This window comes from Sulfitobacter sp. EhC04 (assembly GCF_001650875.1).
In the GTDB taxonomy this organism is placed as follows: domain Bacteria; phylum Pseudomonadota; class Alphaproteobacteria; order Rhodobacterales; family Rhodobacteraceae; genus Sulfitobacter.
The window spans coordinates 281,166-335,848 of the sequence record NZ_LXYI01000009.1 but is presented as its reverse complement, the minus strand read 5'-3'; the positions used below and the strand labels follow the sequence as shown (position 1 = coordinate 335,848).

Genomic DNA, 54,683 nt, shown 5'->3' with positions numbered 1-54,683 from the left:
TCCAAGACCGAACCGGCGAAATAATCCCGCTTTTTCACGCCGAGATGTAAAGGCAAGAACATGCTTCAGATTGATCTGTGGAAGCGGATTGCCATTGTCCTGACCTGCGTGGTGGGACTTTGGCTGGCGCTGCCCAATGCGTTTTACACCCCCGTCGAACAACACAACGACGCGGTCAGGGCGATCGAGCAGGGCGGTGCCACGCCCGAGCTTGAAGCGCAGCGCGATCTGTGGCCGGGCTGGATGCCTTCGGGGCTGGTCAATCTGGGCCTCGACCTGCGCGGCGGCGCGCATCTGCTGGCGGAAGTCCGTGTGCAGGACGTCTACAAGAGCCGGATGGAGGCCACCTGGCCCGAAGTCCGCGATGCCCTGCGCAGCCTGACGCCCGTGCGTCGGCAGGAGGCACCGGATGGCCAGTTGCAGGTGCGCCTGCAGGACGCCGACAAGATGGCGGACGCGATGGAAATCGTGCGCGGGTTGGCGCGGCCGGTGCAAACGCTGGCCGGGACCGGCTCCAACGACATCAACGTGGCGGGCGACGCGGGGCTGATCACCATCACCCTCTCCGACGCTGAAAAGCAGGCCACGGATGAGCGCACCATGCAGCAGTCGCTGGAAATCATCCGCCGCCGCATCGACGAGGTCGGCACCCGCGAACCCACGATCCAGCGCCAGGGGACGGACCGTATCCTGATCCAGGTGCCGGGCATCGGGTCGGCAGCCGAGCTGAAAGCGATCATCGGCACCACCGCGCAATTGACCTTCAACCCGGTTGTCAGCCGTGGCACCGACGCCAATGCCAACCCCGGCATCGGCAATTCGCTGCTGCCCTCGCTGGACAACGAGGGCGAATACTACACCGTCGAGACCGCCCCGGTGGTCACCGGCGAGGAACTGGTGGATGCGCAGCCCTCCTTTGACCAGAACGGATCACCCGCTGTCAGCTTCCGCTTTGACACCACCGGCGCGCGCAAGTTCGGCAAATACACCGCCGAGAACATCGGCTCCCCCTTTGCCATCGTGCTGGATGACGAGGTGATCAGCGCACCCGTGATCCAAAGCCATATTCCCGGCGGCTCCGGCATCATCACCGGTAATTTCACGGTCGAGGAATCGACCAATCTGGCGGTGCTCCTGCGTGCCGGTGCGTTGCCTGCTGGCCTTGATTTCCTTGAGGAACGGACCATCGGCCCCGAGTTGGGCCAGGACAGCATCGACGCGGGCAAGGTGGCCACCGTCGTGGCCTTTGTCGCGGTGCTGGCCTTCATGTTCATGAGCTACGGGCTGTTCGGCATCTTTGCCAATATCGCACTGATCATCAACGTCGGCCTGCTGTTCGGCTTGCTCAGCCTGATCGGTGCCACGCTGACCCTGCCGGGGATCGCCGGGATCGTGCTGACGGTGGGCATGGCGGTGGACGCCAACGTGCTGATCTTCGAGCGTATCCGCGAGGAACTGAAAACCGCCAAAGGCCCGTCGCGCGCCATCGCGCTGGGCTATGAGAAAGCGCTCAGCGCCATCGTGGATGCCAACATCACCACGCTGATCACCGCCGTGATCCTGTTCGCCATGGGCTCCGGCCCGGTGCGCGGCTTTGCCATCACGCTGGGCTTTGGCATCATCACATCCGTCTTTACCGCGATCTTTGTCACCCGTTTGCTGGTGGTGATCTGGTTTGAACGGGCGCGCCCCAAAACGATAGAGGTCTGACATGCGTTTGCGAATGATCAAGGACGACACGAGCTTCGACTTCTTCGCACGCTGGAAACTGTGGCTGGGCATTTCGGCGCTGATGATGGTCATCGCCTTTGCGTCCTTCCTGATCCAGGGCCTGAACTACGGCATCGACTTTCGCGGCGGCACCACGATCCGCACCGAAAGCCCGCGGCCCGTGGTGGTGGCCGAATACCGCGATGCGATTGACACGCTGGGGCTGGGCGACATCACCATCACCGAGGTCTTTGACCCCGGTTTTCGCGATGACCAGAACGTTGCGATGATTCGCATTCAGGCGCAGGACGAACAGGAAGCCGTCACCGTCGAGACCATCGAGGCGGTGGAGCAGGCGCTGAAGACCGCGCGCCCCGACATCAAGTTCACGTCGGTGGAATCCGTGGGCCCCAAGGTATCGGGCGAGTTGATCCAGACGGCGGTCATCGCCGTGGTGCTGGCGATCGGGGCGGTGCTGATCTACATCTGGCTGCGCTTTGAATGGCAGTTTGCCGCCGGCGCGGTGCTGGCCCTTGTCCATGACGTGGTGCTGACCATCGGCATATTCTCCGAACTTGAAATCCGGTTTGACCTGGCGATCATCGCGGCGCTTCTGACCATCGTGGGCTATTCGCTGAACGATACAGTGGTGGTCTTTGACCGGGTGCGGGAGAACCTGCGCAAATACAAGAAGCGCCCCCTGAAAGAAGTCCTGAACCTGTCCATCAACGAAACCATGAGCCGGACTTTGATGACCTCCTTCACCACCCTGTTGGCGCTGATCGCGCTCTATACGCTTGGCGGTGACGTGATCCGGGGCTTTGTCTTTGCGATGATCTGGGGCGTGATCGTGGGCACCTATTCCTCGATCTTCGTGGCCTCTGCGATCCTGCTCTATTTCGGCGTCAAGCGGGACTGGACCAAACCGGACGCCACCACCGGAAACCAATACGCCAATATTGACGCCTGACGTCCCCGCCGCCGTCGGACCGGCCGGAGGTCTGGTTCGGCGGGGGCGTTCCACAGCGGTCGTTTATGGAAAATGCAGGGAAGGGCCGGAAAGAGCTCTTTCCGCTTTCCGCTTGCGCGGAGTCAAGGCCGCAGGCCGCCGCGCATCATGCCAGAGGCATGTCTGCGACATGCCGGGCCGTCCCCCGGCACGGCGATTTGGCTGCTGTTGTGCCTGACATACAGGTAGGAAGTGTTTGGCTGCCATAAAGCGGCATGAACGACGGTCGGATCGCCGTACCACGGCCCGTCGATGCGCGGCTTGGCGTTTCGTTGTGAAAGACCGCAAGGTCCGCTCACCGAACCTTTTCCCACCCTGCGCCCAAGGTCCGGCTTGGGTCTGCAATGCTTGACGGTTGGGAGGGGATTGCCTGCCATTGCCCGACAGAGCCGACACACCCGGCAAGGTGTGCAGGGTATCCCGCACAATTGACGGCAACTTTTGACCCGGTAAGGGCCACAAGATCGCTATTGCTTAGGTATTGACCTAACTAACCCACATACCTAACTTAGGCTCATGCCTAACAATGATTCCTTCATCGAAACAACCTTCAGCGCGCTTGCCGATCCCACGCGGCGGGCTGTGGTGCAGGCCCTCAGCACCGGCCCGGCGGCAGTTTCACAGCTCGCGCAGCCCTTCGATATGGCCCTGCCATCTTTCACGCAGCACCTGGGTGTTCTGGAAGCGGCCGGGCTCATCACATCCGAACGGCAGGGACGGACGCGGGTCTGCTCTCTCAATCTGGATGCGCTGCGCAACGCCGAAGATTGGCTTGCCGCGCACCGCCGCAATGCCGAAGCACGCCTCGACCGGCTTGAGGCACACCTCATGACACAACAGCAAGGAGAAGCCCAATGAATGATCAAACCACAAGCACCCTTGCCGATTGGTCGACATCGCCGCTGGACCGGGAAATTGTCCTGGCCCGTGTCGTCAAGGCAGACCGCGCAACCGTCTGTCGGGCCTGGACGGACCCTGACCAGATCACAAAGTGGTTCGGGCCAGACGGTTTTACCTGCAAGACCCATGAAATCGACATCCGGACAGGCGGCGTCTGGCGGTTCGACATGATCGCGCCCGATGGCACATGCTATCCGAGCAGAATGGATTTTCTGCGCGTTGATCCCCCCAACGTGATCGAGGCGCTGCACGGCAAGGATACCGATGACCCGGATCGTTTCCGCCTGCGCGTGACTTTCGACGAACAGGGAGATGACAAGACGGTCGTCACCCTTCGGCAGATACATCCCACGCCGGAGCGGCGCCAAACCGTCATCGGCTTTGGTGCCGTGGAACTGGGCGGACAGACACTTTCCAAACTTGCCGCGCAGGTCGAAGGCGCCTGACCCCGACTGGGTGCGCGGCTGACCGACTGGCAAGCGACGCGGGTTTTTCGTCGGCCACCCTATAACGTCACCGCCGCATCGGCTATGATCGCGCTGCCGCTTTGCAAAGGGATGTGACATGCGCCTGAACGAGATCGTCTTTACCGATGCGAAACCCGTCGAAGGGTACGGCCCCGGCTTTTTCCGCATCGGGGGGCAGGTGATCCATGGTCCGGTGATTGCCGGACCCGGCGGCATCCAGACCTGGGCAGGGCTGGAGGACTTCGAGGCACTGCTGGCGCTCAAGGGGCAGGTTGACGTGCTCTTTGTCGGGACCGGCGCAGATATTGATCATCTGCCCGAGACCCTGACCAACCCGCTGGAAGAGGCCGGGATGGGCGTTGAGGCGATGGCATCCCCCGCCGCCTGCCGCACCTATAACGTCCTGCTGAGTGAGGGCCGCCGCGTTGCCCTTGCGCTGATCCCTGTCTGACATGCGCGGGGCTGCGCGGTGCTCGAAATGATCGCTTTTGCGCGTGCAGCCCATGGGTTACCCAAGTGCCATGATGTTACGCACCGATAACCTGACCCTTGCCCGTGGTGGTGTGCCGGTCCTGACCGGTCTCAGCCTTGCGCTGGCACCGGGCCAGGCGCTGATCCTGCGCGGGCCGAACGGCGCGGGCAAAACAACCCTGCTGCGCAGCATCGCGGGCCTGCAACCGCCGCTGGCGGGCCGCATCGAAGGCGCGCAAGACCGCATCGCCTATGCCGCCCATGCCGACGGGTTGAAGGCGATGCTGAGCGTGACAGAGAACCTAACCTTCTGGGCGCGGGTCTTTGGCCACACCGACATCACCCCGGCGCTGGATGCCTTTGACCTGCACGGGCTGGCCGACCGGCTGGCGGGCACCCTGTCGGCAGGTCAGAAGCGCCGTCTGGGGCTGGCACGGCTGCTGGTCACCGGACGGCCGGTCTGGGTGCTGGACGAACCCACCGTCTCTCTCGACACAGGCGCAGTCGCCCTGTTTGCAGAGGCGCTGCGCGCCCATCTGAGGCAGGGCGGGTCCGCACTGATTGCCACCCATATCGACCTGCGGATCGAGGCGCAGGTGCTCGACATCACCCCCTTCCGCGCAACCTCCGCCACCCGCGCCGGGGCCAGCGACGAGGCCTTTCTGTGAGGGCGCTGCTGATCCGGGATCTGACGCTGGCCCTCAGGGCAGGCGGCGGCTTCGGCCTGGGGCTCGCGTTCTTTCTGATTGTCACCGTGCTGGTTCCATTCAGCGTCGGCCCGCAGGCGGAACTCTTGCAGGTCATCGCGCCCGGCGTGCTCTGGCTGGGCGCGCTGCTGGCCTGCCTTCTGTCGCTCGACCGCCTGCTGGCGCTGGATTTCGAGGATGGCACGCTCGACCTGCTGGTCACCGCCCCGCTGCCGCTGGAGGCGGCGCTGAGCGTCAAGGCGCTGGCCCATTGGCTGACCACGGGCCTGCCGCTGGTGCTGGCCGCGCCGGTGCTGGGCGTGTTGCTGAACCTCGCGCCGCCGGGCTACCTCTGGCTGGTGGCCTCCCTCGCACTGGGCACACCGGCGCTGTCGGTCATCGGCTGCTTTGGCGCGGCGCTCACGGTGGCGATCAAACGCGGTGGCTTGCTGTTGTCGCTGCTGGTGCTGCCGCTTTACGTGCCGACGCTGATCTTTGGGGCCGAGGTTGCCCGGCGCGGCGCAGGCGGGCAGGAGGTCACAACCCCGCTGCTGATGCTGGCCGGGATCACCTGCGCGGTGATCGCGCTGATGCCATTCGCCTCTGCCGCCGTGCTGCGCATGGGGCTGCGATGAGCCTCCCCGCCCGCCACACACCCGGTCAATCCGTCGCGCCGTCGTGTATTGAGCACCGCCGCGCGGCAGAGTAGGAATAGCCCATGTCGATCTGGAGTTACGCAAACCCGGTGAAGTTTCTCACCCTCAGCGCGCGGGTGCAGCCCGTGCTCTGGGTGCTGTCGTTGGCGTTTGTCGCAACTGGGCTGATCTGGGGCTTTTTCGGCACCCCCGAAGATTACCGCCAAGGCGCGACGGTGAAAATCATCTATCTGCATGTCCCCGCCGCCCTGATGGCCATCAACGCATGGTTCATGATGCTGGTCGCCTCGCTGATCTGGCTGATCCGCCGCCACCATGTCAGCGCGCTGGCGGCCAAGGCTGCGGCACCCGTCGGCGTGGTGATGACCGTGATCGCCCTGCTGACCGGCGCGATCTGGGGCCAGCCGATGTGGGGCACCTGGTGGGCCTGGGACCCGCGCCTTACGTCCTTTCTGATCCTGTTCCTGTTCTACCTGGGCTACATTGCCCTGTGGGAAGCGGTCGAAGACCCTGACACCGCCGCCGACCTTACCTCGGTGCTCTGCCTTGTCGGGTCGGTCTTTGCCGTGCTCAGCCGCTATGCCGTGCAGTTCTGGAACCAGGGGCTGCATCAGGGCACCTCGGTGCCGGTGGCGACTGGCGGGCGCAGCGTGGACGATGTGTTCTTTTATCCGCTGGTGCTCTGCATGATCGGGTTCGGTCTGCTGTTCATCGCGCTGGTGTTCTACCGCACCGGTACGGAGATCCGGCTGCGCCGCGCCGCCGCGCTGCGAGCGCGGGCGGGCAGGGCTGCATGATGCCCGAATTGGGAAAATACGCGACAGAGGTGCTGTCGGCCTATGCGGTATCGCTGCTGCTGCTGGCGGTGCTGGTGCTGTGGACCCTGCGCCGGGGCCGCGCCGCGCGCGCCACGCTGGAAGCCGCTGAAAGAGAGACCGGACGCCATGATTAAACCCCTGATGATCGCCCCCCCGCTGATCTTTGCCGGATTTGTGGCCCTGGCCGCCGTCGGCATGTTCCGCGACGATCCCGAGGGGCTGCCCTCCACCCTTGTCGGCCAGATGGCCCCCGGCATCCCCGAAGCGGCGCTGGACGGCTTTCCGCCCGCCACCGCGGAGATGCTGGCATCGGGTGAGGTCACATTGGTGAACTTCTGGGCCAGCTGGTGCCCGCCCTGCCGCGTCGAGCACCCCAAGCTGCTTGAGATGGCCGCAGCGGGATTGCCGATCGTCGGCATCAATTTCAAGGACCAGGCAGGCACGGCGCGCAAGTATCTTGAGGACGATGACAACCCCTTTGTCGGGGTCGGCTTCGATCCGCAGGGGCGCACCGCCATCGACTGGGGCGTCACCGCCCCGCCAGAGACGTTTATCCTCGATGGTGACGGCACCGTGCTGTTCCGCTTTGCCGGGCCGCTGGTCGGGTCGGATTACGAGCAGCGCTTCCTGCCCGCGCTGAACGCTGCGCTGGGGAGATAGGGTGGGAAAAGAACTTTTTGCCTCCGGCGGGGAATATTTATTGCCAAAAAGAAAACGGGGGCCTGGCTGTCAGAGCCGGTAGCCGCCCGATACCGTGATGGTCTCTCCGGTGATGAACCCGGCAGCATCCGAGGCGAGAAAGCGGACGACCTTTGCAATATCCTCCGGCACGCCATGGCGGCCCAATGCGGTCATGTCGGTGAAGGCCTTGATCAGCTCCGGCGGGCGCGGGCTTTCCACCCGTCCGATGGCACCGGGGGCCACACCGTTGACGCGAATGCCGCGCGGGCCCAACTCCTTGGCCATGGCGCGGGTCCAGGTGTTCAGCGCGGCCTTGCTGGCGGAATATGCGGCGGCCCCGCTGGCGGGGAATTGCGCGTTCACCGAGGAGATGTTGATCACCGCTGCCCCCCGCGACAGATGCGGCAGGGCTGCGGCTAGCAGCGCCATCGGGGCCGCGACATTGACGGCATGGATGCGCGCCATGTCGCCATCGTCCATCCCGATCACGCCTGCATTGTTCACGATCACGTCGATGCGCCCGAAGGCTTTCAGCACCTGCGCGATGACCTTTTGTGCCGCCGCCGGGTCGGACAGATCGGCCTTGATCGCATGCACTGCCGGATGCGCGTCAAGCAATGCCTCGGGCGGTGTCGAATGATAGGTAGCGGCCACAAGGTGGTCGCGCGCCAGATCCGATGCGATAGCCCGCCCGATCCCGCGTGCAGCGCCTGTAACAAGTACAACATCTGTCATTTTCCAAGCGCCTTGTGCTCTGCCCTGCGATTGTGTCTGGGTTTGAGGAATTAACTATTTATTTACATAAGGTTACCAGCAGGGAACCGGTTCTCTTTTCGCGCCAGCATGGCCCGCGCTGCCGCAGGGTGCAACCGGGTCACGAAAAAACCCGCCGCGACGGGCGCGGCGGGTTGGTTTCAGTCGCTCTCGCGGGTCGGATTACTCCGCCGCGATGGCATCACCCTTGGCCAGGTCGCGCAGCACATAATGCAGCACGCCGCCATGTTCGATGTATTCGATCTCGATCGCCGTATCGATCCGGCATTTGATCATGATCTCTTTCTTGCTGCCATCACCCATGGTGATCTCGCAGGGCACTTCCTGCAGCGGCTTGATGGTGTCGAGCCCCGAGATGGAGACGGTTTCATCCCCTGTCAGGCCCAGCGATTTGCGGGTGTCGCCGCCCGTGAACTCGAAGGGGATCACACCCATGCCCACCAGGTTGGAGCGGTGGATACGCTCAAAGCTTTCCGCGATCACCGCCTTGACGCCCAGCAGGGCCGTGCCCTTGGCCGCCCAGTCGCGCGAAGAGCCTGCACCGTATTGTTCACCGCCGAAAATCACCAGCGGCGTGCCGCTTTCCTGATGTGCCATGGCCGCGTCAAAGATCGAGGTCTGCTTGCCATCGGGACCCTTGGTATAGCCGCCCTCGACGCCATCCAGCATCTCGTTCTTGATCCGGATGTTGGCGAAGGTGCCGCGCATCATGACTTCGTGGTTGCCCCGGCGCGAGCCGTAGGAGTTGAACTCGCGCACCGGCACCTGACGCTCGACCAGATATTGACCGGCAGGAGTGCTTTCCTTGAAGGACCCTGCCGGGCTGATGTGGTCGGTGGTGATCATGTCGCCCAGCATCGCCAGCACCTTGGCGTTCTCGATGTTGGTGATCACGCCCGGCTCCGGGGACATGCCCTGGAAATAGGGCGGGTTCTGCACATAGGTGGATTGCGGCGGCCAGTTGTAGGTCTTGGCATCCGTTGTCTCGACGCTCTGCCACTTTTCGTCGCCCTTGAAGACGTCGGCGTATTTCTCCTGGAAGCTGGCGCGGGTGACGGTCTGTTCGACCAGTTCCGCGATTTCCTGGGTCGAGGGCCAGATGTCTTTCAGATAGACGTCGTTGCCGTCCTTGTCCTGACCCAGCACACCGTTGGCCAGATCGACGTTCATGTCGCCCACCAGCGCATAGGCCACAACAAGCGGCGGAGAGGCGAGGTAGTTGGCGCGCACATCCGGGCTGATCCGCCCTTCGAAGTTGCGGTTGCCTGACAGGACCGAGGTGCCGATCAGGTCATAATCGTTGATCGCCTTGCTGATCGCAGGCTCCAGCGGGCCGGAGTTGCCGATGCAGGTGGTGCAGCCGTAACCGACGAGGTTGAAGCCGATCGCATCCAGGTCTTCTTGCAGATTTGCGGCCTCAAGATAGGCGGAAACAACCTGGGAGCCGGGGGCGAGCGATGTCTTGACCCAGGGCTTGCGGGTCAGGCCAAGCGCCCGCGCCTTGCGCGCCACCAGACCGGCACCGATCATCACATAGGGGTTCGATGTGTTGGTGCAGGAGGTGATCGAGGCAATCACGATGGACCCGTCGTGCAGCTGGTAATGACCATCCTCGGTCTGCACATAGCCGCGCTTATGGTTGCCTTCGTCGCCGGGGATGTCGCGGGGCTCGGGCTGACCGCCTTCACCTTCCCAGCGCACTTCCGAGCTGGTCGAGGCATCCTTGCCCGCGCGCACGCCCTTGACGTATTCGCCAAATGCCGTGTGCGCAGAGGTCAGCGCGATATAGTCCTGCGGACGCTTGGGGCCAGAGATTGCGGGCACGATGGTGCCCATGTCGAGCTTGAGCGTGTCGGTATAGACCGGCGCATAGTTTTCGTCGCGCCACATGCCGTTCTCGCGGGCATAAGCTTCGACCAGCGCGATGCGGTCTTCGTCGCGGCCGGTGGTGCGCATGTAGCGCAGGGTCTCGCCGTCGATCGGGAAAAAGCCGCAGGTGGCACCGTATTCGGGTGCCATGTTGGCGATGGTCGCGCGGTCGGCCAGCGGCAGGGTGTCGAGCCCGTCGCCGTAGAATTCGACAAATTTGCTGACCACGCCCTTTTCGCGCAGCATTTCCACAACTTTCAGCACCAGGTCGGTGCCGGTGGTGCCTTCCATCATCTTGCCGGTCAGCTCGAAACCCACGACCTCGGGGATCAGCATGGAGATCGGTTGGCCCAGCATCGCGGCCTCGGCCTCGATCCCGCCGACGCCCCAGCCCAGAACGGCCATGCCGTTGACCATGGTGGTGTGGCTGTCGGTGCCGACCAGCGTATCAGGATATGCGACTTCCTCGCCGTTCTGGTCGGTGTCGGACCAGATGGTCTGGGCGAGATATTCCAGGTTCACCTGGTGGCAGATGCCGGTGCCGGGGGGCACGACGCGGAAGTTGTTGAACGCCTTCTGGCCCCACTTGAGGAAGGTATAGCGTTCGATGTTGCGCTCGTATTCGCGGTCCACGTTCATCTGGAAGGCGCGGGGGTTGCCGAATTCGTCGATCATCACCGAGTGGTCGATGACCAGATCGACCGGGTTCAGCGGGTTGATCTTGTCGGCATCACCGCCCAGGGCCACCAGACCGTCACGCATCGCGGCCAGATCGACAACAGCCGGAACGCCGGTGAAATCCTGCATCAGCACGCGGGCCGGGCGATAGGCGATCTCACGCGGGTTCTGCCCACCTTTCTGTGCCCATTCGGCAAAGGCCTTGATGTCGTCCACGGTGACCGTCTTGCCATCTTCGAAACGCAGCATGTTCTCCAGCACGACCTTGAGTGCAGCGGGCAGTTTGGAGAAATCGCCCAGGCCTGCGGCCTCGGCTGCGGGGATGGAGTAATAGGCGATCTTCTGATCGCCGGCGGTGAGGGTCTTGCGGGTTTTGGCGGTGTCCTGACCGACTTGAATCGTCATGGATAGGCTCCCTTTGCTATGAACAGGTGGCGGTGGTTACGGCCTAGATGACCTATTGCCGCCCATGTTTCAATGGCAATTCCCGGCATAGGCGCAAAATTGTATACTATTGTATACCGAAGCCTGCCGAAACGGCGCTTTGCCTTCTCAAGAAACATTGATTGGTTATTTCAGAGGCGCATGGATACTACTTGCCGGGGTCCTGCCTTGCCAAATGGAATCAAATGAAACATCTGCTGCCCCTGGTCACCGCGCTGAGCCTTGCCGCCGCATGTCCCGCCGCGTCCCAGCAAAACCCCGTGGTGGTGGAGCTTTTCACATCCCAGGGATGTTCAAGCTGCCCGCCTGCGGACGCCATGCTGGAAGAATTGGCCGAACGCGACGACGTGATCGCGTTGGCGCTGCACGTGGACTATTGGGATTACATCGGATGGAAAGATCCCTTTGGCGCGCCGGCCCATGCGGACCGGCAGCGCGCCTATGCCCACAAGGCCGGGCGACGGTCGATTTTCACGCCCGAGATGATCGTGCAGGGCGAGACCGATATCGTCGGGGCAAAACCGATGAAACTGGGCAAGGCGATTGCAGACCATGCACAGCGCGCGGCCCCGGTTGATCTGACCATCGCGCGGGAGGGCGACAGGTTGCAGATAGAGGCGACGGCGCTGGCAAACCTTTCCGGCCCGGTGACCGTTCACATGCTGCGCTACACGCCGCATCGCACCACCGAGATCAAGCGTGGCGAAAACCACGGCAAGACATTGGGATATGCGAACATCGTTGAAGGGTGGCAGGTTCTGGGAAGCTGGGACCCGGTGGCACCGCTGTCGATGACATCTGATCTGGAAGGCGACAAGCCGGTTGTGGTGATCCTGCAGAGCCAGGAGGCAGGGCCGATCCTGGCGGCGCAACGGCTGCGGTAGCCTGGCGGGGTTTCGGGGCCGCGGCCTTGCCGTAAAACCTCGGATGGCATTGGCCATCACGTTAACATCTGACAATTTGCTGACATGTGGCCTTTGGGGCAGGATGCCACGTGGAGGGCGGACCGTCTGCCGCGTTCTATCTTGCACCTCTCCGCGACAGGCTCCGGCTGTGAATTCGCGACCCGCAGGGTGTTGATGTGAAAGGAATATGTGATGCCTGATGACAAGGTTGAGGTCGAAAATCCCAATACACCGGGGCGCACCCAGCGCCTGAACCGTGCAAAATACGATGCGATGCGCGCGGCGCTGCTTGAGGTTTTGCCAGATGATCCGCCGGGCCTGAAGGTGGCCGAGGCCAAAGCCGCGTTACTGCCTCATCTTGATGCAACAGCCTTCCCCGGTGGCGCGACGGCGGGATGGTGGCTGAAGGCGGTGCAGCTTGATCTTGAGGCCAAAAGCGTGATCGCGCGTGCGAAAGGCAGCCCGGTGCGGCTTTACCGCGTGAAATCCTGATTGCCGGGTCTTGAAGATGCGGGGCCACAGAGGGTTGTGACGGCATGGCGGTCTGTGGTGTCGCCTGCGGCGCAGCTGTGTAAGGGGCCAGGAGCGCCATGGCACCGCGGGGCAAAGCCTGCCTGATCCGGACCTTTGACCCTGACCAATGACCCTGACCAATGACCCTGACCAATGACCCTCCCGTGTAGACATGTCAAAAATGACAGGTCTACACGGGAGGGTCTCAACTGTCCGAGCGGGTGAGGGGCGGGTTGAAGGTCATGCGAAAACCAAGCGATCGCCAGCTGTGTATTGCCGTTTCAACTGATCGCTGCAACACAGGCGTCAAGGTCCGGTTTGGGTCAGAAACGCTTGTGGTCCGGGCCGACAGCCCGGCGTTGGCGCGCTATTCTTCGGGGCGCCAGCGGCGGTGGACCCAGAACCATTGTTCGGGATGCGCGCGCACCCGTGCGGACAGGCTGTCATTCAGCGCCTGGGTCATCGTTTCGGGGTCGCTTGGCGGCACCGGGGCCTCAAGCACGCTGCGGAAGCTCACGCCGTCGGCCTGGCGGATGCTGTAGAACGGGATCAGCAGCGCGTCATAGCGCAGCGCCAGTTCGGCGGCTGAAACCGCGGTGCGGGCAGGCGCGCCCATGAAATCAAGCACCGGGGCAAATTGCACATGCTGGTCGAACAGCAGCACCAGATGCCCGCCGTCACGCAGGTGGCGCACGAAACCGGCAGTGCCGCGCCGCCCCTGGGGGAACACCGGTCCGCCGAAAGCCTCCATCGTCTTGACGTAATGCGCGTTGAAATAGGGGTTTTTCATATCGCGGTAGAGACCGCCAATGTCATAGCCGCGCGCCACCAGCGCGGCGCGGGTCGCTTCGTAATTGCCAAAATGCCCGGTCACCAGGATCACTGCCTGGCCCCTGGCAGCGGCCTCTTCCAGGGCGGCCATGCCCGGACCTTCGGGGGTGATGCCGGCCATGCGTGCCGGGAAATCCTCGGCAGAGTAGTTTTCGATAAAGGTGCGCCCGGCGTTATTCAGGCAGCCATCCGCGATTGCGCGTCGCCGGGCGGGGGGCAGGTCGGGACAGATGCGCGCCAGGTTGTCCAACGCGCGTTTGCGGTATCCGGCGGCGGGCCCCAGCACCCGCTGCATCAGCCCGCCGACAAAGCGCAGCCGGGTCTCATAGGGCAGGGCCAGGGCGCAACGGATGATCCCGACGGCCAGGGCATTGGTCAGGTAGTGACCCATTTTGCGCGCAAGGGCAGGCGGGGCGGCGGGGCGATCGGGCATGTAACCACGTCATTGATGAAGGTCGGCCAGACATAGCCCGCGCGGCGCGGCGCAACAAGGGTCGCGGGGCCGCGCCGGGGGACTCAGGCAGTGTCGTCGCTGTCTTCTTCCACCAGCAGCAGATTGCCGGTGCTTTCCATCTGACGGATGACGCGGACAACCTCGCTCATTGCCTCTTCGGCATCGGCGGGTTTGACCTTGCCCGCATCCGTGATGTCCTCGCGCAGCTGGTCGGCCATGCGGCCCGACATGTTGTCGAGGATGAAGGCCATGGTGGCGGCATGGCCTGCGGCCTCAGCCCCGGCCAGTGCGGTCAGCAGGCTTTCCGACGGCACCTCGCGCAGAATGCGCGGCACGTCGCGGCGGGCAATCCGGACAGGGATATTGGCAAAGGTAAAGATTGCCTTGCGCACGGCATTGGCAAAGCCCTGATCGGTTTCGTCCAGACCGGTCAGCACATCGTCGCGCGTCAGCGTGTTGGAAGAATTCAGGATCGCGCCGACACGCGACACCGGGTCACTGTCAAAGGCGCGGGCGGGCTGCGCATCAAGCTGCATGGCCAGCGACAGGCCGATCCGGTCCACCGCGTCCGGGGTCACGGCACCGGTCAGCGACACGGCATATGTGATCCGCCGCGCCTGCGGTCCGGGCAATTGGCCCAGCAGGTCCGCAGCCAGCGGGACGGGCAGTTTCGACAGCATCACCGCCGCCACTTCGATGCTTTCGTTCTGCAGGACCGGCAGCAGTTTGTCCGCGCTCAATTCCTTGAGTCGTGCCCAGGGGTCACCCCACTGACGTACACCCGCCTCCCGGCGCAGGCGGATTGCGGTCTGGCGGCTGATCTTGCCGTCCAGCGCATCCAGCGCACCCGCGATGCCGGAGGGAAAGGACAGGCCGATGCTTTCGATTTCATCGGCAAATTCGGCAACCACGGCAGAGAGCGTGTCACGGTCCACCAGCCGCATTGACCCCATCTGATGGGTCAGCGCCTCTTGCAGCTCATCGGGCAGATCCTCAAGCGGGATGTCGGCCCCTTCGTTGAGCAGCAGGCGGACCACGATCGCCGCCTTGGCGCGTCGGCTGAGAGAAGAGGGCGCGCTGTCCGCCTCAAACGCGGGCAGCGGGGCGAGGGAGCCCATTGGCACCATGTCGTTCATCTTTGCTGTTTCCTGTCTTCACCGGGGTGGTTGTGACAGGCAAAGATGAACGAAAGCTGAAATCAGTAGCTGAAAGTCTGCCCCGTGGCGATGGCCTGCCGCAGCGAAGCCTCGGCCCAGGTGCCGGAACCGCCATGGGCGCGGATCGCCCTGAGCTGTTCCATGGCATCGGCCACCTTGCCTTCCGCGACAAAGCCCTGACCCATGTAGGACCGGGCCAGCACGTTAGACGGATTGACCGCCAGCGCCCGCTGATAATAGCCCATCGCGACCTCGGTCTGGCCCATCTTGCGGTGGGTGAAACCCAGATAGGTCAGGGTGCGGTCATCGTCCTGGGGCATTTCGGCCAGCACGATCTGCGCATCGGCATAGCGCCCGGCATAGGCAAGTTCGCGCACCGTTTCATAAAGGCTGTCGGTGTCCAGCCGGCTGTCCTGTGCATCGACGCAGGTCTTGGTCTTCTTGTCATAGACCTGGCCGTTTTCGCATTTCGGTTTTTCCGGTGCGGTTTCGGCACCGCTTCCGGCGGCAAGCACCGGATTGGCTGCCAGGGGCAGGACAAGGACAGTCGCGAGGGTAAGGGCCTTCATTGGGAATCTCCGGGCTATCGTTACAAGAGGGTGACTTATTAACTCACAGATAATCTATGGAAGAGTAGCATCAAATGCACGGAAGCAAGACACGGTCGCGTGATTGTGACCGCCGGGCCGGTTTTCCGCAACATCGGGGCAATAACGGGAAAGAGCGCTGACAGGACAGGCAGCGCTCTGTCATCATCATATGGCCGGATCAGGTGCTGACCGGCAAACATGTATTGGTGGCGCTGTCGTAGGTTGTGCCGGTGGCACAGGACATCGCCTGTTTCTCCTTGCCATAGGAACATCCCGCCGCAAGGCCGAGGGTCGGCGCGGCGGTGAGGGCAAGGGCAATCGCAAGGGTCTTGAACGTCATGATCGGTCTCCTTTTGCTTGATTGCGTGAATCTACACCAATTGCGCAATATTTCAAAGGCTCTCGCAGGGTGTGCGGCGGGCCGGACCTGATCTGGCCAGATTGCGGGCAAGGGACTGTGATTTGGCAATGGGCCTGTCAGATGTCGGGCAAAACCGATTTCCGTGTCACATCGCTGACCCAATTCATTGAAAACGGCATAGCAGACCTTGGTACAGATCGCAGCGGATGGCGGCTCCGAGCCCTTGCCGCATTCCACCCGCGCGGAGTCAAGGCCGAAGGCCGCCGCGCATCATGCCAGAGGCATGTCTGCGACATGACGGGCCGTCCCCCGGCACGGCGATTTGGCTTCTGTAGTGTCTGACAGATAGTTAGGAGGTGCGTGGCTGCCATAAACTGCCAATCACTGAGGTCGGATCGCCGCGCCACGGCCCAACGATGCGCGGCTTTGCGAACGGCAGCAAAGTCCGCTCACCAGACCTTCGCGCGCCTTGCAGAGAAGAACTGGTAACGGGCCAATATCAGGTGACGAGCTCCGCTGACAGGATCCAAAATATCCGTTGCATCGGGTCAAAGATGCGCGGCATTCGACAGCGCCACCGCGCCCCACCACTGCGGTGGGGGCGGAAGATGAACGTCAACAGACCCTAGTCACCAAAGACGCGGGCAAAGATCGTGTCGACATGTTTGGTGTGATACCCCATGTCGAACTTTTCCTCGATCTCGGCGGGGGAGAGGGCTGCGAGCACCTCCGCATCGGCCAGAAGTTCGGTCTTGAAATCCGCGCCGTTCTCCCAGACCTTCATCGCGTTGCGCTGGACCAGCTTGTAGCTGTCTTCGCGGCTGACACCCGCCTGGGTCAATGCCAGAAGGACGCGCTGGGACATCACCAGACCGCTGAACTTGTTCATGTTGGCCAGCATGTTGTCGGGATAGATCAGCATCTTGTCGATCACGCCGGTCAGCCGGTGCAGCGCGAAATCGAGGGTGATCGTGGTATCTGGGCCAATGGCGCGTTCGACGGATGAGTGCGAAATGTCGCGCTCATGCCAGAGGGTCACGTTTTCCATCGCCGGGATCACCGCCATGCGCACGGTGCGGGCAAGGCCGGTCAGGTTCTCGGTCAGCACCGGGTTCTTCTTGTGCGGCATCGCGGAAGAACCCTTTTGCCCGGCGGAGAAGAATTCGGCCCCCTCCAGCACCTCGGTGCGCTGCATGTGGCGCACTTCGGTTGCGATGTTCTCGATCGAGCTGGCAACCAGCCCGAGCGCTGCAAAGAACGCGGCATGGCGGTCGCGGGGGATGACCTGGGTGCTGATCGGCTCGGGCGTCAGACCCAGCTGGGCGCAGACATGTTCCTCCACGCGCGGGTCGATATTGGCGAAGGTGCCGACAGCGCCGGAAATTGCCCCGGTCGCGATTTCCTCGCGGGCGGTTTTCAGGCGGCGCAGGTTGCGGTCCATTTCGGCGTAGAAGCGGGCAAAGGTCAGGCCCATGGTGGTGGGTTCGGCGTGGATGCCGTGGCTGCGGCCCACGCGCAGGGTGTCCTTGTGCTCAAGCGCGCGGCGCTTCAGCGCGGCAAGCAGCGCCTGTGTATCTGCAATCAGGATATCGGCGGCACGGGTCAGTTGTACGTTGAAACAGGTGTCCAGCACATCGGAGGATGTCATGCCCTGATGCACAAAGCGGGCCTCGTCACTGCCCACATGTTCGGCCAGATGGGTCAGAAAGGCGATGACATCGTGTTTGGTGACGGCTTCGATCTCGTCAATCCGGGCCACGTCGAATTCCACGTCTTTCGCCTTCCAGACCGCCTGCGCGTTCTCGCGCGGGATCACGCCAAGGTCGGCCATGGCGTCGCAGGCATGGGCCTCGATCTCGAACCAGATGCGGAACTTGGTCTCGGGCGACCAGATGGAGACCATCTCGGGGCGGGAATAGCGTGGGATCATGGGGCACCTACCTGGAAAGCTGACGTTTGCGCGGTGCATAGACCGGGAGGGGGCCAAGGACAAGCGGGCGGCGGCGGTGCGGGCGCTGCAATCGCGGCGAAAGACCTCGATGAGGTCCAATCCCCAAGGGCATCCCGTGTTGTGCAACCCGGGCGTTCGCCATATGTTCCTATTCGGGCAGCAAAGACAGGAAGGTCGGCCCCGGATGAGACCCACACTCAGAGCCAAGGCAATCGCGGTCTGCAACGAGAAGATCGCCAGGAAGGGAGAGACGGTGGGCCTGTCGTTCTATGCGTTTTTTGCCAACCGGAATGACGATCCGGAATTGCTGATGGAAGCGGCGGAATGGTGGATCAGGACGCATGCGCTGGACCATTTCGAGAAGGCCGTGAAAATCCGGGATATGATTTCCTCGGGCGTCTGAGCCGCCGGTGATCGCGCTAGTCCACCAGTTCCGTGACCACCTCTGACGATCTTTCAAGCGTGCGGTGCACCGGGCATTTGTCCGCGATTTCCAGCAGGCGCTGGCGTTGCTCCGCCGATAAATCGCCTGTCAGCCTGATCCGCCGCCGCCAGGTGTCGATCTTGTCGCCTGACCGGGTTTCGGCGTCCTGGGCGTGGACCTTGTCATGGCACACATCCACGCTGACATGGGCCAGCGGCCAGCCCTTGCGCCGGGCGTACATGCGGATCGTCATCGAGGTACAGGCCCCCAGACCGGCAGAGAGGAAGCCATAGGGCGACATCCCCTTGTTGGTGCCGCCATAGGCGTGCGGCTCATCCGCCAGCACATGATGGTGTGGACCGCTGTTGATGTCCTGCAAAAAGCCCTCCGCGTCCGCTTCGGAGACCCTCAGCACCCCTTCGGGTGCGCCGGGGGGCGGGGCAGGGGGCGCAAGCGGCAGGTAGCGACCGGCCCAGGTGGCAATGACGCCAGCGGCATATTCCGCGTCCCGCGCGCGGGTGACCAGATGATCGGCACCGTCGAGGGTGACAAAGCTCTTGGGGTGTTTCGCGGCCAGAAAGATCTGGCTGGCGTTGTCGATGCCGACGATGGCATCGGTAGGGGCATGCAGGACCAGCAGCGCGGCCTTCATCCCGGCGATGGCCGGGGCCAGCGCGACCTCGGAGACATCCTCAACAAAGGCCTTGCCGATGCGGAAGGGACGGCCGCCCAGTGATACCTCCGCCGCGCCCTCGGCCCTGATGCGGGGCAGTGCGTCGGCAAAGTTGTGGGTCACATGGCCGGGGTCGAATGGGGCGCCGATGGTCGCCACCGCCTTGACCTGCGGCAACTGCGGCGCGGTCTTGAGCACGGCGGCACCGCCCAGCGAATGGCCGATCAGCAGGGCGGGGGCCATGCCGCGCCCCTCCAGAAAGCGTGAGGCCGCGATCAGGTCATCGACGTTGGAGGTAAAGGAGGTATTGGCAAATTCGCCCTGGGAATGGCCCAGCCCGGTAAAGTCGAACCGCAGCACGGCGATCCCCATGCCTGCCAGCCGGGCCGCGATGCGACGGGCGGCGGGGATGTCCTTGCCGCAGGTGAAACAATGGGCAAAGAGTGCCGTGGCCAGATGCGGCCCCTCGGGCATGTCCAGTCGCGCGGCCAGCAGGCCGCCGTCATGGCCGGGAAAGGTGATGCGTTGGGGGGCCATGGGATACTCCGATGCTGTTCTGGTCCCAGAGTGATGCGGGCAGCGAGGCCGCGCAAGCCCCGGTCACACCAGTGTGACGCCCCGCGCATCACTGTGAACGGGGCTGGAAGGGGGCGGGAACCGGGTGTAGCAATGGGGAAAGACCTGATCCCAGAGGGCACCTTATGGCCGATACACCAGACAGAACATTGCAACAGGCCACGCTGGCGGCGCAGGCGGCGGGGGCCACGGACGCAACGACCGGCGGCGTTGTGCCGGCGGTGCATATGGCGACCACCTTTGCGCGCGACGAATCCTATGCGCAGCTGGTGCCCGGCAACATGTATCTGCGGTCGCATAATGAGAACGTGCGCGTGGCCGAGCGGCTGCTGACCCGGCTGGAAGGGGCGGCGGACACGTTGCTGTTTCCCTCGGGGATGGCGGCGGTGGCGGCGGTGTTCCGCACCGTGCCGAACGGGGCCAGCGTGTTGGTGCAGCGCCAGATCTACTGGGGCACAACCGCCTGGATCAGGGCATTTTGCACACGCCGGGACATCACGCTGCACGAGGTCGAGGCGTCGGATACCGATGCCTTTGCTGCGGCTTGCAGCACCCATCGCCCGGCCATCGCCTGGGTGGAAACGCCATCGAACCCCTGGCTGCGTATCGTGGATATTGCTGCCGTTGCCGATGCGGCCCATGTGGTGGGTGCAAAACTGGTGGTGGACAGCACCGCCGCCAGCCCGGTGCTGAGCCAGCCGCTGTCCATGGGTGCGGACATCGTGATGCATTCGGCGACCAAGGGGATCAACGGGCATTCCGATGTGTTGTCGGGGGCCTTGTGCACGGCAGATGCCGACAGCGCGATCTGGCAGATGATCCGCGAGGATCGTGATACGGCCGGTGCCGTGATGGCCCCGATGGAGGCCTGGCTGCTGACGCGCGGCATGCGCACGCTGCCGCTGAGGATGCGGGAGATGTCACGCAATGCGATGGCGCTGGCGGAATACCTGTCGGACCATCCGCAGGTGTCAGAGGTCATGTACCCCGGTCTGCCGGGCCATCAGGGCCACGCGCTGGCCACCCGCCAGATGCGGGGCGGTTTTGGCGGGTTGCTGTCCTTTGTGGTCAAGGGCGGGGCGGAAGCGGCCTTGCGTGCGGCGGGGCGGATGCAATTGTTTCACCGTGCGACGTCGCTGGGCGGTGTCGAAAGCCTGGTGGAACATCGCCACACCATCGAGCCGCACACCGGCATTCCCGAAGGGTTGCTGAGGGTATCGGTGGGGATCGAGGATGCAGGCGACCTGCGCGATGATCTGGCGCAGGCGCTGGGGCAGTAGGGGGCGGCGCTTCTCGCCCACCCCTCGGTCCGGGCGCGATATTCCCCGAACGGGATGGCGCGCAGATAAAGACCGAAGAGCATTCGCTCTTTACGCCCCCATCAGCGCCGCATCCCATTCATACTCCGTCAGCCGCTCGAACCCTTCCTCGGTGATCAGCACCTGATCCTCTAGCTTGATCGAAAAATCGCCCCCCTCGGGAGAGACCAGCGCCTCCACACAAAGTGTCATTCCGGCTTCCAGCGGATAATCATAGGCCCCGGTGACGGCTTTGTCGGGATAGCAGACAAGCGGCCATTCATCGCAGAGACCCACGCCATGCATCAGGCAGCCGTATTTCTGTTTCTGGTACTGCGCATCCAGCACATGGGTGCCTGCGGTCAGTTCCGGGATCATCACGCCGGGTTTGAGCATTTCCATGTTCTGCATGATATGTTCGACCCCGTGCTGCATGGCATAGACCATGTCGGGCCGCGGTTTGGCGTCGCCCACCCACCAGGTGCGGCTGATGTCCACGCAGATGCCGTAGCTGCCCACCAGATCGGTGTCGAAAGCGATGATTTCGTTGTTCTGAACCACGCGCGGGCCGCATTCCTGAAACCACGGGTTCGTGCGCGGGCCGGAGGTGAGCAGGCGGGTTTCGATCCATTCGCCGCCGCGCCGGATGTTCTCGGCGTGCAGCACCGCCCAGATGTCATTCTCTGTGACTTCCGCCACCGGCACCTTCGCGCGGGCGAAATCCTCCATCGCGCGGACGGCGGTTTCGCAGGCGTGACTGGCGCAGCGCATGGCGCGGATTTCCTCGGGGCCCTTGATGGCGCGGGTCTTCTCGGTGATCTCCTCGCCGTCCACCACGCTAAATCCCTGCGCCTCCAGCGCGCGCAGGCCGTGCAGCATGATCTTGTCGACCGCGATCCGCGTGTTGCCGGGGCCTGCGTGTTCGGCGCACAGGTTGCGGACCTCGTTGGCAAAGGTATCGGCGGCCACATCGACCTTGTCGCCCCGGTCGAAATAGAACAGGTCCGCGCCGGATCGCCGCTCGCGCACCAGCGGGTTGAATGCGCTGAGGAACATGCCGTTCTTGTAGTCCCAGATCACCATATAGCCATCCGCGCAGACCAGCACGGCGCGGAACGGGTTATGGGTGTTCCAAAGCTGCATGTTGGTGCTGTCGGTGGCATAGCGGATGTTCAGCGGGTCGAACATCAGCAGCCCGGCCAGCCCGCGCGCGGCGATCTGCGCGGTCAGCCGTTCCCAGCGGAACTGGCGCATGGCGGGCAGATCGGGAAGCGGCAATCCCGCCGCTGCCCATTCGTCGAAGGCCAGACGCGTCGGTCCGATTTCGACCCGGTTGGCATCGTTCGGGGTGCCATCCGGCAGCGTGACGCCCTGCGCCGGGTCGATCTTGCGGGTGTCGCGGAAATGCCGGTTCATGGTGAGCCCCTTTTGCTGCATCCATGATGGCGCATGGCGACACCCCCGGTTTGCCGAAAACCGACCGCATGAGATGTCGTTTTCACAGGACAGGGCGCAGGCGCGGCGCTAGGCTTGGGCGCTATGAAACAGATTTTGCACAAGTGTCTGCCCCCCGAAATGGAGGGTGACCGAAAGCTGCCCGGCGTGGCACCCTGCGCTGCGGATGACTGGTTGCGGGTGGACGAAACCTATGCCGAACAGATGGCCTACCGGCTGGAACTGCTGGCCGAACGCCCCGGTGCGGTCCTGTGGGAGCCCGAAACGTCGCGGGAAGCGGCGCGCGAAGTGCTGGACGAGGCGCTTGGGCTGTTGCCAGCAAAGGGCTTTGTCCGGGAGGGGGCAAGGGTCACCTGCCCTGACGGGCGGCGGGTGACGGTAAACTGGCAGGCACCGCTATGGACGCTGGGCCATCTGGTGCAACAGGACATCTGCGTTCTGGAGAAACGCGGCGACCAGCATGTTCTGGTGGCCGCCGTCTTGTGCTTTCCGGCGAACTGGCGGCTGGCCGAAAAGGCGGACCGGCCGCTGAGCGACATCCACACGCCGGTGGCGGAATATGACGATGCGCTGGCCCGTCGGGTGCAGCGGCTGTTTGACGGGGTGCAGGCGGGCCGCCCCCTGTGGCGGTTCAACCGCTTGTCCTATGGCGACAGTGATCTGCATCAGCCCGCCCGCAGGGACCTGGGGTTGCCGCGCCGGTTCGAACGGGCAGAGCGGCAGTGCGTGGTGCGGATGCCGCGCAGCCGCGCGGTGGTTTTCAGCATTCACACCCATGTGGTGCTGCGCGCCGGATAGCACCTGCGCGCAGCATTGGGTTACACAGGGTCACATCGGGTCAAGCACCATATGCGGCTGACCGTCAGAGGTTTTCTGCGGTGACTGGCCATGGGCGTTGACCGTTGTGTTCACCTGCCGCCGGAAAGCGCTGAAGAGATCCGATGTGACCACGTCGATGGGCCGGTCGAACCGCAGGGTCAGCGTCCAGTAGCCCGAGGAGGACTGACGCGCGGCCTTGACCTCGCCCACAAAGGGGTGGCCCAGGTAGCGGCCTGTCACCCGCTGGCCGGGGGCCCAGCCGGGATGGCTGTTGGCGGCGTGGGCGGCAATGGTGTTCCAGTCGCGCGCGCCCCATTGATGGGCCACGGTTTCCAGCGCCTGCGCATGGCTGAGGGTCTGGCCGCGCGCAGCCAGATCGGCGCGCAGGCGTTTGGCCTGCGTCTTGAGAACGTCACGGGAAGGGGTATTCATGTCTGCACTCCGTCTCGCATGAAGTGACGTGGGGGTCCGCGTTGCCCATCAATCTTGCGAGATTGAAGGTAGATCACTGTTCAGGACTTCACCGGAATGCGGACGGCAGGGGCCTGACCCTGATGCCCAGATAGGGCGCAGGGGCGCTTTGCGCAAGAGCCGGGGCGTCGTGCCTCTCGGCACTGTGGCTTTTGAGTATTTCTGGCATGAAGAAGCCAGGGGCCGCGCCACGGGCAAGCGAGGGTGCCCGTGGTCAGCGGGAATGGTCAGCCGTCGATGCGTGCGCCCATGATCGCGATGGCTTGCTGATAGACGGTGGCGGCGTTCCACTGCTTGATCACGCGGAAGTTCGGCTGGCCTTCCTGATAGCCCTGTCCGGGCTGCCAGCCCTTGCGGCGCAGGAAGTTCGCGGTGGAGGCCATTGCATCGGCCTGGTTGTAGAAATCGACCCGCCCGTCGCCATTGCCATCGACGCCGTATTGCAGGGCATTGCCCGGCAGGAACTGGGTATGGCCCAATTCGCCATGTTTGGCGCCCTTGGTGTTCACGGTGATCGCGCCACGGTCCACCAGTTTCAGCGCGCCAATCGCATGTGGCACGAAAAAGCTGGAGCGGCGGCAGTCATAGGCCAGCGTCGTGATCGCGGAGACAACGGAGGAATTGCCCATGAACCCGCCAAAGCCGGTTTCCATTCCGTGGATGGCAAGCAGCACGCCCGCAGGCACGCCGTAAGCCTGCTCAAGCGACTGGTAGAAGCCTGCACTCTGCCCCTTGCGCTTGCGGCCCTGCGCCACAATCGTATCGGCCCCGCGCACCTGCATGAATTTGGACAGAGAATATCTGAACGACTTCTGATTGCGGTCCGCTGCGATGGTGCCGGATGCATATTGTGCCGAAGCCAGCGCATCGAGCCCGCGCTGACCGACACCGGCTGCCTTGGCCTCACCGGCAAAGGCAGCTTTCCATGCGTTGAAACCGCCCGAATTGTTGCCGCAGGTCGCGGCAAAGCCGGGGGCGGCGAGGGCGGTGATAACACTCAATGAAATAACAATAGATTTGAAAGGGCGCATGATAATCCTCAGCCAATTGTAAAACGACAGACACAAGTGCCGTGACGTGTAGCTTAGACTGGCAGGAACTTCATGAAAAGGAAAAGTCTGGCGCGCCGGATATGGGTCGGCCCTAGTAGGCCAGTATTTTCGAGGTCAGGATGCCTGCCATCTCCAGCGGGGAATCGGTGGGGCGGTCCATTGCGTCCCAGGCAAAAACCGTGCCGCCTGCCATGAAGAAACACAGCATCAGCGGGGTCACCAGGTAGCTGCCCAGGCTGCGTGACCGGCGCTTCTTGCGCTGGCGATCCAGCTTGCGGGCGTGTTTCTCGATCCGGGTGATCCGACTGGCGAAACCTGCTTCGTTTGCTGCATTGTTCATATCGGATCTTTCCGCTGGTTCCTGCCTTTGGTGGGATTCAGTATCGTTTCCAATTTGGTTCGAATTGTGACGGCTGCGGGGTCGATTTCAGACGGTTTGGGCAACAAAAAAGGCACCCCCGCAGGGATGCCCATTTGTTTGCAAGATCTGAGATCGGGATCAGCAGCTGTAATACATGCCGAATTCGACCGGATGGGGTGTGTGCTCGTACTTGTGCACTTCTTCCATCTTCAGCTCGATATAGCCTTCGATCTGGTCGCGGGTGAACACGTCACCGGCCAGCAGGTAATCCATGTCGCCCTGCAGTTCTTCCAGCGCTTCGCGCAGGCTGCCGCAGACTGTCGGGATGTCCGCCAGTTCCTCTGCGGGCAGGTCATAGAGGTTCTTGTCCATCGCCTCGCCCGGATCAATCTTGTTCTTGATCCCGTCAAGGCCGGCCATCAGCAGCGCCGCAAAGCACAGGTAGGGGTTGGACGCCGGATCGGGGAAGCGCGCCTCGACACGTTTTGCCTTGGGCGATTCTGTCCACGGGATACGCACACAGCCCGACCGGTTGCGCGCGGAATAGGCGCGCAGCACGGGGGCTTCGAAACCGGGGATCAGACGCTTGTAGGAGTTGGTCGAGGGGTTGGTGAAGGCGTTCAGCGACTTGGCGTGCTTGAGGATACCGCCGATGTACCACAGCGCCTCCTGGCTCAGGTCGGCATATTTGTCGCCTGCAAACAGCGGCTTGCCGTCTTTCCAGATCGACATGTTGACGTGCATGCCGGAGCCGTTGTCGCCATAGATCGGCTTGGGCATGAAGGTCGCGGATTTGCCATAGGCGTGGGCCACATTGTGGATCACGTATTTGTATTTCTGCAACTCGTCCGCCTGTTTGGTCAGCGAACCAAAGATCAGGCCCAGTTCGTGCTGGCAGGAGGCAACCTCGTGGTGGTGCTTGTCCACCTTCATGCCGAGGCGTTTCATGGTCGACAGCATCTCGGCGCGCAGGTCCTGTGCTTCGTCGGTGGGGTTGACCGGGAAATAGCCGCCCTTCAGGCCGGGACGGTGGCCCATGTTGCCCATCTCGTAATCCGTGTCCGTGTTCCAGGACGCGTCGGACGCATCAACTTCGTAGGATACCTTGTTGATCGAATTGGAGAACTTCACGTCATCGAAAAGGAAGAATTCCGCCTCGGGGCCAAAGAACGACTGATCGCCGATGCCCGACGAGATCAGATAGGCCTCGGCCTTTTCGGCGGTGCCGCGCGGGTCGCGCTCATAGCTTTCGCCGGTGTCGGGTTCGACGATCGAGCAATGCACGCAGATCGTTTTTTCGGCATAGAAGGGGTCGATATAGGCGCTTTCGACATCCAGCATCAGCTTCATGTCGGAGGCTTCGATGCTTTTCCAGCCCGCGATGGAAGAGCCGTCGAACATGAAGCCCTCTTCGATGAAGTCCTCGTCCACCAGATCGCTGACGACGGTCACGTGCTGCAACTTGCCGCGCGTGTCGGTGAAACGAACATCGACATAGTCGATGTCTTCGTCCTTGATCTTTTTGAGGAAGTCTTTGGTGCTCATGGGCTGTGATCCTTTTGGCAGGTAGTGCAGTTTACAAAGCGTCCGAACCGGTTTCGCCGGTGCGGATGCGGATGGTTTGTTCAACAGGTGTCACGAAGATCTTGCCGTCGCCGATCTTTTCGGTTTTGGCAGCTTCGACTATGGCCGCGATGGCCGCGTCCACCTGGTCGTCGTCCAGCACGACTTCGACCTTCACCTTGGGCAGGAAATCCACGACGTATTCAGCACCGCGGTAGAGTTCGGTGTGGCCCTTCTGGCGGCCGAATCCCTTTACCTCGATGACAGAGAGGCCCTGAACGCCGACATCCTGCAAGGCCTCCTTGACCTCGTCGAGTTTGAAAGGCTTGATGATCGCTTCGATCTTTTTCATGTCGGTCCCTTTTCGCGGAAAGCGTTGGCTTGCAAAGGCATTTCATTTTGGCAGGGGGGAATCCATATATGGTCCTGACCCTGCGGCATGGTTCTACGTTAATCCGCACCATGCGGTGTTAAAACAGGCAAAGCGCCCAAATTTTAGGCGTAATTGAAATCCGGGACGGTGGCGAGATGACCGAATTACTCAGCAGCAGCCAGATGCGCGCCCTTGAAAAAGCCCAGATCGACAGCGGCGCTGTCACGGGCCGCACATTGATGGAACGTGCCGGACAGGGCGTGGTGGATGCGATTCTGGCGCGATGGCCCGAGATGGCAGAAGGCAACCGCAGCGCCGTCGTGCTGTGCGGGCCGGGTAACAACGGCGGCGACGGCTTTGTCATCGCGCGGCTGTTGCGAGCGATGGGCTGGACGGTGCGTGTGCATCTTTTCGGTGATCCCGCGCGGATGCCTCAAGACGCGAAGGCCAATCACGACCTTTGGGCGGCGGAGGAGCCGGTTCTTGCGCTGGACACCGCCACCGTTTTCACCGGGCCGCGCCCGGATGTCTGGATCGATGCGGTCTTTGGCATCGGTCTGTCGCGCCCGGTGCCCGATGCGGTCGCGCAGGTGCTGGACGTGGGCGCGATGAATGCGTGGAAACAGCCGCGCTTGATCAGACGCATGGCGGTCGATTGCCCATCGGGGCTGAATCTGGATACCGGCATGACTGCCGTCGATATGGATGCGGTCGAGGCGTCAGGCAGTGCATGGCCCAGAACCATGAACACGGTCGACCTGACCGTGACCTTCCACAGCCCGAAACCGGGCCATTACCTTGCCATGGGTCCGATCCTGTGTGGTGAGGTGCGCGCGGTGGACATCGGCCTGAGCGGTGCAGCACCCGGGCGGCGGTCCGTCATGGAAGAACCGGATCCGGAGTGCATCCGGCTGGTTGAACCCGTCTTCGGCGGGCGTGCCGTCAAGCCGCGCATGTGGTTGAAGTCCGTGATGGCCAAGCCCGGTATCGCGGGTCACAAGTTCGATTTCGGTCATGTGGCGGTGTTTGCGGGGGGTGTCGGACAGGGTGGTGCGGCCCGTCTTGCCGCCCGCGCTGCCTTGCGGACCGGGGCGGGTCTGGTGACCGTGCTCTGCCCGCCCGCCGCGCTGATCGAGAACGCCTGCCAATTGAACGCGATCATGCTGCGCCCCCTGAAAAAGGATGTGCCGCTGGCCAATGTCGCAGACGCGCGGGTGACCGGTTTCTGCATGGGGCCGGGTATGGGCGTGACACCCCGCACGCGGTCCCTGGTCGAGCAGGTATTGAGCCGCCGCGCAGGCCCCCGTGACTGGCGCGATCCGGTGGTGGTGCTGGATGCCGATGCGCTGAGCAGTTTTGCCCAAGACCCCGCAGCGCTTTTTGCCCATACCCACGCCCGCACCATCCTGACGCCCCATGAAGGGGAGTTCGAGAGGCTGTTTCCAGATCTCGGCCCGTCGCAGCGACAGGGCAAATCCAAGGTCGACGTGGTGCGAGAGGCGGCAAAACGCGCGGGCTGCATCATCCTGCTGAAAGGTGTGGATACGGTCATCGCCAATCCCGAAGGCGGCGCATCAGTGCATGTGGCGGCCTATGGCCGTGAAGCGCATTGGCTTGCAACAGCCGGGGCAGGCGATGTGCTGGCGGGCATGATCGCCGGTCTTGCGGCAGGACAGACAAGCGCGGGCCTGTTTGCTGTCGCTGAACTGGCCGTATATCTGCATGTGGAATGTGCGCGGCACTTTGGCCCCGGGTTGATCGCGGAAGATCTGCCGGAGCAATTGCCGCAGGTTTTTCGCGAGCTGGGGCTTTAGGGTCAGGCCCCATTCATGTCGTACCGCTGGCGTCAAAGCCGCTTCACTTCAGCGGCGTGAGCCATTTGCAATTAACCCGTTAGTTGCTGCACGGCTCAAACCACTGAAATTTCGCGGCTTTGGCGCCAGAGGTGCGACATTGATGGGGCCTGACCCTAGGCCGCGTGCAAAACAGCGCCGCGTGCTTTTGCGGCGTCGGCAGTGCCCAGTTCCAGACCGTCGGCATAAAGGATATGCGGCCCGTCGCAGAAAACCTGGTACAGCGTTGTCTCATGGGTGCCCAGATCGGTGATGAACTCATTGTCCACCAGCGTCCGTGCCGCCACCAGCGCGCGTTCGGAATTGAACAGCGCGCGCGCCCGCCAGTCACGGATCAGGATCATCTGGTCCCCGGCTAGAATAGCGTCCCGCTCGGGCCGGGTATGGCCCAGCGACCCTGCCGACAGGCCGATCTGATGCACGGCGCGGGTGCTGCGCTGGATGTGTTTGACCTTGGAAATACCGGTGTCGCGGGTGATGATCTTGTCACCGACAGAGAGAAATTCCACCGGAATTTCGCCGTCAAGCGTCAGCAACATGGCACCTTGGACCAGTCCTGTATCCAGGACGGCGTAGGGGGTGTATTGGCCCGCATGGCGATCTTCGTCGCCTACGCGCCCGACCGTATTCGGTTTCATGGGCGTCTCTTTCTTATCTGTACCTGCCTCAGGTTATCCCCAACATATGACAACAACTTGTTAATGTCTTGCCTTTTTTTAGACTGGCAGGGCGGCTTTTTTGCTCTCGCCTATCGTCATCGGGTTTGGTAATCAGCGCATCAGGCCGCGAATGGGGCCGCGTGCGGGTGTGGCGGAATTGGTAGACGCACCAGATTTAGGTTCTGGCGCCTATGGCGTGGGGGTTCGAGTCCCTTCACCCGCACCATTTTACAATCTGATTTCAGCGCTCTAAGTGATAAGGGGTGCTTCAGGTCAAACGCCATACTGTAGATCTTCGAAAGGTCATGCCATGAAGGGGCGGGCTGATGGTGTCATCGCAAACGTGTTGGTGCCCTGTTCTGTGCTGTCGCGGCCTGGGCAGATGCCAGGGACCCGGATGGGGGATTGCCTGCAAGGCGACCTGATCGTGCGGGGAGGCAGGGTTGCCGGGCTGCGCCCCACGGCTGACGTGGCAGCCCCGCGCCACATGATCCTGCCCGCGCTGACCGAAGTACATGTGCATCTGGACAAATGTCACACCGCAGACCGTCTGCCTGCCGTGGGCGGTGATCTGCGTGCCGCCATAGACGCTCAGGCGCGTGACCATGTGAACTGGACAACCGATGATCTGCGCAGCCGGATGATGCGGGGCCTGAGAGAACTGGCGGCAGCGGGATGTGGTCTTGTCCGCAGCCACATCGACTGGCCCGACGACGGGTCCGCCCCGCTGGCATGGTCGATCCTGAAAGAGGCGCTCGCGGAAATGCCCCTGAGGGTTCAGCAATCGCCGCTTCTGGGGGTGGACAAGCTGGCCCGGTCCGGCCTGGCGCAAACCATCGCAGAACAGGTCTCGGGCAGCGGCGGCGTGCTGGGCGGCTTCGTCCATCTGCACCGGGACCGTGAAGCGGGGATCAGGGCGATGTTTGCCGCCGCTGAACGCTTTGGCCTCGCGCTGGATTTCCACGTGGATGAGGGGCTGGAGAACGGGTTGGACGGGCTGGTCCTGATCGCTCGGATCGCGCTGGAGACAGGGTTTCAGGGGCCGATCCTGTGTGGCCATGCTTGCAGTCTGATGAACCGTGACGGTGCCGAACTGGCCCGTGCCCTTGAATTGATCGCAAAGGCAGGTCTGTTCGTGGCGGCCCTGCCAACCACCAACCTTTACCTGCAGGGGCGGGGGGGCGGCACCCCGGACCGGCGGGGGATCACCCGGTTGCATGAACTGCGCAACGCCGGGGTGCGCTGCCTGATCGGCACGGACAACGTGCGTGATGCTTTCTGCCCCATCGGGCGGCATGATCCGCGCGCCAGTCTGGCGCTTGCGGTCATGGCCGCGCATCTGGACCCGCCGCTGGGCGATCGCCTGCCGATGATCACCACCGATGCCGCCCTGGCGCTGGGCTGTGATCCGGTTCATGTCGATGGTGCGGCGCTGGCCGATCTGAGGCTGTTTGAGGCCACCTCCACAGATGATCTGCTGGCAGGGGTTCAGGCACCGCAAGTGCCGGACGCCTATGTGCAGAATGTGGGTCCCTGACAGCCAATGACAGCGTGCCGCTTTTGCTCGAAACGCGGGCGCGTGCAGTCGTCTTCCCAGTTTCAGACCGAGGACAGGCGTGCCCCGGCGCTGCGCCAGCCGGGCAGGGTGGCGTCAAGGTGGTCGGAGATTTCCGTCAGGCCGGCGTCCCGCAGGGCGGTCTGCATCTGGCCCAGCACCCGTGGCATGAACCGCAGGTATCCCGGTTTGCCGTCGCGCTTGTTCAGGCGGGGGAACAGCCCCGCAATCCGGGTGTGTCGCTGCGCGCCCAGCAGGTGATAGCGGTGCCGGATGTCGGCATCGGCGCCCATCTCGGCGGGGACGGCGGCCAGGTATCGAGCCAGCAGACGCGCCTCCAGCCCCGGCGCCAGATCGCGCCGCGCATCCTGAAGCAAGGACACCAGATCATATTCCGCCGGTCCCAGCACCGCATCCTGGAAATCCAGCATTCCGCAGCCTGCGACGCCGTTCCGGTCTGCCAGCAACATCAGGTTGTCGATGTGAAAATCCCTCAGAACAAGGGTGTTGCGGCCATTCTCCAGCGGGGTCAAAGCCTTCTGCCACAGCGCGCGCCAAGGACCGTCAAAGTCAACCGGGGACAGGTCGGGGCGCAGGGCGGGCAGGAACCAGTGTGAAAAGATGCTGAGTTCGTCCAGCAGCATGTCCATGCTGTAATGCGGCACCTCGATCCGGGTTGCGGCGGGGGCCGCATGCAGGTGCACCAGCGCGTCGATGGCCAACTCGTACAGCGCCATCTCGTCCGCGCCCTGGTCCAGCAGCGCGCCATAGGTCGCGGTGCCGAAATCCTCGATCAGCGCCAGACCCTTGCCTGCATCCGTGGCCCATACCTTTGGCGCGCTCAATCCAAGGTCGCGCAGGTGCCGGGCAAGGCGGACAAAGGCGTCAAAGCCGGTTGGATCATGGCGATCATCCATCAGCAGCAGGTCGGCACCGCTGACCCTGAGATACCGCCGGGCAGAGGCATCTCCGGGCAGGGGGGTCAGCACCGCCTGGCCGTGGCCATGCCGGGTGAGGAAGGTCAGGTGATCGGGTTCAACTTTGGTCATGGGCGCATATCGAACATTTAGCGTGCCCCATGCAAGCGCCACAAACGCAAACGGCGCCCCGGAGGGGGGCGCCGCCTTTTCACATTCAAACCCGGATCAGGCGATGTCGAAGCGGTCCGCTTCCATCACCTTGGTCCATGCCTTGATGAAATCGGCCACAAAGGTGTCGGTCGCATCCGCCGCGCCGTAAACCTCGGCCAGCGCCCGCAGTTGCGAGTTGGAGCCAAAGATCAGATCGGCGCGGGTCGCGGTATGGGTGACCTTGCCGGTCTTGCGGTCCGTGGCCTCGAACACCTGCTGGCTGTCGTCCACGGCTTTCCAGGTGTGGGTCATGTCCAGAATGTTGACGAAGAAGTCGTTCGTCAGCGTGCCCGGCTTGTCCGTAAAGACCCCATGCTGGGTTCCGCCATAGTTGGCCCCCAGCACCCGCAGGCCACCCACCAGCACCGTCATTTCCGGCGCGCTGAGCGTCAGCAATTGGGCGCGGTCCACCAGCAGTTTTTCCGTCGGGACCGCAAATTCCGCCTTCAGGTAGTTGCGGAAACCATCCGCCTGCGGCTCAAGCACGTCAAAGCTGTCCACGTCGGTCTGCTCTGCACTGGCGTCCATGCGGCCGGGGCGGAAAGGCACCTCGACAGTGTGACCGGCCGCTTTCGCCGCCTGTTCCACGCCGATATTGCCGCCCAGCACGATCAGGTCCGCAAGCGAGACCTTCTTGCCGCCCGCTGCATTGTTGTTGAAGTCGGCCTGAATCGATTCAAGCGCTTCCAGCACCTTTGCCAGCTTCGCAGGCTCGTTGACTTCCCAGTCCTTCTGCGGTGCCAGACGGATGCGTGCGCCATTGGCACCGCCGCGCTTGTCCGAGCCCCGGAAGGTGGAGGCCGAGGCCCAGGCGACCGAGACCAGTTCAGAGGTGCTGAGACCGGAGGCGAGGATCTTTTCCTTCAGCGACGCGATGTCGCCCTGGTCGACCAGCGGGTGATCCACCGCCGGGATCGGGTCCTGCCAGATCAGGTCTTCTGCCGGGACTTCCTTGCCCAGATAGCGCACCTTGGGGCCCATGTCGCGGTGGGTCAGCTTGAACCAGGCGCGGGCGTAGGCATCGGCAAAGACATCCGGGTTGTCCAGATAATGCTTGGCGATCCGGGCATATTCCGGGTCGACCTTCATGGCCATGTCGGCGGTGGTCATCATCGGCTGATGGCTGCGGCTGCCGTCATGGGCATCCGGCACGGTTCCGGCCAATGCATCGCCTTTCGGCTTCCACTGGTTGGCACCTGCGGGGCTTTTTGTCAGCTCCCATTCGTTGTTCAGCAGTGTCTCAAGATAGGACATGTCCCAGGTCGTCGGCGTTGCTGTCCATGCGCCTTCGATGCCGCTGGTGATGGCGTGGACGCCGATCCCGCTCTCGAAGCTGCTTTTCCAGCCCAGGCCCATGTCTTCGATGGCACCGGCTTCGGGTTCGGCACCCACAAGGCCCGCGTCGCCTGCGCCATGCGCCTTGCCAAAGGTGTGGCCGCCTGCGGTCAGCGCGACGGTTTCCGCGTCGTCCATCGCCATCCGGGCAAAGGTTTCGCGGATGTCATTGGCCGAGGCCTGCGGATCGGGGTTGCCGTCCGGACCTTCGGGGTTGACGTAGATCAGGCCCATCTGCACGGCGGCCAGCGGGTTTTCGAGGTCGCGTTCACCGGAGTAGCGGCTGTTCGGCTTGTCGGAAGTGGCGAGCCATTCCTCTTCGGTGCCCCAATAGATGTCTTCTTCGGGCTCCCAGATATCTTCGCGGCCACCGGCAAAACCAAAGGTCTTGAAGCCCATGGTTTCCATCGCGACGTTGCCGGTCAGGATCATCAGGTCGGCCCAGGACAGCGCACGCCCGTATTTCTGCTTGATCGGCCAGAGCAGGCGGCGCGCCTTGTCGAGGTTGCCGTTGTCCGGCCAGGAGTTCAGCGGCGCAAAGCGTTGCGAGCCGGACCCGGAGCCGCCGCGCCCGTCACCGGTGCGGTATGTCCCGGCAGAGTGCCAGGCCATGCGCACGAACATCGGCCCGTAGTGGCCGTAATCCGCAGGCCACCAGTCCTGGCTGTCGGTCATCAGGGCGGCGAGGTCTTTCTTGACCGCGTCGAGGTCCAGCTTCTTGAACTCTTCAGCGTAGTTGAATGTGTCGCCCATCGGATCGCCAAGGGGGGAATTCTGGTGCAGAATCTTCAGGTTAAGCTGGTTTGGCCACCAATCCTTGTTGGAACGCATGTCAAAGGTCGTGTGCTTGCCACTGCCGTGCATGACGGGGCAGCCGCCCTTTTGGTCGATATCGTTGCCATCCATTTGATGTCTCCTCGGTTTGCTAAATTAGAATCGTTATAACCCGGTGCGCGGGGATTTATAAGTTGGATTTGCTGATTGTGCTGATAGTTTAAGGTTATGAAGAATCTCACCATAAGACAGTTTCGTTATTTTGAGGCGGTTGCGGAGCAGCGGCATTTCGGCCGCGCGGCCCAGGTTTGCGCGATTTCGCAACCGGCCCTGTCTACCCAGATCAAAGAGATGGAAACCGCCCTTGGCAAACCGCTGTTCGAGCGGGGGCCGAGGCAAGTGCGCCCAACCGCATTCGGCGAGGAGTTCGCAGGCCATGTGCGCGCGGTGCTGGAACAGGTCGAGGCGCTTGAGAATTTCGCCCGCGAGGCGCAGGGCGATCTGTCGGGGCAGTTTCGCCTTGGCATCATTCCGACAATCGCGCCCTATCTGCTGCCCCGGCTGATTGGTCCCCTGACGGCAGCCTATCCCGGCATTGACCTGCATGTCCGCGAGACGCTGACATCACGGCTGGTGCAGGAATTGCAGGATGGTCGGCTGGACGCTGCGATCGTGGCACTGCCGGTCTCTGCTTCCTCTCTCACCGAGATTCCGGTCTTTTCCGAGAGTTTTGTTTTTGTCCGGCCGAAAACCGCTGCTGGCCGACCGGTGCCAAGCGGCAGGGACCTGGCTGACATGCGGGTGCTTCTGCTAGAAGAGGGCCATTGTTTCCGCGACCAGGCGCTGGCGTTCTGCAACCGTCCCGCGTCGGTCCCGCGCACCGGTCTGGACGGCAGTTCGCTGGCCACGCTGGTGCAGATGGTGGGTTCGGGGATCGGGGTTACCGTGATCCCGCAGATGGCCGTGCGGGTGGAAACCCGTTCGGCCGCGGTGGATTGGGTGCCCTTTGCCGGGCCGCAGCCCAAGCGCACGGTCGGCATGATCTGGCGCAAGACCAGCCCGCTGACCCGGCATCAGGCCAGGTTTGCCCAACTGGTGCGGGAGGCCGCCGAAGTGGCGGTTGATACCCCGCCCGAAGACGGTCCGCAGGCCTGAACCAACGGCGGTTTACTTAAAATCCGACGCATTTGGCGCGCGCCGACCCCGCTGGTGCCCGTGGTTGCGTTAAGCGGGTCGTAAGACATGGGTCCCTATGGTTCAGCGTAATCGCCCGGCGTCGGGCCGAATCTGTTCTTCGAAGGGAAAATGCCAATGTCAGAACCGGCTACGAGACTTGACCGCGTTCATCCGATGCGCAGCCTGTTTTTCAAGACCGCTCTTGTTGTGGCGTTTTGCACGGTTGGTGTCGTTGCCGCGATCGAGGTGATCAACACCCGATCCGCGCAGCAGCGCCTGCACCAGGCGATCATGACCCGCGCGACGGAAATGACCGACCTGCTTGCCCTGCAACTGGGCGGGGCGATCAAGTTCAAGAACCATGACGCCCTGTCCGAAATCGTGGCGGGCACCCTGGAAAACTCCAGACCGGATGCTGTGGCGGCTGTGGCCGTCGATGCGGCGGGGACAGCGCTTCAGGCAGAGCAAGGGCCGCCGCCCGAGGCCGAATTGCTCGCCTTCGCCAGGGAAGCGGCGGAAAACGGGGGGCCTGTCGTGGACCAGAACAGGCTGATCATGGCGACGCCTGTCACCTTCGGTGGCGAAAACCTGGTGGTCGGTGCCATCGCAACGCGTTGGACGGATGAATTCATTCTGGCAGATTACAAGACATCGGCCCTTCTAAGCCTTCTGGCAGGGCTGGTGGCCCTGCTGTGCGCGCTGGCTGGCGCGGCGTATCTGCTGTACAAATTGATCTCCGTTCCCCTCGCCGGACTGGGCCGCTGCATGGGGGGCGTGGCGCAGGGCGACTATGAAACTGGCGTCCCACATACGGCCCGCCGGGATGAGATCGGCATGATGGCCGCCCAACTTGAGGCGCTGCGCGCGGTTCTGCGCGATGCAGACGAAGCCGCCCATGAGACCGCATTCAAAAGCGCGGCCTTTGCCGGGTCCTCGGCATCTTTGATGATGGTGGATCGTGATTTTCGGGTGATCTTTGCCAATCCCGCATGTGAGGAACTGGTGAAGGCCAATCTGCAAGAACTGACAAAAGTATGGCCAGGGGTCAGCGGTCAAACATTGATTGGTGCCGACCTGCGCAGCTTCGAACCGCTCCGGGGCGTTGTCGCACAGGTTGAGGGTGGCGCCCTGCGGGGCGGAACCGAGGCTGTCCAACAGATGGTCCAGTTGGGGGAGCGTCTGTTGCGGATCACCCTGAATGCTGCGCTGGGGCAGGAGGGGGAACTGATCGGATCCGTTATCGAATGGACAGACCGGACCGATGCGCAGCGCAACGCTGCTTTGCATCACGCACTGGATTCGAACCAACTGACAGTGGAATACAATCTGAAGGGCAAGATACAGGATGCAAACCAGAACTTCCTTGACCTGATTGACGGGACCAAGGAGGACACCCGCGCCTGCAACCTGGCCACGATGTTTGCCAAGAACATTGAAGGCGACGAAGATGGCAGCAAGTTTGTAAGCAAGGTCATTTCCGGAGAGCCCATGCGGGGGCGCTTCAACGTCTTTAGCTTTCATGCGCAAAAAACCTTCGTGATTGACGGCAGTTTCTCCGTTCTGACCGACCATCAAGACAAGCCACACAGGTTGATTTTCCTGGGCAACGACGTGACGGAGCAGGATCACGCCATGCGTGCCGCTGAAGCAGCCCGCGAGGAAAGCGCCGCGGAGCAGGCGAATGTGGTCGCGCTGCTTGGCGACGCGCTGAACAAGCTGGCCAATGGTGATCTGCGGGCCGACCTGACCAGCGATGTACCGGCCTCTTATGAAAAGCTGCGCCGCGATTTCAACGGCACAGTCGACTCGCTGCGCGAAGCGATGTCGGCGGTCATGCATAATTCGGATTCAATCCGCAACGAAACTGCCGAAATCACCTCTGCCGCCGATGACCTGTCGCGCCGGACGGAAAAACAGGCGGCAACCCTTGAGGAAACCGCCGCGGCCCTTGATGAGCTGACGGTGTCCGTGCGCTCTGCCGCCGAAGGGGCTGACGATGCCAGCAGAATGTCCGCCGAAGCGCAGAAGAATGCCCAGCAGGGCGGAGATATCGCACGGCAGGCGGTGGCGGCCATGGACGGGATCAGAACCTCGTCCCAGGAAATCTCGAAAATCACCTCTGTCATCGACGATATCGCTTTCCAGACCAATCTGCTTGCGCTCAACGCGGGGGTCGAAGCTGCCCGCGCCGGTGAGGCAGGGCGCGGTTTCGCCGTTGTCGCAACCGAGGTGCGCGCCCTTGCGCAACGGTCTTCGGATGCCGCGCGCGAGATCAACGCGCTGATCTCCTCCAGCGGCGAACAGGTCAGTCAGGGTGTTGATCTGGTGGACCGGACCGGTTCCGCGCTGGCCGCCATCGTGACCTCCGTCTCCGAAATCTCGAACCGGGTGTCGAACATCGCCTCATCGGCACGGGAACAGTCCAGCGGCCTGGCCGAGATCAACACCGCCGTCAACGAGCTGGACCACGTCACCCAGCAGAACGCCGCCATGTTCGAGGAAACCACCGCCGCCAGCCATGCCCTGACAGCCGAGGCCGATGCGCTGGCGGCTGCGGTGGCGCGGTTCCGGCTGAATGGCGAAACAGCGGTTGCGGCGGTATCCAGACCTGCTGCAGCGCCGGTGCCCGTGGCCCAGCCACGGGTCGCGGCCCCGGCCACCCAGGGCAACGCCGCGCTGGACATGTCGCAGGACGTGGATGCTGACGGATGGGAAGAATTCTAAACCGCGCAGGCGCAGTTCAACCGCGCGGCGAGTCTGGCGGCGGCCGCTGACCCGGTCAGGTTCAGAACAGCACAGCAGCCGTCTCCGTCTGGTTCAGGACGCCGCAGCTGCTGACCCGGTCAGGTTCAGGAAACAGCAATTGCGGGCAGGCGGGTCAGTCCCGTTTGCCCGCAAAGCGTTCCGCCCAGCTTTCGCGATCCTCATCGGTGATCTTTGCAAAAAGCACCTCGGGCACGTCAAAGGCATGTCCCGGCGGCAGCGCGGCGAGGGCGGCGGGGACGTCATCGGGCCAGGCCGGGGCCTCAAGGCGCATCGCGGCCAGCATCCGCGCCGCGGCATCGGGGATGAAAGGGGCCGACAGCGTGGCATAAAGCGGGATCAGGTTCAGCGCCAGACGTACCTGTGCCGCCGCCTTGTCGGGGTCCGTCTTGAACACGGACCAGGGCGCCTGGGCCTGCAGATATTCGTTGCCAGCCGCCCAGATCGCGCGCAATTCGGCGGCTGACTTGCGCACCTCCACCGCGTCCATCTGCGCCTGGTAGCGGTCCACGCGCGCGGTGATGTCCGCGATCAGCGCCTCTTCCTCGGGGCCATATTCACCGGCTTCCGGCACCGTCTCGCCGAATTTGGCGCGGCAGAATTTGGTGATCCGGCTGACGAAATTGCCCAGCACATCGGCAAGGTCCTTGTTCACCGAGGCCTGGAAATTCTCCCAGGTGAATTCCGCATCCGATGTTTCGGGCGCATGGCTCAACAGCCACCACCGCCAGTAATCCGCGGGCAGGATCTCAAGCGCCTGATCCATGAACACACCACGCCCCCGCGAGGTGGAGAACTGCCCCCCGTCATAGGTCAGGTAGTTGAAGGATTTGATGTAATCGACCAGCTTCCAGGGCTCGCCCGAGCCCATGATCGTGGCGGGAAAGCTCAGCGTGTGGAACGGCACGTTGTCCTTGCCCATGAACTGGGTATAGCGCACGTCATCGGCACCCTTGTCGGTGCGCCACCAGCTCTCCCAGACACTGTCCCTGCTTGCGCCCGGTTGGGGCGCGGGGCCCTTGCCCGCATCCACCCATTCCTGCGCGGAGGCGATGTATTCGATCGGCGCGTCGAACCAGACATAGAAAACCTTGCCCTCCATGCCCGGCCAATCGGCCTCGCCGCGTTTGACCGGCACGCCCCAGTTGAGGTCGCGGGTGATGCCCCGGTCCTGCAAGCCGTCGCCGTCATGCAGCCATTTCTTTGCAATGGAGGTCGTCAATACCGGCCAGTCCACCTTGGCATTGATCCAGTCGTTCAACTGGTCCTTCATCTGGCTCTGGCGCAGCATCAGATGCTTTGTCTCGCGCATCTCAAGGTCCGTGGCCCCCGAAATCGTGCTGCGCGGATTGATCAGATCGGCGGGGTCCAGCTGCTTGGTGCAATTGTCGCATTGATCGCCGCGCGCGTCTTCGAACCCGCAATTGGGGCAGGTCCCCTCGACATAGCGATCCGGCAGGAAACGCCCGTCGGTGGGGGAATAGATCTGTTCCTGAGACACTTCCTCGATCAACCCGCGGTCTGCCAGCACACCCGCGAAATGCTGGGTCAAAACGCGGTTCTGCGGCGAGGACGAGCGCCCGAAGTGATCGAAGGACAGACCGAACCCTTCGGCGATGCGGGCCTGCACCTGATGCATTTCGGCGCAATATTCGGCCACCGGCTTGCCGGCCTTGGCCGCGGCCAGCTCTGCCGGGGTGCCGTGTTCATCGGTGGCGCAGAGAAACAGAACCTCGTGACCGCGCCCCCGCAGATAGCGGGCATAAAGGTCAGCGGGCAGCTGGCTGCCCACGAGGTTTCCCAGATGTTTGATGCCATTGATATAGGGGATCGCGGAAGTGATGAGATGTCGGGTCAAGGGGCCGGCCTTTGGTCAGTGATCAGCGCTGCTTTAACAGCACCGCATGCCGCATGCCAGCCCGTCAATCACGACGCTGGCTGTCGCGGGCGCGCCCCGTGAGCCGTCCGATCAGAAAGCTGGTGCGCGGGGCATAGATATAGCGGGTGCGTTTCGCCCCGACCCGGCCCCGGTGCATCCGCACCAGACCAAAGACCACCAGCACCCCATGCCCGACCGAGATCATCATGAAGAGCGCGGAAGGCCCGAAGTTCTCAATCAGGACCGAAGCGATATAGGGGGCAAAGATCGCACCCGCCGCGAACCAGAACATCAAGGCGGCGGAAAGTTCGACCCGTTCGTCGTCGCTGGCGAAATCATGGGCATGGGCTGCGGCAACCGAATAGATCGGAAAGGTGGTCAGCCCGAACAGCCCGGCGGTCAGGAAAATGCTCACCGTGCCCAGACCGGCAGACGATACCGTGACCGCGCAGGCCACCATCGCCGCCACCGACAGCCAGATCAGCACCCAGCGCCGGTCGAACTTGTCGGCAAGCCAGCCCACCGGCCATTGGGCAATGGCACCGCCAAGAACAAAGGCGGTCAGAAACCATGCGATCTGTGCCGCACTCAGGCCGACCTCCTGGCCATAGATCGGGCCAACCATCCGGAACGATGCGCTCGACAGGGCCGCGACCACCACACCGGCTGCGGCAAGCGGGGACCGGTCAAAGGCCAGCCGTGGCCGCAGACGCGGTTGGCTTGGCGTTTCGGGCTGCCGCACAGTGGTCAGCGTGATCGGCAGAAGCGCGGCACAGCAGACGATGGCAAGGATGTTGTAGGAAACGTAAGACGCCGGGGCGAGGATGCCGACGATCATCTGCGCGGCCATCGACCCGGTCATGTCGACGATCCGGTAGGTGCCCATGGTGCGGCCCCGTGTCTCATTGGTGACCTTGGCCTGCAACCAGGCCTCGATCACGGTATAGCAGCCCGCCATACAAAGCCCCGAGGCGATGCGCATTACTGTCCAGGCAAAGGCATCGACCACCAGCATATGCGCCATCAGCCCGATCGAACCGGAAGCGGTAAAGGCCGCGAAAGCGCGGCTGTGACCCACCGACCCCATCAGGCGTGGGGCCCACCAGCAACCGATGAAGAAGCCCAGAAAATGCCCGGAACCAAGCAGGCCGATTTCCTGCCGCGAAAACCCCAGCGCGGTGCCGGACAACACGTCAAGCGGCCCCACACCGCCGGATGACAGCTGCAACAGGATGACCGAGAAAAACAGGGCGGCAAATGAAATCAGCATACGCATGGGATATATCTGGCCCATACTTCTGTCCTACCCAAGCTGAAACCCGACAGCCCGCGTCGCTTTTCAGGGATTGGTCCCGAAATCTTAACCTTTTGTGAGAAAGTTATGCGCAGCTGTCAGGGCATTGACCCTTGCAGCCGGACCGCCGCCGGTTAGGTTGCCCGACAACAAAGGGGAAGACCATGCAAAAACGGAAATTGGGCAGCAGCGAACTGGCCGTGACGGACCTGTGCCTGGGGTCGATGACCTGGGGCACGCAGAACACCGCAGAAGAAGGGCACGACCAGATCGACCTGGCCCTGGATACGGGTGTCAATTTCATCGACACCGCAGAGATGTATCCGGTCAATCCGATCAGCGCAGAGACCATTGGCCGGACAGAGCGGATCATCGGGCTGTGGTTCGAACGCGACAACCGGCGCGACGAGGTGGTGCTGGCCACGAAACACTCCGGCGAAGGCATGGCGCATGTCCGCGATGGCGCGCCGATTTCGGCAGCGACGATCCCACAGGCCATCGAAGGGTCCCTGCGCAGGCTGCAGACCGATTACATCGACCTTTATCAGTTTCACTGGCCCAACCGGGGCAGCTACATGTTCCGCAAGAACTGGGGCTTTGACCCCTCCGGTCAGAACCGTGCCGACACCATCGCGCATATGGAGGACGCGCTGGGCGCGCTTCAGGACGAGGTCAAGCGCGGCACCATCCGCGCCTTTGGGCTGAGCAATGAAAGCGCCTGGGGCATGGCGCAATGGGCCAGCGTGGCCGAGCGTGTGGGCGGGCCACGGCCGGTGTCGGTGCAGAACGAATATTCGCTGCTATGCCGTCTGGCCGATACGGATGTGGCAGAGGCCTGCATCAACGAAGAAATTGATCTTTTTGCCTTTTCACCACTGGCGGCAGGGCTGCTGACGGGCAAGTATCAGGTCGGCGCGGTGCCGGAGGGCTCGCGCATGTCGCTCAACGGTGATTTGGGCGGGCGCAAGACGGCGCGGGTCTTTGACGCCGTTGACGCCTATCTGAAAGTGGCGCGCGATTTTGATCTGGACCCGGTGCAGATGGCACTGGCCTGGTGCCGGGCGCGGCCTTTCATGGGGTCCGTGATTTTCGGCGCGACCAGCACGGGGCAGGTGCAGCGCGCTCTGGGCGCGGCGGAGCTGACGCTGAGCGATGAGGTCAACGCGGCGCTGAACGCGGTCCACAAGGCGCATCCGATGCCCTATTGAGGTGCCCTGTCGAAGGAACGGGCGGAATTTTCGAAAATTCCGGCCCGATTTTTTTGAAAAAATCGGCTAGCCTGGCTTGCCTGTTTGCTGCCGCATCTGGCTGGCCGACATCTGAAACCGCGTCCTGAAGGCCCGCGCGAAGCTGGCCGGAGAGCCAAAGCCGGTGTTCAGCGCGATCTCCTGCAGCGGCAGTTGGGTGTCGCGCACCAGCCTTTCGGCCTGTGACAGCCGCAGGGCCAGGTAATGCGCCTGTGGGGTCACACCCAGATGGGCTTTGAACTGCTGCTGCATTGCCCGCTCGGAAACCCCAAGGGCCGCCGCGATGTCCCGCAAGGGCAGGGGCGTTTCCAGTGCAGCCTCCATCCGCTGCTGGGCACGGGCGGTCAGCCGCGAATGGCGTGGGTCCTGCGCGCGGCTTTGCGGGCGCGGCGGGGCCGGGTCGAAGATAAAGGCAGTGGCGATGCGCCCGGCCAGCGTCGTGCCGTGCCGGTCCCCGATCAGGTGCAGCATCATCTCCAGTGCCGGGGCCGCCCCGGCGGAGGTCAGGCGTTTTCCACTGACCTGATAGCGGGTATTTACCAGCTCAACTGCCGGAAAATGATGGGAAAACCCTTCGAAGTCCTCCCAATGGGTGGTGGCGCTGTGCCCGTCCAGAATTCCGGCCCGCGCCATCACCCAGGGGCCGCCGTCAATGCCGGCCACAATCGCGCCCTGCGCCGCGATCCGGCGCAGGCTGGCGGTCAGCTGCGGTGTGGTCTGCGCCTCGACCGCAAAGCCTGCGACGATGATCAAAAGATCGGTCACAGGCATCTTGTGGATCGGTGAGGCGGGGATTTCCAGGCCGCTGGTCAGGCGCACGGGATGGTCACGGGGCGTGGCAAAATGCCATTCATACAATCGCTGTCCCGCCTGCCGGTTTGCCGCGCGCAGCGGATCGACCGCCGCCGCCAGCGTCAGCGTGTTGCAGCCGTCGAGAACCAACAGGGTGGTATGGGTGATTTCTGCGGATTTCATCAATCTTGTTTCGTATTGTGCAAAGCGCTGCTTGCCAAGTGCCGTCATGATCGCAACAACAGATCACAAAGGAGCCATTCCATGCCGCTGACCATGAACCAGGAGGTGTTCATCACCTGCGCCGTGACCGGATCGGGCAGTTCCCAGGACCGCAGCCCGCATGTGCCGCGCAGCCCCGCGCAGATCGCCGACAGCGCCATCGCGGCGGCCAAGGCCGGGGCCGCGATCGTGCATTGTCACGTCCGCGACCCCGAGAGCGGCAAGCCGAGCCGGGATCTGGCCTATTACCGCGAGGTGACAGAGCGCATCCGCGAATCCGGGACCGACGTGGTGCTGAACCTGACCGCAGGCATGGGCGGCGACATCGTCTTTGGCCCCACCGAACGCCCGATGCCCCCGATTGAAGGCACCGATATGATCGGCGCCTCCGAGCGGGTCCAGCACATCGCGGAATGCCTGCCCGAGATCTGCACGCTGGACTGCGGCACGATGAATTTTGCCGAGGCCGATTACGTGATGACCAACACGCCCGGCATGCTGACCGCGATGGGGTCGATGATGACCCATCTTGGCGTGAAACCCGAGATCGAGGCCTTTGACACCGGCCACCTGTGGTACGCCAAGCAGCTGGTGAAAGACGGCGTGCTGGATGCGCCTGCGCTGGTGCAGCTTTGCATGGGGGTGCCCTGGGGGGCACCGGATGATCTGAATACCTTCATGGCGATGGTCAACAACGTGCCCGACGACTGGACCTTTTCGGCATTTGCACTGGGGCGCAACCAGATGGCCTATGTCGCCGCCGCCGTGCTGGCGGGGGGCAACGTGCGCGTGGGGCTGGAGGACAACCTGTGGCTGGGCAAGGGGCAGTTGGCCGAGAACTGGCAGCTTGTCGAACGGGCAGCGACCATCATCGAGAACATGGGCGCACGGGTGATCACCCCGGCAGAGGTGCGCAGGCGGCTGGGGCTGACCAAACGGGCACCCAAGGCGTGAAATATCTTTGCGGGGTTGCGATGGCTGGCGTTCTGGCGCTGGCGGGCTGTGCGGCAAAGCAGGCGGGCTATCCCACCGGCACGCTGCCGCTGCGCAACCCGACAGCGCCGCTGGGCGGCACCGCGCGGTTCGATCCCGGGCGCTTTACCGGCGACTGGGTGACGCGGGCCTGCCTGGGGCCCTGCGTGCCATCGGTCAGCTTTACCCAAAGCCTGACCGGGGCGCTTTCCGAGAGTGACGCGCGCGGCAGCCGCGCCTATCTGCCCGGCGCGCCGGGCATCCTGCGGGCGACCGCGGGCGATGACGTGCTGGTGGTGATGTGGGTCGACGAGGGGTTCCGCACCGCCGCCGTGGGGCTGGCCGACGGCAGCCGCGCCGCGATCATCGACCGCAGCCGCAGCGGCGGGGCCGACCGGATCGCGGCGGCGCGCGAGATCCTTGATTTCAATGGCTGGGACGTCAGCCAACTGCGGGGTGTGGCACAATGATTGGTGTTCTTCTGATTGTCGCGGCCCTGACCTTTGGGGCTTTCTGGGTTGGCGGCATGGTATTGGGGGTGCGGGACACACCGCCCTTCGGCTGGAGCGTCAGGACCTGCGCATTCCTTTGTGCGGGATTGGCGCTGGCAGGCGTGATTCTGATGGGAATGGGCATATGACAAAGACAGCGGCAATTATTGGCGGCGGCGTGATCGGCGGCGGCTGGGCGGCGCGGTTTGCGCTGAACGGCTGGAATGCGCGCGTGTTCGATCCGGACCCGGAGGCGGCGCGCAAGATCGGCGAGGTCATGGCCAATGCGCGGCGGTCCTTGCCGGGTCTGACCGACGTGGCGCTGCCTGCCGAAGGGGCGATCACCTTTCACGACAGCATCCATGAGGCGGTCGAGGGGGCAGCCTGGATTCAGGAAAGCGTGCCCGAGCGGCTGGACATCAAGCACAAGACATTCGGTGCAATCCAGCAGGCCTGTGACCCGCAGGCGGTCATCGGCTCCTCTACCTCGGGCTTCAAGCCGTCTGAGTTGCAGCGGGGCATGGCGCGGCCCGCGCAGATCATGGTCGTGCATCCGTTCAACCCGGTCTACCTGCTGCCGCTGGTCGAACTGGTGCCGGGCAACGGCATTGACGGCCCCGTGGTGGACCGGGCAAAGGAAATTCTGACCTCGCTGGGCATGTACCCGCTGCACCTGAAAAAGGAAATCGACGCCCATGTGGCCGACCGGTTTCTTGAGGCGGTCTGGCGCGAGGCGCTGTGGCTGGTCAAGGACGGTATCGCCACGACGGAAGAGATCGACAACGCCATCCGCTACGGCTTTGGCATCCGCTGGGCGCAGATGGGCCTGTTCGAGACCTACCGTGTGGCGGGCGGCGAAGCGGGGATGAAGCATTTCATGGCGCAGTTCGGGCCCTGCCTGCAATGGCCCTGGACGAAGCTGACGGATGTGCCGGAATTCACGGAGGAACTGGTGGACCTGATCGCGGACCAGTCGGACGCGCAATCGGGGGCGCATTCGATCCGGGCGCTGGAGCGTATCCGCGACAACAATCTGGTGACCATGATGCGCGGCCTCAAGGCGCAGGACTGGGGGGCCGGTGCGCTGCTGAATGCGCAGGAGGCGCAGATGCGGGCGGGCACGGCGCTGGGCGCGCGGGCAGAGGATTTGCCGGCCGACGCGCCGGTGCTGACCGCGCGGCGGACCGTGCCGCTGGACTGGACCGACTACAACGGCCACATGACCGAAGCGCGGTATTTGCAGGCCTTTGCCGATGCCACCGACCGCTTTATGGAGATCATTGGCTGCGATGCGGAATACATCGCCTCCGGCGGCAGCTATTTCACCGCCGAGACGCATATTCGCCATTTGGACGAAGTGCATGCCGGTGCGGTGATCGAGGTCCGCACCCAGGTGATCGCCGGGGCAGGCAAGAAGATGCATCTGTTTCATGAGATGGTCGAGGGCGGCAGGCTGCTGGCGACGGGCGAGCATTTCCTGCTGCATGTCTCGCTGGAAACCCGCAAACCATGCGCGCCCGCGCCCGAGATCGAGGCGGCGCTGCTGCGCTTTGCCGAAGGCCATGCCGCGCTGGGCCGGCCCGAGGGGCTGGGTCGTGCGATTGGCGCGCCTCGGTGAAACCTGTGCTGATCGCCGCTGAGGTCTTGGGCATTGAGAGGAAAGTCGACCCGAACTGGTGAGAGAGCCGGGGGTGTTGTCAAAATGAGCGCGCTGCGCGCGCGTTACATTATGGGTTTGCCGCTTCGGGTCTCACCGTCCCAGAGGCCCGGAGCCGCCCGCGATTGATCCCCGGTCTGGCAGCGCGCCGCCCGGCCCTCCAGCAAAATAGCCGTCTCCCCGCGGGGCGGGGCCCCTCGGCGATTTTGCCGGACCGCCGGTCTGCCCGGTGCCGTCCCGGTCTCAAGCGAGGGCGGCTCCGGACCAGAGGCGGTTTATCGGATCAGGGCGCGCATCTCGTTCAGCAGGTCGGGGAAATCGCGCGCGGTGTGGGAGGCTTCGCGCAGGAGGGTGTCGAAATCCTGAGTGAAAATGTCGATCCGGGCGCGGTCGCGGAAGGCCATGTAGTGGCCGCCGGTGTAAAGCACCGCGATGAGCGGGCCGAAGATGGTGATCGGTGCGGAATAGAGCCTGCGGGCGTCGAACTGGTAGAGCCGCAGGCGGGGGTAAAGCTGCCGGGTGAGCCTGATCATGTGGTCGCATTGCGCCAGGCGGACAGGGGCGGGCAGGCCCCGGTAGTACCCCGCGCCGCGCACGAAACACTCCAGTTCATACAGCGGCAGGGCGATTTCATATTCGGAGGTGGCGTCGAGCATCAGGTCGAGCCGGTCGCGCGAGGCGTTGATCGCCTGTTGCGCGGTGCGGCGCAGGTGGGGCCCGTATTCCCAGGCCAGCATGTCGTCGGTTTTCAGCATGTCGGGCAGGGCTGCGGGGACGTGGCGGATCTTGTAGCCGCGCGCCTCCTGGTGCCAGACAAAAAGCTGGTCATCGACAAAGGCGCGCGGGGCCTGTGACATGGACACGCTGTTGGACATCAGGTCGGCTGCGGATTCCGGGCGATCCGAGATGCCCAGCAGCCAGTCGGAAGAGACGCCGAGCACCTGCGCGCAGGCACCGACAACATGGGCACCGGGCAGGCGAGCGCCCTGGTCAGACAGCGCCTGCGACAGGGTGGAGCGGTCGACGCCGATGTCCCTTGCCAGCGCGCTTTGGCTGATCCCGGCGGTGCGGATCGCCTGGGCAAGACGGGTGCGAAAGGTCTGTGCGCGAGCGGATTTGTTGTCTGTTTCAGGCATATGTTAACTATTGTCACCGAATGTAAGCTTTGTTCATCATTATCGGAATGGCCTGTTCACGCAAGGGCGATCACCTTGTGGACAAAAGACTTCATAAGGAACTTGCGATGCATTTGAGCGAGGTTGGGCAGAACCGCGCCACCCCGGACACCCGATATCTGCGGCCCGCGTTGCGGGCCATGGCGCGTTGGGAATGGCCCACGATCGGGCTGTTTGTGGCGGTTCTTGCGATCTGGGCGGTTGCGGTAATGCTGACATCGGGGGCGGTGTCGCTGATCCTGCTGGTGCTGGCGCTGACGCTGCATTCCTCGCTCAGCCACGAGTTTCTGCATGGGGGGCCGTTCCGGTCCGAAACGGCGGGCACGGTGCTGGGCCTGATACAGCCCGGATTGTTCGTGCCGTACCTGCGGTTCAAGGCGCTGCATCTGGAACACCACCAGGATTCCCGCCTGACCGATCCCTATGATGATCCGGAAAGCAATTATCTGGACCCCGACCGTTGGGAGCGGCTGCCGCGCTGGCACCGGCGGGTGCTGTTGCTGAACAACACCCTTGCGGGCCGGATGCTGATCGGGCCGCTGGTCGGGATGGTGGCGTTTCTGCGCGACGACCTGCGCCAGATCAGGGCGGGCAATGCCGAGGTGACCCGGCACTGGCTGCTGCATCTGCCCGGCGTTGTCCTGACGTTGGTGGTGGTGCTGTGGTCGCCCTTGCCGCTCTGGTTGTATCTGGCGGGCTGCTATGGGGCCATGTCCGTGCTGAAGATCCGCACGTTCCTGGAGCATCAGGCCCATGCCCGTGCCTCGGGCCGGACCGTCGTGGTCGAGGACCGGGGGCTGCTGGCGCTGCTGTTTCTGAACAACAATTTCCATGTGGTGCATCACGTGCATCCGCAGCTGCCCTGGTACAGGCTGCCGGGGGTCTATGCGGCGCGGCGGGACAGATTTCTGCGGCGCAATCAGGGCTATGTCTATCGCAGCTATGCGGAAGTGTTCCGCCGACATCTCTTTTCGGCGAAAGACCCGGTGGCACATCCGCTCTGGCGCGGGTCGCAGGATTGACCTAATCGGTGGGCATGAGTGCTGTATTGCCCGATCTTTGGATTCTCGTCACCCTTGCCGCCGCATCGTTTCAGACGGTGCGGTTCATGCTGCAAAAGCATCTGGCAACGGCGACCCTGTCCGCCGCGGGTGCCACGTTTTCGCGGTTTCTGTATTCGGTCCCGTTCATTCTGCTTTTGCTGGCGGTCTATCTGGTCGCGGCAGGCAAGCCGCTTCCGGCTTTGGGCGATGGGTTCTGGCTTTATGGCTTGGCGGGCGCATCGGCGCAGATTCTGGCGACTGTCTGTGTGGTGATGCTGTTCAAACAGCGCAATTTTGCGGTCGGCATCACCTTCAAGAAGACCGAAGTGATACAGACCGTGCTGGTGGGCTGGATCGTGCTGGGCGAGGGGGTCTCTCTGCCCGGTTTCGCGGCCATCGCGCTGGGCATCGTGGGGTTGCTGCTGCTGTCCGGCGGGCCGGAGGTGACCGGGTTCCATTGGCGCGACATGCGCAACAAGGCGGCGGGACTGGGCATCGCCTCGGGCATCTTGTTCGCGATTTCGGCGGTCACCTACCGGGGTGCGTCGCTGAGCGTGGCTGAGGCTGACCCGATCCTGCGCGCATCGGTGACGCTGGCGGCGGTGGTGGTGATGCAGACGGTGATCATGCTGGTCTGGCTGCGGCTGCGCGAGCCGGGGCAGATCAGGGCGGTCTGGGCGGCGCGGCGCGTGGCGCTGTGGATCGGGCTGACCTCGATGGGGGGATCGCTGTGCTGGTTCATTGCATTTACCTTGCAGAACGCCGCCTATGTGAAGGCGCTGGGGCAGGTTGAACTGATCCTGAGCGTGGCGGCGACCACGCTGTTTTTCCATGAGAAGATCACCAGGCGCGAATGGGCCGGAATGGCGGTGCTGGTGGCGTCGATCCTGATGCTGGTCCTGGTGATCTGACCGGGGCCATGCCGGGCAGGGTCCGCGCCCCCGGAAAAGCAGGTTTCGCCGCGAAACCTTGTTTATTAACAATAGGTTAAATTTCTCCATCCTTGACTCAGGCCAATCCCCTGCCGCGCTGCGTGCTCTCAGGGCATTGGCGATTCAAGTTCAAGGCGGGGCGCTTTAACCCGCCATCGGCCGTCCACGCAGACGCATGAACAAGGTTTCCTCGTCGTTGTTCTTGAAGAACGGCACCGAGGCAGGCGGGGTGCGGTCGCGGGCGCGGGCCTCGACCTCGGCCATGACGACTTCGGTGATGAAAGGCATGTCAAAGGACCGCGCCTCGGACAGGGGGACCCATTGCAGGTGGCTGAGTTCGTCGCAGGCCGCATCGAAATCATCGAGATCCGTGGCGATGTCATCCGCATCCACCAGGAAGAAGCGCGCGTCAAAGCGGCGCGGGCGCCCCGGTGGGGTCAGGGCGCGGAAGGTGAATTGCAAGGGGGCCGCATGCGGCACATGGCCGGTGGCGGCAAAGCTTTCCCAATCGGGGGGCGGGGGGCTGTCCCAGGCGCCGGGGCGGCCCAGGATCAGGCCGGTTTCCTCCCACAGCTCGCGGATGGCGGCGACGGCAATGGCATGGGTCAGGGCCGGGTCCGCGTCTTCGGCCAGACGGGTGGCGCAGGTGGCAGGCAGCGGGGTGGCCAGGGGCACGTCGGCGTCGCCTGCGTCAACCGCGCCGCCGGGAAAGACGAACTTGTTGGGCATGAACACGGCCTTGGACCCGCGCTGTCCCATCAGGATGCGCGGCGCGTCGAACCTGTCGCGCAGCACGATCACCGTGGCGGCATCGCGGATCTGGCTTTTGTCGATGGTCATGTGTTCCCTCGGTCATCGGTTGCCGAAGGGGAAGATCAGGTCGAGGACGCGAAACCGCCCATGCCCTTGGCCCATTGAAAGCCGATCATGGCCCCCTTCAGTCTGGGCAGAAGGTAGAGCGAGAGGCCGACACAGCCAACCGCAAAAATCGTGAACAGGGTCAGCGGCTCCGGCCGCCAGGTCACAAAGGCCAGATGCAGCGTCGGGGCCATCAGATGGCCGACAAGGAGGATGGTCAGGTAGGCAGGCCCGTCATCGGCCCGGTGATGGTGGAATTCCTCGCGGCAGACGGCACAGTCGTGGTTGACCTTGAGATAGCTCTTGAGCAGGGGGCCCGAACCACAATTCGGGCATTTGCCGCGCCAACCCCTGCGCATGGCGGGCCAACGGGCGCGGTCCTTGGGTTCTGCCTGCGCGGTGTCGATGTTTCGTTGCATGATGCGTTCCTTGATCTTGCGTCTACATGTGGCCAAGGCGTCAAAAATGGAAGGGTGAAAGTGGCCCTTGCGGCGCTGTGTCGCAAAGCCCGTCGGGATCGGAGGAAAAAAATCCGGTTGCCCGGCGACGGAAGTTTTGTGCCGCCCCGTTAGAGGGGTATCGCGCCGCACAAAGGGGCGTGGGAACAATGGAGAGATCACATGAAACTTCGAGCAAAAGTCCAGTTGGTTGCCCTCAGCACGACGATCGTGGTGGCTGCGGTTGCAGGCGCAAGCGCACGGACCGGCGACCGCGCCGGAATGTTCGGCGACATTGACGCCGATGGCAACGGGTCCATCACCCAAGAGGAAATCGCCGCACATGCCGCAGCCCGTTTCGCGGCGACAGATACAGATGGCGACGGCTTTCTGACACCCGAGGAAATGTCGGCGGCGCGTGACGCGATGCGGCTTGAACGCTCGGCCCGGATGGTCAAGGAGCTGGACACCGACGGCGATGGTGCCTTGAACGCGCAGGAGCTTGCCGCAGGTGGCGAGGGCCGCGCAGGCAAGGGGCGGAGCGGCAAATGGCAGGCCCGGATGATGGACCGTATGGACAGCGACAAGGACGGCAAGCTGAGCCTTGAAGAGATGACCGCGCGGCGCGATCCGGCCAGGATGTTCGAACGGCTGGATGCGGATGGTGACGGTGCGCTGAGCGCCGAGGAGTTCGGCAAGATGCGCGGGCATGGCGGCAAGCGTCATCACGGCGACAAGGGCTGAGATGCGAACCGGGCCTGCTTGTCTGGCGGGCCCGGTCGGGCTAACCCCTGAGAGTATGCATCATTTCCCGCCCGATCCCGCCTCTGATGCGGAGGCCTTGCTGCTGGCGCGCTATGCTGGCGGTGACGCTGCGGCGGCGCGCGTGCTGGCGTCACAATTGGCGCCCCGGCTTTTTGCCCATGCGGTGCGGGTGCTGGGCGACGGGCATGAGGCCGAGGATGTGACGCAGGAGGCCTTGCTGCGCCTGTGGAAGATCGCGCCGGACTGGCGGGCGGGCGAGGCGAAGGTCAGCACCTGGTGTTACCGGGTGGTGGCCAACCTGTGTACGGACCGGCTGCGCAAGCGCCGGTCGGTGCCACTGGAAGATGTGGCCGAGCCCGCGGACCCGCGCCCGGACGCAGCACAGCTGTTGCAGCAACGCGCAAGGGCCGATGCCTTGCAGGCCGCATTGCAAAGCCTGCCGGACCGGCAGCGGCAGGCGGTGGTATTGCGGCACATCGAGGGGCTGGCCAACCCCGAGATCGCGCAGATCCTCGATATCGGGGTCGAGGCCGTGGAAAGCCTGACGGCACGGGGCAAGCGGGGGCTGGTGGCTGCATTGGCCGGTCAGAAAGAGGCATTGGGGTATGAAACATGACTAAGTCAGAACACAGTGACGACGTGCTGGAGGCGCTCTTTGCCGAGGCGCGGTCGCATCCGCCTGCATTGCCCGACCGGGTGCTTGCGCGGGTCATTGAGGATGCCCGGCGTCTGCAACCGTCCAGTGCCGGAAACCGGATGCGCGGATGGTGGCGGATGTTGGGGGGTCTGCCGGGACTGGGCGGGCTGGTGACGGCGACCTGCGTTGGGTTCTGGCTGGGCGTGGCGCCGCCCGAGGGGATGCCGGACCTGGCCGATCAGATCCTGGGTCAGCAGGTCATGGCCGATGAAACTGCGCCGGATTTGTCCGGTTTTGGATGGGACATCGAAGAGGGTTGATGGATGGATAACACAGGCAAACCTGCAAGGCGCTGGTCGCGTTGGGTTCTGGTGGCGTCGCTGGCGCTGAACCTGATTTTCATCGGGTTGATGGCCGGGGCGGTTTACCGCCATGCGGGCGGGCCGGGCGCAAGGGAGCATGCCGACGGTCCGGGCGCGCGCAGCTATGGATCGCCCTATGTCAGGGCTCTGCCGCGCGAGGTGCGGCGCGCCATGTTCCGTGATTTGCGCAGATCCGGCAGCGGGATGCCCAGCCGGTCAGAGCGGCGCGCGCTGTATGACCGGGTGCTTGCCGCGCTGCGCACAGAGCCGTTTGACGCCGCAGCGGTCGAGGCTGTCCTGCGCGAACAGGGGCGCGTCGCGCTGGGGCTTCAGACTGCGGCGGAAGGCGCCTGGCTGGCCGAGGTGTCGGCGATGTCTCCGCAAGAACGGGCGGCCTATGCCGACCGGGTTGCGGAGGAGCTGACGCGCAGACCCGGCAAACGCGGAAAGAAGCCGCGCGCGGAACCTGAGATGGCAGAGTGAGGGGCAGGCCGGTCCGGGGGGCGGCGTGACGGGCCTTGGATGCGATTGGGCATGTTGGCGCGCGATTGATTGGGTTGACGCGCGAACCGTCTGAATGTTGCGCCATAGCTGCGCCTGCATGGCGAGACCTTGTTTGGCGATCTGTCGAAAAGATGACATGTCAAAAATGACATGTCATCTTTTGCGTTTGTACAAAGGGATACGGGATGCCGGTGCACATTGGCCGCCAAATCCGCTTTCTCCCCCGCTTCCGCTTTCCGATTGCAACGCGCCGCAAATACCTTAAAGCGTTTCGGGATACACTTGGATCACTTGTGCGCTGCCTCTCCCTTCGGTCGAACGCGAAAAGTGATCTGCGATGTTTCAGGTTTACCCCGAAACGCTGTAGGCAGAACCAAAGCCGAAGGAGCGCCCATGAACTTTGATGACAGCACCGAAGTATTGGCCACCGTGCAGGCCTCTGTCGGGCGGCGCGCCATGGGGATCGGGTGCCTGGGGTTGCTTGGGTTCCTGCTGATCTACATGGGGTTCATGCGTGCGCCCGCCCTGCACTGGCAGGTTTTCCTCATCGTTGTCGGTGCAGGATCGCTTTGGGTTGCAGGCGCCATGCGGCGCGCGACGGCCAGCAAGCTGGAACTGACGCCGCTGGTCCTGCGCGATGCGGATGGCACTGTGATCGCGCAGGTCGATCAGATCACCGGGATCGACCGGGGGTTCTTTGCCTTCAAACCGTCCAACGGCTTCCTGCTCAAACTGAGCGAGGGCGACAGCCGCCGCTGGCGGCCCGGCCTGTGGTGGCGCATGGGCCGCCGGGTGGGCGTCGGCGGCATGACACCGGGCAGCCAGACCAAGTTCATGGCAGATGTGCTGGCCGCGATGCTGGCGCAAAAAGACCCGCAGGACTGAGGGTCCGGCGGGTCTGATCTGGTGCGGTGGTGCGGCGCGCGCCTTAGTTGCAGTATTCCCAGCAGACGCGGGGGGCATAACGCGGGCGCGTGAACACGAAGTTCTGGATTTCCCGTTCTTCCAGGCCGGTGGCGAAGGGCGGTTCGTAATCGCTCCAGGTTTCGACCAGCAGCACGCGTTCGTTGTCCGGCATCACCGGCAGGCGGTTGTGCCAGTTCTGCACATCGCTGCTGGCCAATGAAGTGACGTTGCCGCGTGTCTTGGACCAGTCGGTGCGGTAACGGTTGTTGTCCTCG

Annotated in this window: 56 protein-coding genes and 1 tRNA gene (2 of these 57 cut by a window edge); 33 read left to right on the top strand and 24 right to left on the bottom strand. The window is 63.4% G+C overall.

What is annotated here, in order from left to right:
• The 11 genes from yajC to A8B82_RS05870 form a co-directional block, all read left to right on the top strand.
• Window positions 1–24, top strand: partial view of a preprotein translocase subunit YajC gene (gene yajC / locus A8B82_RS05920; RefSeq protein WP_067289430.1) — the 3' end only. It extends 255 nt beyond the left edge of the window; the window shows 24 of its 279 coding nt (coding positions 256–279); its start codon lies beyond the left edge, outside the window; its stop codon occupies window positions 22–24.
• A 36-nt stretch (window positions 25–60) separates the two neighbouring features.
• Complete coding sequence (secD, locus tag A8B82_RS05915; protein ID WP_067289428.1) at window positions 61–1,710, top strand: protein translocase subunit SecD; 1,650 nt, start codon at window positions 61–63, stop codon at window positions 1,708–1,710.
• Between the two features lies 1 nt (window position 1,711).
• Entirely contained in the window at window positions 1,712–2,680 is a 969-nt protein-coding gene (gene secF, locus A8B82_RS05910) for a protein translocase subunit SecF (RefSeq protein WP_067289427.1), read from the top strand.
• Window positions 2,681–3,235: 555 nt separating this feature from the next.
• Window positions 3,236–3,577: an ArsR/SmtB family transcription factor gene (locus tag A8B82_RS05905; protein WP_067289425.1), complete on the top strand. Its 342-nt coding sequence runs from the start codon at window positions 3,236–3,238 to the stop codon at window positions 3,575–3,577.
• The gene (locus tag A8B82_RS05900; protein ID WP_067289423.1) at window positions 3,574–4,065 is read left to right on the top strand and encodes an SRPBCC family protein; all 492 of its coding nucleotides are present in this window, start codon (window positions 3,574–3,576) and stop codon (window positions 4,063–4,065) included. The genes A8B82_RS05905 and A8B82_RS05900 overlap by 4 nt, the downstream gene beginning before the upstream one ends.
• Window positions 4,066–4,183: 118 nt before the next feature.
• Window positions 4,184–4,537 (top strand): Mth938-like domain-containing protein, encoded by a 354-nt coding sequence (locus A8B82_RS05895; RefSeq protein ID WP_067289422.1) that lies wholly within the window; start codon window positions 4,184–4,186, stop codon window positions 4,535–4,537.
• 70 nt (window positions 4,538–4,607) lie between these two features.
• The gene (gene ccmA, locus A8B82_RS05890; RefSeq protein ID WP_067289562.1) at window positions 4,608–5,225 is read left to right on the top strand and encodes a heme ABC exporter ATP-binding protein CcmA; all 618 of its coding nucleotides are present in this window, start codon (window positions 4,608–4,610) and stop codon (window positions 5,223–5,225) included.
• Window positions 5,222–5,878, top strand: a complete 657-nt coding sequence (gene ccmB / locus A8B82_RS05885) for a heme exporter protein CcmB (RefSeq protein WP_067289408.1) — start codon at window positions 5,222–5,224, stop codon at window positions 5,876–5,878. Before ccmA ends, ccmB begins: the two co-directional genes overlap by 4 nt.
• Window positions 5,879–5,961: 83 nt before the next feature.
• Window positions 5,962–6,696, top strand: coding sequence for a heme ABC transporter permease (locus A8B82_RS05880; RefSeq protein ID WP_067289405.1), 735 nt, complete (start codon window positions 5,962–5,964; stop codon window positions 6,694–6,696).
• Entirely contained in the window at window positions 6,693–6,851 is a 159-nt protein-coding gene (gene ccmD, locus A8B82_RS05875) for a heme exporter protein CcmD (protein ID WP_067289404.1), read from the top strand. Before A8B82_RS05880 ends, ccmD begins: the two co-directional genes overlap by 4 nt.
• Window positions 6,844–7,377: a DsbE family thiol:disulfide interchange protein gene (locus tag A8B82_RS05870; protein WP_235604625.1), complete on the top strand. Its 534-nt coding sequence runs from the start codon at window positions 6,844–6,846 to the stop codon at window positions 7,375–7,377. The genes ccmD and A8B82_RS05870 overlap by 8 nt, the downstream gene beginning before the upstream one ends.
• Window positions 7,378–7,446: 69 nt before the next feature.
• Here the strand turns inward: A8B82_RS05870 and A8B82_RS05865 are convergent, their stop codons facing one another.
• Both A8B82_RS05865 and acnA read right to left on the bottom strand, forming a co-directional pair.
• Complete coding sequence (locus A8B82_RS05865) at window positions 7,447–8,133, bottom strand: SDR family NAD(P)-dependent oxidoreductase (RefSeq protein WP_067289401.1); 687 nt, start codon at window positions 8,131–8,133, stop codon at window positions 7,447–7,449.
• Between the two features lie 201 nt (window positions 8,134–8,334).
• On the bottom strand, window positions 8,335–11,124 hold the full coding sequence (gene acnA / locus A8B82_RS05860) for an aconitate hydratase AcnA (RefSeq protein ID WP_067289387.1): 2,790 nt from the start codon (window positions 11,122–11,124) through the stop codon (window positions 8,335–8,337).
• Window positions 11,125–11,348: 224 nt separating this feature from the next.
• Between acnA and A8B82_RS05855 the strand changes: the two genes are divergently transcribed.
• Window positions 11,349–12,047, top strand: coding sequence for a DUF1223 domain-containing protein (locus A8B82_RS05855; RefSeq protein ID WP_067289385.1), 699 nt, complete (start codon window positions 11,349–11,351; stop codon window positions 12,045–12,047).
• Between the two features lie 213 nt (window positions 12,048–12,260).
• A complete protein-coding gene (locus A8B82_RS05850; protein WP_067289383.1) occupies window positions 12,261–12,560 on the top strand; it encodes a DUF6958 family protein in 300 nt (99 codons plus the stop codon).
• Between the two features lie 388 nt (window positions 12,561–12,948).
• On the opposite strand, the gene A8B82_RS05845 is transcribed toward A8B82_RS05850, so the two are convergent.
• The 5 genes from A8B82_RS05845 to purB form a co-directional block, all read right to left on the bottom strand.
• The gene (locus A8B82_RS05845; protein WP_067289382.1) at window positions 12,949–13,845 is read right to left on the bottom strand and encodes a lysophospholipid acyltransferase family protein; all 897 of its coding nucleotides are present in this window, start codon (window positions 13,843–13,845) and stop codon (window positions 12,949–12,951) included.
• Window positions 13,846–13,928: 83 nt separating this feature from the next.
• Window positions 13,929–15,002: a FliG C-terminal domain-containing protein gene (locus A8B82_RS05840; RefSeq protein WP_138069682.1), complete on the bottom strand. Its 1,074-nt coding sequence runs from the start codon at window positions 15,000–15,002 to the stop codon at window positions 13,929–13,931.
• A 62-nt stretch (window positions 15,003–15,064) separates the two neighbouring features.
• Window positions 15,065–15,592, bottom strand: a complete 528-nt coding sequence (locus tag A8B82_RS05835; protein ID WP_067289379.1) for a hypothetical protein — start codon at window positions 15,590–15,592, stop codon at window positions 15,065–15,067.
• Window positions 15,593–15,791: 199 nt separating this feature from the next.
• Complete coding sequence (locus tag A8B82_RS23865; RefSeq protein WP_138069681.1) at window positions 15,792–15,953, bottom strand: adenylosuccinate lyase; 162 nt, start codon at window positions 15,951–15,953, stop codon at window positions 15,792–15,794.
• 646 nt (window positions 15,954–16,599) lie between these two features.
• Window positions 16,600–17,904 (bottom strand): adenylosuccinate lyase, encoded by a 1,305-nt coding sequence (gene purB / locus A8B82_RS05830; RefSeq protein ID WP_067289376.1) that lies wholly within the window; start codon window positions 17,902–17,904, stop codon window positions 16,600–16,602.
• A 205-nt stretch (window positions 17,905–18,109) separates the two neighbouring features.
• Between purB and A8B82_RS05825 the strand changes: the two genes are divergently transcribed.
• On the top strand, window positions 18,110–18,328 hold the full coding sequence (locus A8B82_RS05825; protein ID WP_067289375.1) for a DUF6500 family protein: 219 nt from the start codon (window positions 18,110–18,112) through the stop codon (window positions 18,326–18,328).
• Window positions 18,329–18,344: 16 nt separating this feature from the next.
• On the opposite strand, the gene A8B82_RS05820 is transcribed toward A8B82_RS05825, so the two are convergent.
• A complete protein-coding gene (locus tag A8B82_RS05820) occupies window positions 18,345–19,559 on the bottom strand; it encodes a bifunctional alpha/beta hydrolase/OsmC family protein (RefSeq protein ID WP_067289372.1) in 1,215 nt (404 codons plus the stop codon).
• 164 nt (window positions 19,560–19,723) lie between these two features.
• On the opposite strand from A8B82_RS05820, the gene A8B82_RS05815 reads away from it, so the two are divergent.
• A complete protein-coding gene (locus A8B82_RS05815) occupies window positions 19,724–20,878 on the top strand; it encodes a trans-sulfuration enzyme family protein (protein WP_067289369.1) in 1,155 nt (384 codons plus the stop codon).
• Between the two features lie 90 nt (window positions 20,879–20,968).
• On the opposite strand, the gene dddP is transcribed toward A8B82_RS05815, so the two are convergent.
• Entirely contained in the window at window positions 20,969–22,312 is a 1,344-nt protein-coding gene (gene dddP, locus A8B82_RS05810) for a dimethylsulfonioproprionate lyase DddP (protein ID WP_067289367.1), read from the bottom strand.
• A gap of 123 nt (window positions 22,313–22,435) precedes the next feature.
• Here dddP and A8B82_RS05805 point away from each other — a divergent pair, with 123 nt between their 5' ends.
• Window positions 22,436–23,149, top strand: a complete 714-nt coding sequence (locus tag A8B82_RS05805) for a heme-dependent oxidative N-demethylase family protein (RefSeq protein ID WP_067289364.1) — start codon at window positions 22,436–22,438, stop codon at window positions 23,147–23,149.
• A gap of 30 nt (window positions 23,150–23,179) precedes the next feature.
• Here the strand turns inward: A8B82_RS05805 and A8B82_RS05800 are convergent, their stop codons facing one another.
• From A8B82_RS05800 to A8B82_RS05780, 5 genes are all read right to left on the bottom strand, one after another.
• On the bottom strand, window positions 23,180–23,602 hold the full coding sequence (locus A8B82_RS05800) for a glyoxalase superfamily protein (RefSeq protein ID WP_067289362.1): 423 nt from the start codon (window positions 23,600–23,602) through the stop codon (window positions 23,180–23,182).
• A 266-nt stretch (window positions 23,603–23,868) separates the two neighbouring features.
• Window positions 23,869–24,672: a lytic murein transglycosylase gene (locus A8B82_RS05795; protein ID WP_067289359.1), complete on the bottom strand. Its 804-nt coding sequence runs from the start codon at window positions 24,670–24,672 to the stop codon at window positions 23,869–23,871.
• 112 nt (window positions 24,673–24,784) lie between these two features.
• On the bottom strand, window positions 24,785–25,033 hold the full coding sequence (locus tag A8B82_RS05790) for a hypothetical protein (protein WP_067289356.1): 249 nt from the start codon (window positions 25,031–25,033) through the stop codon (window positions 24,785–24,787).
• A gap of 159 nt (window positions 25,034–25,192) precedes the next feature.
• Window positions 25,193–26,599 (bottom strand): type I glutamate--ammonia ligase, encoded by a 1,407-nt coding sequence (gene glnA / locus A8B82_RS05785; protein WP_067289353.1) that lies wholly within the window; start codon window positions 26,597–26,599, stop codon window positions 25,193–25,195.
• Between the two features lie 31 nt (window positions 26,600–26,630).
• Window positions 26,631–26,969 (bottom strand): P-II family nitrogen regulator, encoded by a 339-nt coding sequence (locus tag A8B82_RS05780; RefSeq protein ID WP_067289351.1) that lies wholly within the window; start codon window positions 26,967–26,969, stop codon window positions 26,631–26,633.
• 176 nt (window positions 26,970–27,145) lie between these two features.
• Here A8B82_RS05780 and A8B82_RS05775 point away from each other — a divergent pair, with 176 nt between their 5' ends.
• A complete protein-coding gene (locus tag A8B82_RS05775) occupies window positions 27,146–28,804 on the top strand; it encodes a bifunctional ADP-dependent NAD(P)H-hydrate dehydratase/NAD(P)H-hydrate epimerase (protein WP_067289348.1) in 1,659 nt (552 codons plus the stop codon).
• Window positions 28,805–28,959: 155 nt separating this feature from the next.
• On the opposite strand, the gene A8B82_RS05770 is transcribed toward A8B82_RS05775, so the two are convergent.
• Entirely contained in the window at window positions 28,960–29,481 is a 522-nt protein-coding gene (locus A8B82_RS05770; protein WP_067289345.1) for a Hint domain-containing protein, read from the bottom strand.
• A gap of 163 nt (window positions 29,482–29,644) precedes the next feature.
• Here A8B82_RS05770 and A8B82_RS05765 point away from each other — a divergent pair.
• Window positions 29,645–29,728: transfer RNA gene (locus A8B82_RS05765), tRNA-Leu, on the top strand.
• Window positions 29,729–29,812: 84 nt separating this feature from the next.
• The gene (locus tag A8B82_RS05760) at window positions 29,813–31,039 is read left to right on the top strand and encodes an amidohydrolase family protein (RefSeq protein ID WP_162841703.1); all 1,227 of its coding nucleotides are present in this window, start codon (window positions 29,813–29,815) and stop codon (window positions 31,037–31,039) included.
• Between the two features lie 62 nt (window positions 31,040–31,101).
• Here A8B82_RS05760 and A8B82_RS05755 read toward each other — a convergent pair whose 3' ends face one another.
• Both A8B82_RS05755 and katG read right to left on the bottom strand, forming a co-directional pair.
• On the bottom strand, window positions 31,102–32,106 hold the full coding sequence (locus A8B82_RS05755; protein ID WP_067289343.1) for an aminoglycoside phosphotransferase family protein: 1,005 nt from the start codon (window positions 32,104–32,106) through the stop codon (window positions 31,102–31,104).
• A 96-nt stretch (window positions 32,107–32,202) separates the two neighbouring features.
• A complete protein-coding gene (gene katG / locus A8B82_RS05750; protein ID WP_067289340.1) occupies window positions 32,203–34,428 on the bottom strand; it encodes a catalase/peroxidase HPI in 2,226 nt (741 codons plus the stop codon).
• 96 nt (window positions 34,429–34,524) lie between these two features.
• Between katG and A8B82_RS05745 the strand changes: the two genes are divergently transcribed.
• Window positions 34,525–35,451, top strand: a complete 927-nt coding sequence (locus tag A8B82_RS05745; RefSeq protein WP_067289337.1) for a hydrogen peroxide-inducible genes activator — start codon at window positions 34,525–34,527, stop codon at window positions 35,449–35,451.
• Between the two features lie 156 nt (window positions 35,452–35,607).
• On the top strand, window positions 35,608–38,196 hold the full coding sequence (locus A8B82_RS05740; RefSeq protein ID WP_235604624.1) for a methyl-accepting chemotaxis protein: 2,589 nt from the start codon (window positions 35,608–35,610) through the stop codon (window positions 38,194–38,196).
• Between the two features lie 154 nt (window positions 38,197–38,350).
• On the opposite strand, the gene metG is transcribed toward A8B82_RS05740, so the two are convergent.
• The gene (gene metG / locus A8B82_RS05735) at window positions 38,351–40,093 is read right to left on the bottom strand and encodes a methionine--tRNA ligase (RefSeq protein ID WP_067289331.1); all 1,743 of its coding nucleotides are present in this window, start codon (window positions 40,091–40,093) and stop codon (window positions 38,351–38,353) included.
• A 64-nt stretch (window positions 40,094–40,157) separates the two neighbouring features.
• Window positions 40,158–41,390, bottom strand: coding sequence for an MFS transporter (locus A8B82_RS05730; protein ID WP_067289552.1), 1,233 nt, complete (start codon window positions 41,388–41,390; stop codon window positions 40,158–40,160).
• Between the two features lie 182 nt (window positions 41,391–41,572).
• Here A8B82_RS05730 and A8B82_RS05725 point away from each other — a divergent pair, with 182 nt between their 5' ends.
• Window positions 41,573–42,616 carry an aldo/keto reductase gene (locus tag A8B82_RS05725; protein ID WP_067289328.1) on the top strand — a complete coding sequence of 348 codons (1,044 nt, stop codon included), beginning with the start codon at window positions 41,573–41,575 and terminating at the stop codon, window positions 42,614–42,616.
• Between the two features lie 66 nt (window positions 42,617–42,682).
• On the opposite strand, the gene A8B82_RS05720 is transcribed toward A8B82_RS05725, so the two are convergent.
• On the bottom strand, window positions 42,683–43,630 hold the full coding sequence (locus A8B82_RS05720; RefSeq protein ID WP_067289549.1) for a GlxA family transcriptional regulator: 948 nt from the start codon (window positions 43,628–43,630) through the stop codon (window positions 42,683–42,685).
• 81 nt (window positions 43,631–43,711) lie between these two features.
• On the opposite strand from A8B82_RS05720, the gene A8B82_RS05715 reads away from it, so the two are divergent.
• The 4 genes from A8B82_RS05715 to A8B82_RS05705 are packed head-to-tail and all read left to right on the top strand — an operon-like array spanning window position 43,712 to window position 46,750.
• On the top strand, window positions 43,712–44,623 hold the full coding sequence (locus A8B82_RS05715; RefSeq protein ID WP_067289325.1) for a 3-keto-5-aminohexanoate cleavage protein: 912 nt from the start codon (window positions 43,712–43,714) through the stop codon (window positions 44,621–44,623).
• The gene (locus A8B82_RS05710) at window positions 44,620–45,111 is read left to right on the top strand and encodes a hypothetical protein (RefSeq protein WP_082899154.1); all 492 of its coding nucleotides are present in this window, start codon (window positions 44,620–44,622) and stop codon (window positions 45,109–45,111) included. Before A8B82_RS05715 ends, A8B82_RS05710 begins: the two co-directional genes overlap by 4 nt.
• Window positions 45,108–45,281 carry a hypothetical protein gene (locus A8B82_RS24145; RefSeq protein WP_161489425.1) on the top strand — a complete coding sequence of 58 codons (174 nt, stop codon included), beginning with the start codon at window positions 45,108–45,110 and terminating at the stop codon, window positions 45,279–45,281. The genes A8B82_RS05710 and A8B82_RS24145 overlap by 4 nt, the downstream gene beginning before the upstream one ends.
• Complete coding sequence (locus A8B82_RS05705; protein WP_067289314.1) at window positions 45,278–46,750, top strand: carnitine 3-dehydrogenase; 1,473 nt, start codon at window positions 45,278–45,280, stop codon at window positions 46,748–46,750. Before A8B82_RS24145 ends, A8B82_RS05705 begins: the two co-directional genes overlap by 4 nt.
• Window positions 46,751–47,064: 314 nt before the next feature.
• On the opposite strand, the gene A8B82_RS05700 is transcribed toward A8B82_RS05705, so the two are convergent.
• Window positions 47,065–47,925, bottom strand: a complete 861-nt coding sequence (locus A8B82_RS05700; RefSeq protein ID WP_067289311.1) for a helix-turn-helix domain-containing protein — start codon at window positions 47,923–47,925, stop codon at window positions 47,065–47,067.
• Between the two features lie 107 nt (window positions 47,926–48,032).
• On the opposite strand from A8B82_RS05700, the gene A8B82_RS05695 reads away from it, so the two are divergent.
• Both A8B82_RS05695 and A8B82_RS05690 read left to right on the top strand, forming a co-directional pair.
• Window positions 48,033–48,986: a fatty acid desaturase gene (locus A8B82_RS05695; protein ID WP_235604623.1), complete on the top strand. Its 954-nt coding sequence runs from the start codon at window positions 48,033–48,035 to the stop codon at window positions 48,984–48,986.
• A gap of 14 nt (window positions 48,987–49,000) precedes the next feature.
• Window positions 49,001–49,918, top strand: coding sequence for a DMT family transporter (locus A8B82_RS05690; RefSeq protein WP_067289309.1), 918 nt, complete (start codon window positions 49,001–49,003; stop codon window positions 49,916–49,918).
• 165 nt (window positions 49,919–50,083) lie between these two features.
• Here the strand turns inward: A8B82_RS05690 and A8B82_RS05685 are convergent, their stop codons facing one another.
• A complete protein-coding gene (locus A8B82_RS05685; protein ID WP_067289307.1) occupies window positions 50,084–50,779 on the bottom strand; it encodes an NUDIX hydrolase in 696 nt (231 codons plus the stop codon).
• Between the two features lie 35 nt (window positions 50,780–50,814).
• Window positions 50,815–51,216, bottom strand: a complete 402-nt coding sequence (locus A8B82_RS05680) for a DUF983 domain-containing protein (protein ID WP_067289305.1) — start codon at window positions 51,214–51,216, stop codon at window positions 50,815–50,817.
• A gap of 201 nt (window positions 51,217–51,417) precedes the next feature.
• Between A8B82_RS05680 and A8B82_RS05675 the strand changes: the two genes are divergently transcribed.
• The 5 genes from A8B82_RS05675 (at window position 51,418) to A8B82_RS05655 (ending at window position 54,387) form a co-directional block, all read left to right on the top strand.
• A complete protein-coding gene (locus A8B82_RS05675) occupies window positions 51,418–51,978 on the top strand; it encodes an EF-hand domain-containing protein (protein WP_067289302.1) in 561 nt (186 codons plus the stop codon).
• Between the two features lie 55 nt (window positions 51,979–52,033).
• Window positions 52,034–52,615 (top strand): RNA polymerase sigma factor, encoded by a 582-nt coding sequence (locus A8B82_RS05670; RefSeq protein WP_067289297.1) that lies wholly within the window; start codon window positions 52,034–52,036, stop codon window positions 52,613–52,615.
• A complete protein-coding gene (locus A8B82_RS05665; protein ID WP_067289294.1) occupies window positions 52,612–52,956 on the top strand; it encodes a hypothetical protein in 345 nt (114 codons plus the stop codon). Before A8B82_RS05670 ends, A8B82_RS05665 begins: the two co-directional genes overlap by 4 nt.
• Window positions 52,957–52,959: 3 nt before the next feature.
• Window positions 52,960–53,481, top strand: a complete 522-nt coding sequence (locus tag A8B82_RS05660) for a periplasmic heavy metal sensor (protein ID WP_067289291.1) — start codon at window positions 52,960–52,962, stop codon at window positions 53,479–53,481.
• A 414-nt stretch (window positions 53,482–53,895) separates the two neighbouring features.
• Window positions 53,896–54,387, top strand: a complete 492-nt coding sequence (locus tag A8B82_RS05655; RefSeq protein WP_067289290.1) for a hypothetical protein — start codon at window positions 53,896–53,898, stop codon at window positions 54,385–54,387.
• A gap of 43 nt (window positions 54,388–54,430) precedes the next feature.
• On the opposite strand, the gene A8B82_RS05650 is transcribed toward A8B82_RS05655, so the two are convergent.
• Window positions 54,431–54,683: the final stretch of a TadE/TadG family type IV pilus assembly protein gene (locus A8B82_RS05650; RefSeq protein WP_235604622.1), read on the bottom strand. It continues 323 nt past the right edge of the window; the window shows 253 of its 576 coding nt (coding positions 324–576); its start codon lies off the right edge, out of view; it ends in the stop codon at window positions 54,431–54,433.

What these genes read in the sequence shown, in the direction of transcription:
- secD (WP_067289428.1), top strand. Translation starts at nt 61, where the DNA reads ATGCTTCAGATTGATCTGTGGAAGCGGATTGCCATTGTCCTGACCTGC.
- secF (WP_067289427.1), top strand. Translation starts at nt 1,712, where the DNA reads ATGCGTTTGCGAATGATCAAGGACGACACGAGCTTCGACTTCTTCGCA.
- A8B82_RS05905 (WP_067289425.1), top strand. Translation starts at nt 3,236, where the DNA reads ATGCCTAACAATGATTCCTTCATCGAAACAACCTTCAGCGCGCTTGCC.
- A8B82_RS05900 (WP_067289423.1), top strand. Translation starts at nt 3,574, where the DNA reads ATGAATGATCAAACCACAAGCACCCTTGCCGATTGGTCGACATCGCCG.
- A8B82_RS05895 (WP_067289422.1), top strand. Translation starts at nt 4,184, where the DNA reads ATGCGCCTGAACGAGATCGTCTTTACCGATGCGAAACCCGTCGAAGGG.
- ccmA (WP_067289562.1), top strand. Translation starts at nt 4,608, where the DNA reads ATGATGTTACGCACCGATAACCTGACCCTTGCCCGTGGTGGTGTGCCG.
- A8B82_RS05880 (WP_067289405.1), top strand. Translation starts at nt 5,962, where the DNA reads ATGTCGATCTGGAGTTACGCAAACCCGGTGAAGTTTCTCACCCTCAGC.
- ccmD (WP_067289404.1), top strand. Translation starts at nt 6,693, where the DNA reads ATGATGCCCGAATTGGGAAAATACGCGACAGAGGTGCTGTCGGCCTAT.
- A8B82_RS05870 (WP_235604625.1), top strand. Translation starts at nt 6,844, where the DNA reads ATGATTAAACCCCTGATGATCGCCCCCCCGCTGATCTTTGCCGGATTT.
- A8B82_RS05865 (WP_067289401.1), bottom strand. Translation starts at nt 8,133, where the DNA reads ATGACAGATGTTGTACTTGTTACAGGCGCTGCACGCGGGATCGGGCGG.
- acnA (WP_067289387.1), bottom strand. Translation starts at nt 11,124, where the DNA reads ATGACGATTCAAGTCGGTCAGGACACCGCCAAAACCCGCAAGACCCTC.
- A8B82_RS05855 (WP_067289385.1), top strand. Translation starts at nt 11,349, where the DNA reads ATGAAACATCTGCTGCCCCTGGTCACCGCGCTGAGCCTTGCCGCCGCA.
- A8B82_RS05850 (WP_067289383.1), top strand. Translation starts at nt 12,261, where the DNA reads ATGCCTGATGACAAGGTTGAGGTCGAAAATCCCAATACACCGGGGCGC.
- A8B82_RS05845 (WP_067289382.1), bottom strand. Translation starts at nt 13,845, where the DNA reads ATGCCCGATCGCCCCGCCGCCCCGCCTGCCCTTGCGCGCAAAATGGGT.
- A8B82_RS05840 (WP_138069682.1), bottom strand. Translation starts at nt 15,002, where the DNA reads ATGAACGACATGGTGCCAATGGGCTCCCTCGCCCCGCTGCCCGCGTTT.
- A8B82_RS05835 (WP_067289379.1), bottom strand. Translation starts at nt 15,592, where the DNA reads ATGAAGGCCCTTACCCTCGCGACTGTCCTTGTCCTGCCCCTGGCAGCC.
- A8B82_RS23865 (WP_138069681.1), bottom strand. Translation starts at nt 15,953, where the DNA reads ATGACGTTCAAGACCCTTGCGATTGCCCTTGCCCTCACCGCCGCGCCG.
- purB (WP_067289376.1), bottom strand. Translation starts at nt 17,904, where the DNA reads ATGATCCCACGCTATTCCCGCCCCGAGATGGTCTCCATCTGGTCGCCC.
- A8B82_RS05825 (WP_067289375.1), top strand. Translation starts at nt 18,110, where the DNA reads ATGAGACCCACACTCAGAGCCAAGGCAATCGCGGTCTGCAACGAGAAG.
- A8B82_RS05820 (WP_067289372.1), bottom strand. Translation starts at nt 19,559, where the DNA reads ATGGCCCCCCAACGCATCACCTTTCCCGGCCATGACGGCGGCCTGCTG.
- A8B82_RS05815 (WP_067289369.1), top strand. Translation starts at nt 19,724, where the DNA reads ATGGCCGATACACCAGACAGAACATTGCAACAGGCCACGCTGGCGGCG.
- dddP (WP_067289367.1), bottom strand. Translation starts at nt 22,312, where the DNA reads ATGAACCGGCATTTCCGCGACACCCGCAAGATCGACCCGGCGCAGGGC.
- A8B82_RS05805 (WP_067289364.1), top strand. Translation starts at nt 22,436, where the DNA reads ATGAAACAGATTTTGCACAAGTGTCTGCCCCCCGAAATGGAGGGTGAC.
- A8B82_RS05800 (WP_067289362.1), bottom strand. Translation starts at nt 23,602, where the DNA reads ATGAATACCCCTTCCCGTGACGTTCTCAAGACGCAGGCCAAACGCCTG.
- A8B82_RS05795 (WP_067289359.1), bottom strand. Translation starts at nt 24,672, where the DNA reads ATGCGCCCTTTCAAATCTATTGTTATTTCATTGAGTGTTATCACCGCC.
- A8B82_RS05790 (WP_067289356.1), bottom strand. Translation starts at nt 25,033, where the DNA reads ATGAACAATGCAGCAAACGAAGCAGGTTTCGCCAGTCGGATCACCCGG.
- glnA (WP_067289353.1), bottom strand. Translation starts at nt 26,599, where the DNA reads ATGAGCACCAAAGACTTCCTCAAAAAGATCAAGGACGAAGACATCGAC.
- A8B82_RS05780 (WP_067289351.1), bottom strand. Translation starts at nt 26,969, where the DNA reads ATGAAAAAGATCGAAGCGATCATCAAGCCTTTCAAACTCGACGAGGTC.
- A8B82_RS05775 (WP_067289348.1), top strand. Translation starts at nt 27,146, where the DNA reads ATGACCGAATTACTCAGCAGCAGCCAGATGCGCGCCCTTGAAAAAGCC.
- A8B82_RS05770 (WP_067289345.1), bottom strand. Translation starts at nt 29,481, where the DNA reads ATGAAACCGAATACGGTCGGGCGCGTAGGCGACGAAGATCGCCATGCG.
- A8B82_RS05760 (WP_162841703.1), top strand. Translation starts at nt 29,813, where the DNA reads ATGAAGGGGCGGGCTGATGGTGTCATCGCAAACGTGTTGGTGCCCTGT.
- A8B82_RS05755 (WP_067289343.1), bottom strand. Translation starts at nt 32,106, where the DNA reads ATGACCAAAGTTGAACCCGATCACCTGACCTTCCTCACCCGGCATGGC.
- katG (WP_067289340.1), bottom strand. Translation starts at nt 34,428, where the DNA reads ATGGATGGCAACGATATCGACCAAAAGGGCGGCTGCCCCGTCATGCAC.
- A8B82_RS05745 (WP_067289337.1), top strand. Translation starts at nt 34,525, where the DNA reads ATGAAGAATCTCACCATAAGACAGTTTCGTTATTTTGAGGCGGTTGCG.
- A8B82_RS05740 (WP_235604624.1), top strand. Translation starts at nt 35,608, where the DNA reads ATGTCAGAACCGGCTACGAGACTTGACCGCGTTCATCCGATGCGCAGC.
- A8B82_RS05730 (WP_067289552.1), bottom strand. Translation starts at nt 41,390, where the DNA reads ATGCGTATGCTGATTTCATTTGCCGCCCTGTTTTTCTCGGTCATCCTG.
- A8B82_RS05725 (WP_067289328.1), top strand. Translation starts at nt 41,573, where the DNA reads ATGCAAAAACGGAAATTGGGCAGCAGCGAACTGGCCGTGACGGACCTG.
- A8B82_RS05720 (WP_067289549.1), bottom strand. Translation starts at nt 43,630, where the DNA reads ATGAAATCCGCAGAAATCACCCATACCACCCTGTTGGTTCTCGACGGC.
- A8B82_RS05715 (WP_067289325.1), top strand. Translation starts at nt 43,712, where the DNA reads ATGCCGCTGACCATGAACCAGGAGGTGTTCATCACCTGCGCCGTGACC.
- A8B82_RS24145 (WP_161489425.1), top strand. Translation starts at nt 45,108, where the DNA reads ATGATTGGTGTTCTTCTGATTGTCGCGGCCCTGACCTTTGGGGCTTTC.
- A8B82_RS05705 (WP_067289314.1), top strand. Translation starts at nt 45,278, where the DNA reads ATGACAAAGACAGCGGCAATTATTGGCGGCGGCGTGATCGGCGGCGGC.
- A8B82_RS05700 (WP_067289311.1), bottom strand. Translation starts at nt 47,925, where the DNA reads ATGCCTGAAACAGACAACAAATCCGCTCGCGCACAGACCTTTCGCACC.
- A8B82_RS05695 (WP_235604623.1), top strand. Translation starts at nt 48,033, where the DNA reads ATGCATTTGAGCGAGGTTGGGCAGAACCGCGCCACCCCGGACACCCGA.
- A8B82_RS05690 (WP_067289309.1), top strand. Translation starts at nt 49,001, where the DNA reads ATGAGTGCTGTATTGCCCGATCTTTGGATTCTCGTCACCCTTGCCGCC.
- A8B82_RS05685 (WP_067289307.1), bottom strand. Translation starts at nt 50,779, where the DNA reads ATGACCATCGACAAAAGCCAGATCCGCGATGCCGCCACGGTGATCGTG.
- A8B82_RS05680 (WP_067289305.1), bottom strand. Translation starts at nt 51,216, where the DNA reads ATGCAACGAAACATCGACACCGCGCAGGCAGAACCCAAGGACCGCGCC.
- A8B82_RS05675 (WP_067289302.1), top strand. Translation starts at nt 51,418, where the DNA reads ATGAAACTTCGAGCAAAAGTCCAGTTGGTTGCCCTCAGCACGACGATC.
- A8B82_RS05670 (WP_067289297.1), top strand. Translation starts at nt 52,034, where the DNA reads ATGCATCATTTCCCGCCCGATCCCGCCTCTGATGCGGAGGCCTTGCTG.
- A8B82_RS05665 (WP_067289294.1), top strand. Translation starts at nt 52,612, where the DNA reads ATGACTAAGTCAGAACACAGTGACGACGTGCTGGAGGCGCTCTTTGCC.
- A8B82_RS05660 (WP_067289291.1), top strand. Translation starts at nt 52,960, where the DNA reads ATGGATAACACAGGCAAACCTGCAAGGCGCTGGTCGCGTTGGGTTCTG.
- A8B82_RS05655 (WP_067289290.1), top strand. Translation starts at nt 53,896, where the DNA reads ATGAACTTTGATGACAGCACCGAAGTATTGGCCACCGTGCAGGCCTCT.